Source organism: Vibrio crassostreae 9ZC13 (assembly GCF_000272045.2).
Taxonomy (GTDB): domain Bacteria; phylum Pseudomonadota; class Gammaproteobacteria; order Enterobacterales; family Vibrionaceae; genus Vibrio; species Vibrio crassostreae_C.
In genome coordinates, this window is record NZ_AJYZ02000042.1 from 477,223 (window position 1) to 534,893 (window position 57,671).

The 57,671-nt window shown below is 46.0% G+C and carries 45 protein-coding genes and 2 pseudogenes (2 of these 47 only partly in view); 11 read left to right on the forward strand and 36 right to left on the reverse strand.

Features of this window, described 5'->3' with window-relative positions; genetic code table 11:
* The 3 genes and pseudogenes from A136_RS20855 to A136_RS20865 all read left to right on the forward strand — a co-directional run.
* On the forward strand, nt 1-971 hold the end of the coding sequence (locus A136_RS20855; RefSeq protein WP_017064088.1) for a type I polyketide synthase. It extends 6,883 nt beyond the left edge of the window; 971 of the gene's 7,854 nt are visible here — the last part of the coding sequence; the start codon falls outside the window, past its left edge; its stop codon occupies nt 969-971.
* A complete protein-coding gene (locus A136_RS20860; protein ID WP_017064089.1) occupies nt 971-3,019 on the forward strand; it encodes a PfaB family protein in 2,049 nt (682 codons plus the stop codon). Before A136_RS20855 ends, A136_RS20860 begins: the two co-directional genes overlap by 1 nt.
* Nucleotides 3,016-6,240, forward strand: a pseudogene (locus A136_RS20865) (beta-ketoacyl synthase N-terminal-like domain-containing protein); the annotation flags it as partial. The gene A136_RS20860 and the pseudogene A136_RS20865, both read left to right, overlap by 4 nt.
* A gap of 3 nt (nt 6,241-6,243) precedes the next feature.
* On the opposite strand, the gene A136_RS20870 reads toward A136_RS20865, so the two are convergent.
* Nucleotides 6,244-7,437: an ISL3 family transposase gene (locus tag A136_RS20870; protein WP_017063708.1), complete on the reverse strand. Its 1,194-nt coding sequence runs from the start codon at nt 7,435-7,437 to the stop codon at nt 6,244-6,246.
* Between the two features lie 232 nt (nt 7,438-7,669).
* Here A136_RS20870 and A136_RS20875 point away from each other — a divergent pair.
* A pseudogene (locus A136_RS20875) lies at nt 7,670-10,240 on the forward strand (beta-hydroxydecanoyl-ACP dehydratase); the annotation flags it as partial.
* 30 nt (nt 10,241-10,270) lie between these two features.
* Nucleotides 10,271-11,908 carry an eicosapentaenoate synthase subunit PfaD gene (gene pfaD, locus A136_RS20880; protein ID WP_017064090.1) on the forward strand — a complete coding sequence of 546 codons (1,638 nt, stop codon included), beginning with the start codon at nt 10,271-10,273 and terminating at the stop codon, nt 11,906-11,908.
* Nucleotides 11,909-12,021: 113 nt separating this feature from the next.
* On the opposite strand, the gene hflX is transcribed toward pfaD, so the two are convergent.
* The 10 genes from hflX to prmB form a co-directional block, all read right to left on the reverse strand.
* Nucleotides 12,022-13,389: a GTPase HflX gene (gene hflX / locus A136_RS20885; protein ID WP_017064091.1), complete on the reverse strand. Its 1,368-nt coding sequence runs from the start codon at nt 13,387-13,389 to the stop codon at nt 12,022-12,024.
* A 270-nt stretch (nt 13,390-13,659) separates the two neighbouring features.
* Nucleotides 13,660-14,772, reverse strand: coding sequence for an ABC transporter ATP-binding protein (locus A136_RS20890; protein ID WP_017064092.1), 1,113 nt, complete (start codon nt 14,770-14,772; stop codon nt 13,660-13,662).
* A 6-nt stretch (nt 14,773-14,778) separates the two neighbouring features.
* Nucleotides 14,779-15,636, reverse strand: a complete 858-nt coding sequence (locus tag A136_RS20895) for a carbohydrate ABC transporter permease (RefSeq protein WP_009848502.1) — start codon at nt 15,634-15,636, stop codon at nt 14,779-14,781.
* Nucleotides 15,633-16,571, reverse strand: coding sequence for a carbohydrate ABC transporter permease (locus A136_RS20900; RefSeq protein ID WP_017060634.1), 939 nt, complete (start codon nt 16,569-16,571; stop codon nt 15,633-15,635). The genes A136_RS20895 and A136_RS20900 overlap by 4 nt, the downstream gene beginning before the upstream one ends.
* Nucleotides 16,572-16,752: 181 nt before the next feature.
* A complete protein-coding gene (locus tag A136_RS20905) occupies nt 16,753-18,000 on the reverse strand; it encodes an ABC transporter substrate-binding protein (protein WP_017064093.1) in 1,248 nt (415 codons plus the stop codon).
* 111 nt (nt 18,001-18,111) lie between these two features.
* A complete protein-coding gene (locus A136_RS20910; RefSeq protein WP_017064094.1) occupies nt 18,112-19,557 on the reverse strand; it encodes an ATP-binding protein in 1,446 nt (481 codons plus the stop codon).
* Between the two features lie 45 nt (nt 19,558-19,602).
* The gene (locus A136_RS20915; protein ID WP_017060637.1) at nt 19,603-20,331 is read right to left on the reverse strand and encodes a response regulator; all 729 of its coding nucleotides are present in this window, start codon (nt 20,329-20,331) and stop codon (nt 19,603-19,605) included.
* Between the two features lie 159 nt (nt 20,332-20,490).
* A complete protein-coding gene (locus tag A136_RS20920) occupies nt 20,491-21,948 on the reverse strand; it encodes a protein adenylyltransferase SelO (protein ID WP_017064095.1) in 1,458 nt (485 codons plus the stop codon).
* A 535-nt stretch (nt 21,949-22,483) separates the two neighbouring features.
* Entirely contained in the window at nt 22,484-23,125 is a 642-nt protein-coding gene (locus A136_RS20925) for a LysE family translocator (protein ID WP_017060639.1), read from the reverse strand.
* 253 nt (nt 23,126-23,378) lie between these two features.
* Nucleotides 23,379-24,311 carry a 50S ribosomal protein L3 N(5)-glutamine methyltransferase gene (prmB, locus tag A136_RS20930; RefSeq protein ID WP_017060640.1) on the reverse strand — a complete coding sequence of 311 codons (933 nt, stop codon included), beginning with the start codon at nt 24,309-24,311 and terminating at the stop codon, nt 23,379-23,381.
* A gap of 62 nt (nt 24,312-24,373) precedes the next feature.
* Between prmB and smrB the strand changes: the two genes are divergently transcribed.
* The gene (gene smrB, locus A136_RS20935; RefSeq protein WP_017064096.1) at nt 24,374-24,904 is read left to right on the forward strand and encodes an endonuclease SmrB; all 531 of its coding nucleotides are present in this window, start codon (nt 24,374-24,376) and stop codon (nt 24,902-24,904) included.
* A 111-nt stretch (nt 24,905-25,015) separates the two neighbouring features.
* Here smrB and sixA read toward each other — a convergent pair whose 3' ends face one another.
* Nucleotides 25,016-25,480: a phosphohistidine phosphatase SixA gene (sixA, locus tag A136_RS20940; protein WP_017064097.1), complete on the reverse strand. Its 465-nt coding sequence runs from the start codon at nt 25,478-25,480 to the stop codon at nt 25,016-25,018.
* 305 nt (nt 25,481-25,785) lie between these two features.
* Between sixA and A136_RS20945 the strand changes: the two genes are divergently transcribed.
* Nucleotides 25,786-28,563: an insulinase family protein gene (locus A136_RS20945; protein WP_017064099.1), complete on the forward strand. Its 2,778-nt coding sequence runs from the start codon at nt 25,786-25,788 to the stop codon at nt 28,561-28,563.
* A 303-nt stretch (nt 28,564-28,866) separates the two neighbouring features.
* Here the strand turns inward: A136_RS20945 and fadJ are convergent, their stop codons facing one another.
* On the reverse strand, nt 28,867-31,083 hold the full coding sequence (gene fadJ / locus A136_RS20950; RefSeq protein WP_017064100.1) for a fatty acid oxidation complex subunit alpha FadJ: 2,217 nt from the start codon (nt 31,081-31,083) through the stop codon (nt 28,867-28,869).
* Complete coding sequence (gene fadI / locus A136_RS20955; protein WP_017060645.1) at nt 31,083-32,390, reverse strand: acetyl-CoA C-acyltransferase FadI; 1,308 nt, start codon at nt 32,388-32,390, stop codon at nt 31,083-31,085. Before fadI ends, fadJ begins: the two co-directional genes overlap by 1 nt.
* A gap of 552 nt (nt 32,391-32,942) precedes the next feature.
* Between fadI and A136_RS20960 the strand changes: the two genes are divergently transcribed.
* The 4 genes from A136_RS20960 to A136_RS20975 all read left to right on the forward strand — a co-directional run bounded on the left by A136_RS20960 (nt 32,943) and on the right by A136_RS20975 (nt 37,408).
* A complete protein-coding gene (locus tag A136_RS20960) occupies nt 32,943-33,491 on the forward strand; it encodes a sigma-70 family RNA polymerase sigma factor (protein WP_017060646.1) in 549 nt (182 codons plus the stop codon).
* Nucleotides 33,484-34,212, forward strand: coding sequence for a DUF3379 domain-containing protein (locus A136_RS20965; protein WP_017060647.1), 729 nt, complete (start codon nt 33,484-33,486; stop codon nt 34,210-34,212). Before A136_RS20960 ends, A136_RS20965 begins: the two co-directional genes overlap by 8 nt.
* Before the next feature lie 297 nt (nt 34,213-34,509).
* The gene (locus tag A136_RS20970; RefSeq protein ID WP_017060648.1) at nt 34,510-35,805 is read left to right on the forward strand and encodes an outer membrane protein transport protein; all 1,296 of its coding nucleotides are present in this window, start codon (nt 34,510-34,512) and stop codon (nt 35,803-35,805) included.
* A 295-nt stretch (nt 35,806-36,100) separates the two neighbouring features.
* Nucleotides 36,101-37,408 carry an outer membrane protein transport protein gene (locus A136_RS20975; protein ID WP_017064101.1) on the forward strand — a complete coding sequence of 436 codons (1,308 nt, stop codon included), beginning with the start codon at nt 36,101-36,103 and terminating at the stop codon, nt 37,406-37,408.
* Between the two features lie 94 nt (nt 37,409-37,502).
* Here the strand turns inward: A136_RS20975 and A136_RS20980 are convergent, their stop codons facing one another.
* From A136_RS20980 to flhA, 22 genes are all read right to left on the reverse strand, one after another.
* Complete coding sequence (locus A136_RS20980; protein ID WP_017064102.1) at nt 37,503-38,288, reverse strand: MlaA family lipoprotein; 786 nt, start codon at nt 38,286-38,288, stop codon at nt 37,503-37,505.
* A gap of 124 nt (nt 38,289-38,412) precedes the next feature.
* A complete protein-coding gene (gene ccmI / locus A136_RS20985; RefSeq protein WP_017064103.1) occupies nt 38,413-39,633 on the reverse strand; it encodes a c-type cytochrome biogenesis protein CcmI in 1,221 nt (406 codons plus the stop codon).
* Nucleotides 39,633-40,124, reverse strand: coding sequence for a cytochrome c-type biogenesis protein (locus tag A136_RS20990; protein WP_017064104.1), 492 nt, complete (start codon nt 40,122-40,124; stop codon nt 39,633-39,635). The genes ccmI and A136_RS20990 overlap by 1 nt, the downstream gene beginning before the upstream one ends.
* Nucleotides 40,121-40,672 (reverse strand): DsbE family thiol:disulfide interchange protein, encoded by a 552-nt coding sequence (locus A136_RS20995; protein ID WP_017060653.1) that lies wholly within the window; start codon nt 40,670-40,672, stop codon nt 40,121-40,123. The genes A136_RS20990 and A136_RS20995 overlap by 4 nt, the downstream gene beginning before the upstream one ends.
* A gap of 5 nt (nt 40,673-40,677) precedes the next feature.
* Nucleotides 40,678-42,648, reverse strand: coding sequence for a heme lyase CcmF/NrfE family subunit (locus A136_RS21000; RefSeq protein WP_017064105.1), 1,971 nt, complete (start codon nt 42,646-42,648; stop codon nt 40,678-40,680).
* Nucleotides 42,645-43,127 (reverse strand): cytochrome c maturation protein CcmE, encoded by a 483-nt coding sequence (gene ccmE, locus A136_RS21005; protein WP_017064106.1) that lies wholly within the window; start codon nt 43,125-43,127, stop codon nt 42,645-42,647. The genes A136_RS21000 and ccmE overlap by 4 nt, the downstream gene beginning before the upstream one ends.
* On the reverse strand, nt 43,124-43,330 hold the full coding sequence (ccmD, locus tag A136_RS21010; protein ID WP_009848525.1) for a heme exporter protein CcmD: 207 nt from the start codon (nt 43,328-43,330) through the stop codon (nt 43,124-43,126). The genes ccmE and ccmD overlap by 4 nt, the downstream gene beginning before the upstream one ends.
* A gap of 14 nt (nt 43,331-43,344) precedes the next feature.
* Nucleotides 43,345-44,085, reverse strand: a complete 741-nt coding sequence (locus A136_RS21015; protein ID WP_017064107.1) for a heme ABC transporter permease — start codon at nt 44,083-44,085, stop codon at nt 43,345-43,347.
* A 148-nt stretch (nt 44,086-44,233) separates the two neighbouring features.
* On the reverse strand, nt 44,234-44,902 hold the full coding sequence (ccmB, locus tag A136_RS21020) for a heme exporter protein CcmB (protein WP_017060658.1): 669 nt from the start codon (nt 44,900-44,902) through the stop codon (nt 44,234-44,236).
* Nucleotide 44,903: 1 nt separating this feature from the next.
* Nucleotides 44,904-45,521 (reverse strand): cytochrome c biogenesis heme-transporting ATPase CcmA, encoded by a 618-nt coding sequence (gene ccmA, locus A136_RS21025; protein ID WP_017060659.1) that lies wholly within the window; start codon nt 45,519-45,521, stop codon nt 44,904-44,906.
* A gap of 278 nt (nt 45,522-45,799) precedes the next feature.
* On the reverse strand, nt 45,800-46,312 hold the full coding sequence (locus A136_RS21030) for a DUF2802 domain-containing protein (RefSeq protein ID WP_017064108.1): 513 nt from the start codon (nt 46,310-46,312) through the stop codon (nt 45,800-45,802).
* Nucleotides 46,312-46,806, reverse strand: a complete 495-nt coding sequence (locus A136_RS21035) for a chemotaxis protein CheW (RefSeq protein ID WP_017064109.1) — start codon at nt 46,804-46,806, stop codon at nt 46,312-46,314. The genes A136_RS21030 and A136_RS21035 overlap by 1 nt, the downstream gene beginning before the upstream one ends.
* 72 nt (nt 46,807-46,878) lie before the next feature.
* The gene (locus A136_RS21040) at nt 46,879-47,991 is read right to left on the reverse strand and encodes a chemotaxis protein CheW (RefSeq protein ID WP_017064110.1); all 1,113 of its coding nucleotides are present in this window, start codon (nt 47,989-47,991) and stop codon (nt 46,879-46,881) included.
* A complete protein-coding gene (locus tag A136_RS21045; protein ID WP_017064111.1) occupies nt 47,978-48,760 on the reverse strand; it encodes a ParA family protein in 783 nt (260 codons plus the stop codon). Before A136_RS21045 ends, A136_RS21040 begins: the two co-directional genes overlap by 14 nt.
* 10 nt (nt 48,761-48,770) lie before the next feature.
* Nucleotides 48,771-49,895, reverse strand: a complete 1,125-nt coding sequence (locus A136_RS21050) for a protein-glutamate methylesterase/protein-glutamine glutaminase (protein WP_017060664.1) — start codon at nt 49,893-49,895, stop codon at nt 48,771-48,773.
* A gap of 13 nt (nt 49,896-49,908) precedes the next feature.
* Entirely contained in the window at nt 49,909-52,101 is a 2,193-nt protein-coding gene (locus tag A136_RS21055) for a chemotaxis protein CheA (protein WP_017064112.1), read from the reverse strand.
* A gap of 9 nt (nt 52,102-52,110) precedes the next feature.
* Nucleotides 52,111-52,842, reverse strand: coding sequence for a protein phosphatase CheZ (locus tag A136_RS21060; RefSeq protein ID WP_017064113.1), 732 nt, complete (start codon nt 52,840-52,842; stop codon nt 52,111-52,113).
* Between the two features lie 105 nt (nt 52,843-52,947).
* Nucleotides 52,948-53,316, reverse strand: coding sequence for a chemotaxis response regulator CheY (cheY, locus tag A136_RS21065; protein WP_016767062.1), 369 nt, complete (start codon nt 53,314-53,316; stop codon nt 52,948-52,950).
* A gap of 42 nt (nt 53,317-53,358) precedes the next feature.
* The gene (locus A136_RS21070) at nt 53,359-54,093 is read right to left on the reverse strand and encodes an RNA polymerase sigma factor FliA (RefSeq protein WP_017060667.1); all 735 of its coding nucleotides are present in this window, start codon (nt 54,091-54,093) and stop codon (nt 53,359-53,361) included.
* Nucleotides 54,086-54,973, reverse strand: a complete 888-nt coding sequence (locus tag A136_RS21075) for a MinD/ParA family protein (RefSeq protein WP_017060668.1) — start codon at nt 54,971-54,973, stop codon at nt 54,086-54,088. The genes A136_RS21070 and A136_RS21075 overlap by 8 nt, the downstream gene beginning before the upstream one ends.
* Nucleotides 54,974-54,986: 13 nt before the next feature.
* Nucleotides 54,987-56,549: a flagellar biosynthesis protein FlhF gene (gene flhF, locus A136_RS21080; RefSeq protein WP_029235190.1), complete on the reverse strand. Its 1,563-nt coding sequence runs from the start codon at nt 56,547-56,549 to the stop codon at nt 54,987-54,989.
* Between the two features lie 27 nt (nt 56,550-56,576).
* Nucleotides 56,577-57,671 carry the 3' portion of a flagellar biosynthesis protein FlhA gene (flhA, locus tag A136_RS21085; RefSeq protein WP_017064115.1) on the reverse strand. Its footprint extends 1,005 nt past the window's final position, so the window shows 1,095 of its 2,100 coding nt (coding positions 1,006-2,100); the start codon falls outside the window, past its right edge; it ends in the stop codon at nt 56,577-56,579.

Genomic DNA, 57,671 nt, shown 5'->3' on the forward strand with positions numbered 1-57,671 from the left:
CTGTAAAAAAGCTTAATGCGGAGTCTGTGCATCTTGCAAAGAGTCCGCTGAATACAAGCATCACTGTGACACGTCATCTTGATCCAAAGGCATTGCCTTTCATTCAAGATCACTGCATTGCCGGTAACCCTGTGTTACCGACAGTGTGTGCCATCCAATGGATGCGTGAAGTCGCAGAGCAACTGTTAGGGGTGAACGTTAGCGTTCACAACTACAAACTGCTGAAAGGTGTGATTTTTGATACTGATGAAGTGCAAGAGCTAACGCTTGTCTTGTCTGCAGACACTAAGAAGCCGTCCTCTGATGCTAAATCAAAAGAGCAGCTAAAAGCAGTGATCAGTTGCCAAGGGCGACCACAGTATCAAGCTCAGTTGCAAGTTGCCTCTGTGCAAGTGTATGAAGATGTTCAACAAGCGTCGACAAAACGCTTTGAAGCTAACTCTTCAACACCAGTAACAACGGCACAAGCTCTATACAGTGACGGCACTCTGTTTCATGGACCAAGACTGCAAGGTATTACTTCAGTTGAACGCTTTGACGACTTAGGCTTACTGGCTCAGTGCCAATTGCCTCGGATTGAAAACAGCGACTGCGGATCATTTATTCCGAAGCAAGGTTTTGGCGATAGTCAGCCATTTGCTGAAGATTATCTGTTGCAAGCAATGCTGGTATGGGCTCGATTGAAATACGGCGCGGCAAGCCTACCGTCTTCAATTGGTGAGTTTGTTTGCTACGCACCGATGCGCAATGGTGACCAAGGTTGGCTAGAGCTGAGCGTGATAAAAAGCACGGCTCGGTCTCTGCAAGCTGATATCTCGCTTTACCACCAAGATGGTCGTTTAAGCGCAGTAATGAAAGGTGCCAAAGTCACCATCAGCAAGAGCTTAAACGACGCATTTTTGCCGAAGTCTAGCTCAGCAGTATCGAAGAAAGAGGCGACTAAAAAAGCAGAAAAGGAGCAATTGTCATAGTGACTGTTCCTACTAATAAAGCGATGCCATTGCGCATAGCTCTTTTAGCTCAGCCAGCAAACGCGGCTGAGCTTTCTGCCGACTTATTTCCCTCGTTCCCAGAGATGATAACTGTTGTGGTTGATGGCAATTTTAATCAAGCACTTGCTCACGCCATCGAGACAGTCAATCAAGGTAATGTCGTTAAGCTCTGTTTGGATCATCACTCACCATCATTGTTGATGTTAAGTGCGCTGAATGCTGCTCAGAATAAGATTCACCCACACGCGAATTTGGCGAGCTTTGTAGATACAGCTACCGGAAATAGCGTTCAGCTTGCTCTGGATATGTCACGCCGCCCCGCTTCAGACTTAAGCCATCAACAACAATACTCCGTCCTATCTGCTTCTCAGCAGTTTGATGAATTGTTGAATATGGTTAATGCGATATCTAGCCGTTCATTACCGAGCCATTCATTACCTAACCATTACTGGTTCACTGAGCCGAACAAAGCACGTATTGCTGCGTTAACTTTCAGTGACGATAGCCAAAAAGCCACCAGCCTGATATTGACTCAAGCGACCGGTTTGCACGAACCAAAACCATTGCTATCCAGCGAGCGTTTGATGTTTGTGGTTTCTGGCTGCGAGCAAACTGAATTGGTTTCTCAGTTGGCCTCACTAAGAGCTGAGCTTAAATGCGTTAGTGATTCGGCAGACAGAGAACTTGCTATCGCCAGCTTGATGTATTCAAACCTAAGTCATTTCCAAAGCGCTCAACACAATGCTGACTGTGGTGCGAATATCGTGATTCAGGCGGCTTCAATCGATGCTGCACTGCAAGAGATCACAGCGCTAGAAAATGCGTTGCCAAAAATAATGGCTGACAATAGCCAATACAAGACTCCAGCAGGCAGTTGTTTCTCACCAAAGCCTCAAAGCAAAGGTGGTGTTGCATTTGTTTACCCTGGCGTTGGCACGGTTTATCCCGGTATGTTGCGTGAATTTCACCACCATTTCCCACAGTTATTTGCTCGTTTAGAACGTGAAGGTAACTTGAAAGAGATGCTGCAGGCTGACAAAACCTATGCTGAAGACGCGCAAGAAATGTCGCTCAGTGAACTGGCAATTGCCGGTGTGGGCAGTAGTTATCTGTTAACACAACTGCTGTGTGATGAATTCAAAGTGCAGCCAGACTTCGCTTTGGGTTACTCCAAGGGTGAGGCTTCCATGTGGGCTAGCTTGAATGTTTGGAAAAACCCACATGCGCTGATTGAGATGACTCAAACCAGTCCTATCTTCACTACGGCTATTTCTGGCGAACTCACCGCAGTACGTCAAGATTGGCAGCTGAACGGCGACGAAAGCATCCAATGGAATAGCTTTGTGGTTCGCAGTGATGCGCAAGCGATTGAAGCTCTGTTACCAGAGTTCCCACGCGCTTATCTCGCTATCATCCAAGGTGATACTTGCGTGCTAGCAGGTTGTGAAAGCACATGTCGTGCACTACTCAAGAAACTGGGTAAACGTGGTATTGCCGCTAACCGTGTTACTGCGATGCACACCACACCAGCGCTGAGTCAGCATAGCCAAGTGCGTGAGTTTTACACTCAACCACTGTTCGACGAGTTGCCAAAGCATATCCGCTTTATCAGCGCAGCAGGTCTACCGACTGGCGCACCAATCAATATAGACAGCGACAGCATCGCCCTTTCGATTGCCGACACTTTCTGTTCGACGCTGGATTTCACCGCGTTGATCCAAAGTGCACGTCAACAAGGTGCGCGTCTGTTTGTCGAAGTGGGTGCCGATCGTCAAACCAGCACATTGATCGACAAGATCAATCGTAGCGACAACGTAGCAGACCAATACTGCACAATCGCTTCCAATGCCAAAGGCGGTGACGATGTTGTCACGCTCATCAAGTGTATTGGCCAGCTCATTACTCATCAAATTCCACTGTCTGTCGAGCCACTTATTCAAGGGCTAGAACAACAGATCACCGCCGCTAAGCAATTAAGTGGTGTGTCTCAAGGCAGCGCAGTGAATCATCAAGGAGAGCTAGTATGAGTTCTCAATCGAAACCATCTCAATATAAATATCAGGCTCAGAATAAGCAGCAAGTGAAGTGCAATAAGATCGCGATTGTCGGTATTGCTAACCAATACCCAGAAGCTGATACGCCAAAAGACTTTTGGCAAAACTTGCTGGATAAAAAAGATTCTCGAACCACATTAAGCGCTGAAAAATTAGGTGCTGAACCTGAAAGCTATCAGGGCGTGCAAGGTGAGTCAGACCGCTTTTACTGTGATAAAGGCGGCTACATCGAAAACTTCAATTTCGACAGCAATGGCTACCGCTTGACAGCAGAATCATTCAACGGTGTTGACCAAAGTTTCCTATGGGCTTTGGATACCAGTCGTAAGGCGTTAGTTGACGCCGGCATTGATTTAAATGCCGATGTTTTAGAGCGTACAGGCGTGATCATGGGTGCCCTTTCGTTCCCAACCACACGCTCGAACGACCTGTTTCTGCCGATGTATCACTCGGTCGTCGAAAAGGCACTACAAGCTAAATTGGCTAATGACCAGTTTTCACTGCTACCAACCAATGAAACCGCGCAAGACCTTAATCCGATCAATGGTGCTGCAGCACACAACGCCTCGAAGTTAGTGGCTGATGCGCTAGGTTTAGGCAACGTGCAACTTAGCCTAGATGCGGCATGTGCAAGCTCAGTGTATTCATTGAAGTTAGCGTGTGATTACTTGAACACGGGCAAAGCCGACATGATGTTGGCAGGCGCGGTATCCGGTGCTGACCCATTCTTTATCAACATGGGTTTCTCCATCTTCCACGCTTACCCTGACCACGGTGTTTCGGTTCCGTTTGATAGCAATAGTAAAGGTCTATTTGCTGGCGAAGGTGCCGGTGTTTTAGTCCTAAAACGCTTAGCTGATGCAGAGCGAGATGGCGACAACATCTACGCAGTCGTTAGCGGTATTGGCTTGTCGAACGATGGCCGTGGCCAGTTCGTATTAAGCCCAAATAGCAAAGGACAAGTACAAGCCTTTGAACGCGCTTACGAGGCATCAAACCTAACCCCAGACAGCATCGAAGTGATTGAGTGTCACGCAACCGGCACACCATTAGGTGACAAGGTTGAGTTAACCTCAATGGAGCGTTTCTTTGCTGACAAATTGAATGGTTCTAACCCGCCATTAATTGGCTCTGCGAAGTCCAACCTCGGTCACTTGCTGACTGCGGCGGGTATGCCGGGGATCATGAAGATGATCTTTGCGATGAAAGAAGGCGTGCTTCCGCCAAGTATTAACTTAGACAAGCCACTATCGTCGCCAGAAGGTTTATTTGGCTCACAGACTCTGCCAACACAGGTTCAACCTTGGCCAAGTAAAGCGGGCAACCCAGAGCGCTGTGCGGGCGTTTCTGTATTTGGTTTCGGTGGTTGTAACGCTCACTTACTGCTTGAAGCATATTCTGACACCAGTCATGTAAACCAGACTTTAGAGTCAGCGTCTCCAAGCCTACAGCCGTCTAATTTAAGCATTACTGGCCTCGCGTCTCACTTCGGTTCTCTGCAAAGTATCAACGCGCTGAGCACTGCGATTGAAACCAACAACGATGCTTTCATTGCTTTGCCTAAGAAGCGCTGGAAAGGTTTAGACCAACATCCAGAACTGCTGAATCAGTTTGGTTTACACGGCATTCCAAACGGGGCTTACATCGATCAATTCGACCTCGATTTCCTACGCTTCAAAGTACCGCCGAATGAAGATGACCGTTTGATCTCTCAGCAGTTGCTACTGATGAAAGTTGCAGACGAAGCGATCAAAGATGCCAAGCTTGTGGCAGGCCAAAAGGTTGCAGTACTGGTAGCGATGGAAACTGAGCTTGAGATGCACCAATTCCGTGGACGCGTAAACCTGCATAGCCAATTGGCTGACAGCTTTGCCAACATGGGTATTGAGCTAACACAAGACGAATACCAATCGCTAGAAACCATCGCGATGGACAGTGTGATGGACGCAGCCAAACTGAACCAATACACCAGTTTCATCGGCAATATCATGGCTTCGCGCATCTCTTCATTATGGGACTTTAATGGCCCTGCCTTTACGATTTCAGCCGCTGAACAGTCAGTTGCTCGTTGTGTCGATGTCGCGCAAAACCTGATGTCGCAAGAATCCATGGATGCAGTCGTGATTGCAGCCGTCGACCTAAGCGGCAGTGCGGAACATGTGATTCTGAAGAACAGCGTGAGCCCAGTGTCGCTTGATCCAAAATTCGGACAACCGCAAGACGGCAGTTGGAATGTGGGCGAAGGCGCAGGTGCAATTGTTCTTGTGGAAGAAGGTCGAGTAGCGAGCAACCAAGACACAGCTTACGGCAGCATTAACGCCTTGGCCTTTGGCTCAAGCGAGCGTAACAACGCCGTTGTTGATGAGTTACTGACTCAAGTCGGTATGAGCTCAAACGATGTTTCTCTGCTTGAGCTTAACCATGCACCTGAGTCTTTGTCACACGAGCTTGTATCTCTCAACTTAGAAGTTACCAAGACCACTCAAGCGAGCCAACGTGTTGGTCACTGCTCTGCAGCTTCTGGCATGGCAAGCCTGCTACACGGTCTCCTCAACCTGAACCTTGAGTCTCTGAATCCAAATATCAGCTCTAAGAGCGCGATTGTTGCCAACATCAGCGAAGGACAATGTTCACAGCTGCTACTAAGCCAGTCGAGTGTTGAATCTCAGTCACTTTCCGTTCGTTTAAGCAATGAACTGGCGAGCGATGCTAAACGTCAATTGGTTAAGCAAGTGACTCTTGGTGGTCGCGATATCTATCAACATATTGCCCAAACCCCAGTGACTAACTTGGCAACGATTCAGCAGAAAGCTTCTGGCAAACAAGCAGCAAAAGTGGCGTCGATTCCAACGACAGCAAACATCAAAGCAGCCCTTGCGCAAAAAGAGTTAGAGAAGAAGGCATTAGCGCAGAACGCGGTAGAGCCAGTCATCGAAACTCCTACATCAGTATCCCCTACTCTGGCGCCAACTCGCCACAGTCAGCTAACAGGTAACCACAGCAATATGACTCATGTCCTATCCGCTAAAAATGGCGTATCAAATATCGACGCTAATACGGATGCAGCATCACAGCCGTCTGTAACACCACACAACCAAGCTTTTGCTCAAAATCAGCAAGCAGCTCAACAGGTACACAAAGCATTCCTGCACACTCGAGCCCAAGGCATGCAGATGGCTGATGCGCTATTAAAAGGTTCATCGCGGCTTTCCGGGGAAAGCCGCTTTTATCTTCAAGAAGAAGTAGTCGGTATCTCGATACCCATACCCCATTCGCTTGATTAGCTTTATCTTGTTGTTTATCCCTTCTAGGGTGCAGGTGTTTAGCGGATAACTTGCCGATGCGATAATACCGTGAAGATAAGGACTCAGTTTTCGTGCGAACTCTTTCAATGGCTTAATTCCACTCTCTTGTACTTGTGCCCACCAAGCCTCCCAGAGCCCTTTAGCATGTGCTTCTGATTCACAATACCAAAGCTCTTTGAGTTGTGCCCCGAGTATATAAGTGGTCATTAAGTCCTTATTGATATTCAATATTTCTGTAAGATAGCTGTCTTGCCGTGGATTTAAGTTGCCTCTATTTTTCAACAACACCCAGCGTGAGCGCTTGACCCATTGCCTCGCTTTTTTATCTTGCTTGAGTTTGTTGGCTTGGTCGACTCTGACTCTATCCATTACCTCACGACCGAACTTAGCAACAACATGGAATAAGTCGTAAACGATTTTTGCGTTCGGGCAGTGCGCTTGAACTTCAAGGTCAAAAGCCGTATTCATGTCCATCGCGACCGCTTCGATATTATTGCCATGCTTGCCTAACAGCTCGAAGAACGGTCGTATGTCCTTGCGGCTACGGCCTAACCCTATCCAAATGACTTGATGAGTCTTAGCGTCAGCAATGACCGTGGCATACCTATGCCCTTTAAAGATAGCGAACTCGTCCATGACGAGTTGCCTTAGCTCTTCCCATTTCACTGACGGCACCACTTGTCGAAGTCGGCGTTTATCTATCTCTTTAATGGTGTGCCAATGTACGCTCGTTAACTGGGAGATATGCTTAATGGGAAGAAGAGGCAGCAGTTGTTCTATATAACTTTTTAGGCGCTTCGTTATACGAGCATAAGGCTCTAACCAAGATAGAGACTCTGTTTTGATGCCGCAGTCACGACACTTAATTCTTCGTGTTTGAACGGAAAGTTCAACAGGAACACCGAGCAACATGGCTTCTTTCACATGACGCCATTGATACTCGTGGATAGCTTCGGCTTCAAGACCACAAAGGCACTTAGCCTCAGAGTTAGGTTTAAGAGTCAGGGTAATAAGTGATGCTGTCTGGTGAGACTTTACTATTTGAAAGCCTTCCCAGAATGAAGATAGGAAAGTATGATTCGGCATGAAAACGGTAGTTTGTGTATGATTTTTGTTTGGCGACTAAACCATATCACTTACTACCGTTTTTGTTTTTAGTTCCCGCTAATCCGCGATGAACCTATTAAAAGCACAGTTAAACGCAATTACGTCTGGTTTAGATAGCTCAGCCGAAACATCAACTCAGCCTGTGCAAGCTCAACCAGCTCAGGTTCAGTCAGCGCCAGTAAACGCACTTGCGACACCAGCACCAGTAAAACCTATCCGTAAACCATGTATCTGGGATTACGATGATCTGGTTGAATACGCTGAAGGCGACATCGCCAATGTATTTGGCCCTGACTACGCGATCATCGATAGCTACTCGCGCCGCGTTCGCTTACCAACCACTGACTACCTATTGGTATCTCGTGTAACCAAGCTCAACGCGACAGTGAACGAGTACAAGCCAAGCACCATGACCACAGAGTACGACATCCCAGTTGATGCTCCGTATCTTGTTGATGGTCAGATCCCTTGGGCTGTTGCAGTTGAATCTGGTCAGTGTGACCTAATGCTGATCAGCTACTTAGGCATTGATTTTGAAAACAAAGGCGAGCGTGTTTATCGCCTGCTTGATTGTACGCTGACCTTCCTTGGCGACTTGCCTCGTGGTGGCGATACACTGCGTTACGATATCTCAATCAACAACTTTGCTCGCAATGGCGACACATTACTGTTCTTCTTCTCGTACGAGTGTTTCGTTGGCGACAAGATGATCCTGAAAATGGATAACGGCTGTGCGGGCTTCTTCACTGATGAAGAACTAGCAGACGGCAAAGGTGTGATTCACACTGAAGACGAAATCAAGGCTCGTAGGCTTGCAACTAAGCAACGCTTCGACCCTATGTTGCACTGCCCTAAAACGCAGTTTAACCACCAAGAATTGCGTCATCTACTGACTGCCAACATTGCAGAGTGTTTTGGTCCTACTCACCAATCCAATAGCCACCAGCCTTCTTTATGCTTCAGCTCAGAGAAGTTCATGATGATCGAAAAGGTTAGCCGTGTTGAACCGCAAGGCGGCACATGGGGACTTGGTCTGATTGAAGGTCACAAGCAGCTAGAGCCTGAGCACTGGTACTTCCCTTGTCACTTCAAAGATGACTCAGTAATGGCTGGTTCTTTGATGGCAGAAGGTTGTGGTCAACTGCTTCAGTTCTTCATGATGCACCTTGGCATGCACACGCTTGTTCAAAATGGGCGTTTCCAACCGCTTGAAAATGCCCCTCAACAAGTACGCTGTCGTGGTCAAGTTCTACCACAATCGGCAGAACTGACTTACCGCATGGAAGTGACTGAGATTGGTCTAAGCCCTCGTCCATACGCGAAAGCCAACATCGATATCTTGCTCAACGGCAAAGTGATTGTTGATTTCCAAAACTTAGGTGTGATGATCAAAGAAGACGACGAATGTACTCGTTACCTGCCTTCTTTAGAAACAGCTGTCGCGACCCCTGTTATCGAAAACTTGGACCATAAAAGCTTGGGCCATACACCAGCAGTGAATCAACAAGCTTCAGCAAATGCGCCGTTGATGGCGCAAATTGAAGACCTAGAAACAGCGCCAAATAAAGGCGTGATTCCTCTTCAACATGTTGAAGCTCCGGTAACGCCTGATTACCCGAACCGCACACCCGATACGATTCCATTCACGCCATACCACATGTTCGAATTCGCGACTGGCGACATCGAAAAATGTTTCGGCCCTGATTTCTCTATCTACCGTGGGATGATTCCACCACGTACTCCGTGTGGCGACTTGCAGTTAACCACTCGTGTCGTAGAAATCGACGGTAAGCGTGGCGACTTCAAGAAACCGTCATCGTGTATCGCAGAATACGAAGTGCCAGAAAATGCATGGTACTTTGATGAAAACAGCCACCATACCTTGATGCCTTATTCGGTGTTGATGGAGATTTCACTGCAGCCAAACGGCTTCATCTCTGGCTACATGGGCACCACACTAGGCTTCCCAGGTGAAGAACTGTTTTTCCGTAACCTAGACGGCAGCGGCAAAATGCTGCGTAACGTCGACTTGCGTGGCAAAACGATCACCAATGATTCTCGCCTGCTTTCAACCGTAATGATGGGCACTAACATCGTACAGAGCTTTAGCTTCGAACTGAGCACTGACGGCGTGCCATTCTACGAAGGTACAGCGGTATTTGGTTACTTCAAAGGCGCAGCACTGAAAGACCAACTGGGTTTGGACAACGGTAAGGTGACTCATCCTTGGCACGTTGATAACAACCGCACGCCGGATGTAAACATCAACCTGCTAGACAAAACGACGCGTTACTTCAATGCACCTGTCTCGTCTACTGGTGAAGTACAAGAGCACTACAAATTGGCCGGCGGTCGTTTGAACTTTATCGATACCGTGCAGATCACTAACGATGGTGGTAAAGACGGTCTTGGTTACCTATACGCTGAGCGTACGATTGACCCAAGTGATTGGTTCTTCCAATTCCACTTCCATCAAGATCCTGTAATGCCAGGTTCTCTAGGTGTCGAAGCGATCATCGAGCTGATGCAAACCTATGCGCTAAACAAAGATCTTGGCGCTGACTTCCGCAATCCAAAGTTCGGTCAAATCCAATCTGAAGTGAAGTGGAAATACCGTGGTCAGATTAACCCTCTGAACAAACAGATGTCACTGGATGTACACATCACTGCAATCAAAGACGAAGACGGCAAACGCATCATCGTTGGCGACGCAAACCTGAGCAAAGATGGTCTGCGTATTTACGAAGTGAAAGACATCGCGATTTGTATCGAAGAAGCATAAGCCTGACAGAGAACTAGGAAAGAATTTAGTATGACAACTCAAACTACAATCAATAACGAAAAGCTATCTCCGTGGCCTTGGCAGATCGAAGAGAGCACAACTCGCTTTGATAACGCAGCAATGTCGACAATATTGAAAGACTTAAGCCTTGCTTGTTACGTAGTGAGCCACCCAGAAAAAGGCTTAGGCGTCAGCCAACAAGCTGAAATTACATCGGGTGATTCAGCAAGTGCAGCGAACAGCCAACCTGTTAGCGCCTTTGCTCCTGCTCTTGGTACACAAAGCCTAGGCGACGAAGATTTTCGCCGTTGTCATGGCGTGAAATACGCTTACTATGCAGGTGCAATGGCAAACGGTATTTCATCTGAAGAGTTGGTGATTGCGCTTGGTCAAGCTGGCATTCTTTGTTCATTTGGCGCCGCGGGCTTAATCCCGTCTCGCGTTGAGCAAGCGATCAACCGTATCCAAGCAGCACTGCCAAACGGCCCTTATGCGTTTAACCTGATTCATAGCCCAAGCGAACCCGCACTAGAGCGCGGCAGTGTAGAGCTGTTTTTGAAGCACAAAGTGAAAACGGTTGAGGCTTCTGCCTTCTTAGGTCTAACACCGCAAATCGTTCACTACCGTGCAGCTGGCCTTAGCCGTGATGCACAAGGTGAGATTCAGATTAGTAACAAGGTTATTGCTAAGGTAAGCCGTACTGAAGTTGCAAGTAAGTTCATGCAACCTGCTCCGGTGAAAATGCTGCAAGCTTTGGTTGATGAAGGTCGAATCACAGCAGAACAAATGGAGCTAGCACAGCTGGTTCCTATGGCTGATGACATTACTGCAGAAGCCGATTCTGGTGGTCACACCGACAATCGTCCACTGGTTACCCTACTACCAACGATTCTTGCACTGAAAGAGCAAATCCAAGCACAGTACCAGTTCAAAACACCGCTGCGTGTTGGCTGTGGTGGTGGCGTAGGCACGCCTGACGCTGCTCTAGCGACGTTTAACATGGGTGCTGCTTACATTGTTACTGGTTCAATCAACCAAGCGTGTGTTGAGGCTGGCGCGAGCGAACACACACGTAAGCTGCTTTCGACAACTGAAATGGCTGACGTGACTATGGCTCCGGCAGCAGACATGTTCGAAATGGGCGTGAAACTGCAAGTGGTTAAGCGTGGTACCTTGTTCCCAATGCGTGCAAACAAACTGTACGAACTTTACACTCGCTACGATTCAATTGAAGCGATTCCAGTAGAAGAGCGCCTGAAACTTGAGAAGCAAGTATTCCGTTCAACACTGGATGATATTTGGGCGGGGACTGTGGCGCACTTTAACGAGCGCGATCCTAAACAGATAGAACGCGCTGAAGGCAACCCAAAGCGTAAAATGGCGTTGATCTTCCGTTGGTACTTGGGTCTTTCTAGCCGTTGGTCAAACACCGGCGAACAAGGTCGTGAGATGGATTACCAAGTATGGGCTGGCCCTGCACTTGGCGCATTCAACGCATGGGCGAAAGACAGCTACCTAGATGATTACCAGCAGCGTAATGCAGTCGACCTAGCAAAACACCTAATGCACGGCGCAGCCTACTTGGCTCGTGTTAACCTGCTGACTTCGCAAGGTATCAAGCTTGATCCAGAGCTAGCACGCTGGAAGCCAACTCAAAGAATGGCGTAAATGACCTAAATGGACTGGTTGACGAGTAACTAATTACTCAGCGACAGGAAACAAAAAAGCGACCTTATCGGGTCGCTTTTCTTTTGGTTGTTCTTGCCAGGCTCGCTACAAAATTAAGACTTCTGCATACGCTTTTTCAAGCGCGCTAAATCAATTGCACTTGAGCGTACAGTAAGCTTGATGCATTCGTAGTCGTATTCTTCCTTCACCACACTCATGTTTGAGCGAATCTCACCGATAATGCCTTGTCCAGAATAAGGAATCGTGATCTCTTCTTCGATCATGCCTTGTTCAGCCACACCCACAATGTACTTGTGTAGTTTGGTGATATCGAGCGGGTCACGAGTCGAGGTCAGCATTGCATCTGGGAATTCTTCAATCAGCTCTAACTGTTCTTCTTCGCTCAATCTATCGCACTTGTTCAGTACCAATAGTTTTTCGCTGCCTTCAACGCCCACTTGCGCTAATACTTCGTGTACCACATCAAGCTGTGCGCGGAATGAAACGTCAGAAGCATCAACCACATAAAGCAGTAGTGACGCGTCGTGTGCTTCTGCAAGCGTTGAGTGGAATGAAGCAACCAGATCATGTGGCAGCTTCTTGATAAAACCAACCGTATCTGACACTAAGATACGCGGCTGAGTGATCGGCTGAAGTGCACGAACCGTGGTATCTAGGGTTGCGAACAGCTTGTCTTCACCACTCACTTCGGTTGCGGTCATTGCACGCATCATCGAAGATTTACCCGCGTTGGTGTAACCAACCAGAGCAACAGTGAAAAGTTCCGAACGCTGTGTGCGTCGGTTCTTCATTTCATCTTGTACGCCAACCAGCTCACGCTTAAGCGCAGCAATTTGGTCACGTACTTTACGACGGTCAAGCTCTAGTGAGGTTTCACCAGCACCCTGACCCATTTGACGTTCTTTGTCACCGTCTGCTGTTTCACGAAGTCGAGGTACTAAGTAGTTTAGGCGAGCAATTTCTACTTGCAGACGTGCGGTACGAGTGCGAGCGTGGCGACTGAAAATTTCGATGATGATACCGGTGCGGTCAAACACTTCGACACCTAAGTGAGCCTCAACATTGCGCAGTTGAGAAGGGCTCAAATCACAGTCAAATACCACAACATCAGCAGTACCAAACTCCACATCTTCAGATGGAAGATCATCAAAATCTAATTCATCGATACTAGCGCGAAAATCAAAAGATTCATCGATAAAATCTTCATCTTCTGCTTCTTCAATCGAACCTTGGTAACCGGTGAGGTGTGCAATTTCTGCAAGCTTACCTGCGCCCAACACGTTTTGTCGTTGTGTTGAACTGTGGTGCTGTGATTGTGTACCGACCACTTTAAACCCTAGGGTTGTTACTAAGCGAGCAAGTTCGGCAAGAGACTCTTTTGCTTCGTCACCTTTGAAGTCCGGTGTCGTAATAGAAATAAGTAAAGCGTTACTAGCTGAGGGTTTTGCTGTTAGTTTCATGTATTCTTCTGTTTATGCACTAATGTGCAACCTAGTATTTGGTCTAAAGTAGCGCGATCCTACGCTGTTCTCGGTCAGCTTTATAGAGCTAACGGAGGCTATTTGGCGATATTATTGCAGTTAATCCATTTATCTCGTTTATCCCTCTGTTTTCGTGAGGAAATAAAACAGGCTAAAACAACAAAAAAGACAGCATCACGTTACTTATTAGTAATTAGTGATACTGCCTTTGCTTAAGCTTAGACTCTCATTGAGCTACTGTCTCAAAAACTAAAAATCAATTCTCGCTTCAGTCTGAGCATCAAAGAATACCGCCTTTGATAAGTCAAAATGCAGCGGCGCCATTTGCCCAACTGACACTTCAAATTCTGGCGACAAGCGACATGCCACTTCTTGGTCGTTCACTTTCACCATCGCAATCGTATCTGGCCCTGTTGGTTCTAGCACTTCTAACTGCAAGTCTAGCTTGGTCGTTGCCGACACATCTTCACTTTTCTGCTCGGTAATATGTTCAGGGCGCAGGCCAATCACCACTTCTTTGCCATCTTGCTCACGCATGCTTTGTGGTAATCGAATGTGGTGCTCTTGCTCAGCTGTACCCGTTACTTTGATGATCGGATTCTGCTCATCATCCAAATCCACCATGGTCTTAATGAAGTTCATAGATGGTGAACCCATAAAGCCCGCCACGAACATGTTATTTGGCTTGGTGTAGATCTCTTGCGGCGTACCGAGTTGCTGCAGTTCACCATCTTTCATCACCGCAATACGGTCAGCCAAGGTCATCGCCTCGATTTGGTCATGGGTCACGTAGACAATGGTGGTGTTCAGCTTTTGGTGCAGACGTTTGATCTGGTGTCGCATCTCGACACGTAGCTTGGCATCCAAGTTAGAAAGCGGCTCATCGAACAGATACAGCTTAGGACGACGCGCCAAAGCGCGCCCCATAGCGACACGTTGACGCTGACCACCAGATAGCTGCGATGGTTTACGATCAAGCAGTTGTTCGATTTGTAGCATTTCAGCGACGCGATTCACTTCTGCGTCGATTTCGTCTTGTGGCATCTTGCGGATCTTCAAGCCGAAGGCGATATTGCCGCGTACCGTCATGTTTGGGTAAAGTGCGTACGACTGGAATACCATCGCGATGTCGCGGTCTTTAGGTTCAACCTGGGCCACGTCAACACCATCAATCACGATTTCACCCGAGCTAATATTTTCTAGCCCAGCAATGGTGTTCATTAGGGTGGATTTTCCACACCCCGAAGGGCCGACAAGTATCAAGAACTCCCCCGAATCGATACTGATGTCGATGCCCTTTAACGTTTCGTTGTCCGCGTTGCGATAGGTTTTACGGATCTGTTTTAAATCTAATGTTGCCATGGGTAATTATCCTTTTACTGATCCTGCCGTTAGGCCACGAACAAAATATTTTCCTGCGAAGACATACACCAACAGCGTTGGCAGCGCGGCGATGATCGCGGCAGCCATATCAACGTTGTATTCTTTAACGCCCGTGCTGGTGTTGACTAAGTTATTTAATGCTACGGTGATTGGCTGAGTCTCTGAGCCGGAATACACCACCCCGAACAAGAAATCGTTCCAGATTGCGGTGAACTGCCAGATCACCGTCACCATGATGATAGGCGTAGAGATCGGTAATAAGATCTTGAAGAAAATGGTAAAGAAGCCTGCACCATCCAGTTTTGCTGCTTTGATCAATTCATCCGGAATCGAGATGTAGAAGTTACGGAAAAACAGAGTTGTAAACGCCATGCCGTAGATAACGTGCACAATCACCAAGCCGATGGTTGTGTTCGCTAGCCCCATCTTGCCGAGCATGGTTGCCATTGGTAGTAGCACCACTTGGAACGGAATGAAGCAACCAAACAACAGTAAGCTGAAGAACAGATTCGAGCCTCGGAATTGCCATTTCGTCACTACATAACCATTGAATGCACCGAGCAATGTTGAAATCGCAACCGCAGGAATCACCATTTGGAACGAGTTCCAGAAGTAGCCTTTGATGCCTTCACATTTCACGCCCGTACAGGCGGTGTCCCACGCTTTATACCAAGCATCAAACACCCACTCTTTCGGTAAGCTCATCAAGTTACCTGCCTTGATGTCTGGCAGAGTTTTGAATGAGGTCAGCGCCATGACAAACAATGGCATTAGATACACCAAGCAGAAGAAAAGCAGTGCTGAATAAATAAAGATTCGAGCAAAATTGATGTTATTCATCATGACTTTTTCTCCCTAAGTTCAGAGTAAAGATAAGGCACGAGAATCGCTAAGATACCAGCAAGCATCATCATGGCACTGGCAGCACCAAGGCCGATTTGTCCACGCGTAAATGAGTGTGCGTACATGAATAGCGCAGGAAGATCCGATGAATAACCTGGGCCACCCGCTGTCATCGCGGTCACAAGGTCGAAACTCTTAATCGCAATGTGTGAGGTGATGATCACCGCGCTGAAAACCACAGGGCGCAAGCAAGGTAGAATGATTTTCAGATAAATAGTGGGTAAGCTTGCCCCATCAATTTGAGCGGCTTTGATGATTGAAGAATCAATGCCACGAAGGCCGGCTAAGAACATCGCCATCACGAAGCCTGACGACTGCCAAAGTGCTGCGATAACCAAGGTATAGACCGACATTTCAGAGTCGACTAACCAATCGAATTTGAAGTCGGTAAAGCCCCAATCTTGCATCAGTTTTTCAATGCCAAGACCCGGATTGAGAATCCATTTCCAAGCGGTACCCGTCACGATGAATGACAACGCCATTGGGTATAAATAAATGGTACGAATCGCGCCTTCTTGACGGATGTTCTGGTCAAGCAATACCGCCAAACCCACACCCAACAAGATAGCAATCGCCATGAACAGAAAACCAAACACACCGAGGTTGGTGATTGAGGTGATCCAGCGATCGTTGTCCATCAGCTTTTCATATTGAGCTAAACCAACAAAGTTGAAGCTCGGTAAAAATCGAGAATTCGTAAACGACAGCGCCGCCGTCCAGAATATATAGCCGTAGATACACACCACGGTCACTAACGCGGTCGGCGCCAGTACAATCTTGGGTAACCAATGTTGCAACCTGTCAGCAAAGCTAGGCTTGGGCGCAGGCTGGCTCCTTGTGGGTTTTGGAGTCGACTCAGTCAAAACATGCTCCATAACTTATCCTTGTTGCACAATCGAGCCAATGGCTTACCTTTCGGCACCACATCAGCATCACGCATATCAGAATTGGGAGTGAAGAGTAGATAGGCTCCCTACGAGCCTACCCACCCTGGGGGGTTGGTAAAGCAACACAACCCGTCACTCACGTGCGTTGTGTGTCGCTTATCAAGTTATATTAGATAGCCGCTTTCACAGCTTTCGCTAACTTAGCCGCCGCTTGTTTTGGATCGGCATCTTTTTCGTTGAAGAAGTTGGTTACCACGTCGTAAATCGCGCCTTGAGCGTAGCTTGTTGTCGCTAGGCCGTGAGCCATACTCGGAACAAGATCGCCAGATTTCGCACTCGCTTTGAAGGTTGCCATTGAATCCAACGCACATTGGTCGAACTTAGACATGTCCATATCTAGACGTACAGGGATAGAACCCTTGTTAAGGTTGAAGACTTCTTGGAAATCTTTGGTAAGAATGGTTTTCGCTAGGTCTTGCTGCGCTTTTTGGTTCTCTTTGTCACTCAGCTCAAAGAACGCAAAGCTATCGATGTTGAAAGTGAATTGGCCATCAGTGCCCGGTGCTGGTGCACAGATGTAATCTTTACCCGGTACTTTGCCTGCCGCAGTAAATTCACCTTTCGCCCAGTCACCCATGATCTGCATTGCCGCTTCGCCATTGATAACCATCGAAGTTGCTACGTTCCAATCACGACCCGGAGAGTTGCTGTCGATGTAATCACGCATCTTTTTGAACTTGGTGAATACTTCCACCATTTTGTCACCAGACAACACGTCCATATCCAGGTCAACGAACGCTTTGTTGTAGTCTTCACTGCCTAGCACATCAAGTGCCACCGCTTCGAATACCGTCGCGTCTTGCCAAGGTTGACCACCGTGAGCCAGTGGAATGAAGCCAGCCGCTTTAATCTTGTCTGCGGCAACAAAGAACTCATCTAACGTAGTTGGAACCTTCACGCCTGATTTTTCTAAAACAACAGGGTTCGCCCAAAGCCAGTTAACACGGTGAACGTTGACAGGAACTGCGACATATTCGCCATCCCACTTCATCACTTTAGTGACCACTTCTGGCAGTAGCTCATCCCATTTTTCTTGTTTCGCAGTTGCATCGAGAGACGTTAGAAAACCTAAACCACCCCACTCTTGAATATCATGACCTTTAATCTGCGCCGCAGATGGAGGATTGCCCGACACTGCTCGAGTTTTCAAAACAGTCATCGCACTTTCACCGCCGCCACCAGCAACAGCGAAATCTTTCCAAGTATGGCCTTGTTCTTCAATCATCTCTTTCAGTACAGCTGCGGATTTCGCTTCGCCACCGGCAGTCCACCAGTGAAGCACTTCCACTTCACCAGCTTGAGAAAATGTTGAGGCAGCAAGAAGAGATAGAGTAAGTAGGGTTTTATTGATTTTCATTATTATCTTCCATGTTTTAGCGGACTCGACGTCCGGTTCAATACAGAGTCTACTTATTCTGATTTGTAAGATTGAAACAAAAGGTAAGCTCAATGTAACACAATTGTTACATTAAACTTCTAGGCCGCGTGGAATATAGACTTTAGCTTCTAAGCCGCCTTGAGGGGAGTTACGAATAATGAGATCTCCGCCGTGTCCGTGTAGGATGTTTCGACAGATTCCAAGCCCTAAACCGTGTCCTTGGTCGTCAGTGGCGAGCCTGAAGTAAGGTTCAAACACCAACTCTAACTTGTCTTCAGGAATACCTTTTCCGTGATCTTGAATAGTCACGATAACCCACACCGAATCACTGTTAATATCGACTTCAGCTGATGTCCCATATTTCACAGCGTTGTCGATAAGATTGGTCAGCACACGTTTAATGGCTAATGGTTTGGCGACTAACGGGTCAACCACAATGGGCTCAAACTCAACCAAGGTTTGATGTTGGTTGTGCAGTTCAATCACGGAGAGCATCATCTCATTGAGGTCGATAATGGCGTTGTTTTCGTGAAGGTCGGTATCTCTTACCGCTTGTAAAGCGCCCTTAACCATCATCTCAAGCTCATCCAAATCCTTATTGAACTTGTCTTTCTTTACTTCGCTTTCCAATAGCTCGGCTCGTAGTCTAAGCCGTGTTATTGGTGTCTTTAAATCATGTGAGATTGCAGAGAAAAGGTGCTCACGGTCGGCAACATAGCGACGAATCCGTTGCTGCATTCGATTAAACGCTCGGGTCGCCGTCACCAGCTCAGTAGCCCCCTCTTCGTTAAGTGGCGGCTGCTGAATATCCATACTCATCTCATTGGCCGCTCTTGCTAATTTTTTAAGAGGGCGTACTTGCCGACGAATCATCAAGTAAGTCAAAACCAAAAGAATGAGGGTCGAGGAAACTAAGAAGATCACCTGTTCTCTGCCGAGAATCGTATCGTCGAGTTTGACGTAAGGCGCAGGCAACAACGCGGCGATATACACCCATTCATGACTGGCTAATTCTATCTGAACAACCAGAATAGGAGGGTTAAGAGGTTCTAAGGTTAAAGTATGATGTGCCCACGATCGTGGGAGATCGCTCAAGTAGATGTCATTTTTAAGCAAACGAAGATGTTCAGGGCGAGAGAAATCAACCCGCACTGATTCGACTTTATTGAGCTTGCTACTCAAAACACTTTCTATCGCTTCAATCGAGGCGGTTTTTAAACGGGTATCAGGGATCGGTTCGACAATCAACGCCTCTTTATTGAAAGAAACGAAGAAGCGCGTACCGCCCATATTGCGGATTTGATCCAACACGATATGGCGATATTTAACGGGCAGAGACTGGAAGAAAGTCACCGTCGAGGCAAACATATTGGCCATGCTTGAAGAGGCAGAACGAATCCCCTCCAGTTCTTTGTGTTTGGATTCGCTATACCAAATAGACGTTGCGATACCTTGAGCTATCACCACAGCTAACAAGGTCAGTAACAATGTTCTGGCAACCAAAGAGTTTGGCTTTAACCGACTCAACCCGTTCATAGGAAATACTTCATTGCCGAGGTGCTCATTAACATCACTTGATTATCAGTGTTCATACTGAACAGGCACAGCGAGGATATAGCCATTACCGCGCATGGTTTTGATGTAGTGAGGATACTTGCCACTGTCGCCCAATCGGCTTCTCAGACGACTAAGCTGCACATCAATGCCTCGCTCAAAAGGCAACGCTTCACGGCCTCTGGTCGCGAATGAGATAGTGTCACGGTCGAGAACTTCGTTAGGGCGAGTTAAGAACAACATCAACAGAGAAAAATCACTGCCCGACAAATCCATCTCTTCCGAGTTTTCATTGTGGGAAATTCGATGCGCTAACGTATCAAGCGTCCAATCACCAAAAACAATCTGTTTTGGCAATGCATCACTTGTCTTGTCATCCACCACTTGAACGCGGCGCAACAACGCTTTGATACGCGCCATTAACTGACGAGGGCTAAACGGCTTGGCAATGTAATCATCAGCACCAATTTCTAAGCCGATAATTTGGTCGGTTTCATCCGATACGGCAGTCAGCATGATGATAGGCACATTCGATTGCTTACGGACGCGTTGACACAAGGTAAAACCATCGTCACCGGGTAGCATCACATCAAGCAGAATCAGATCTGGATAACCTTGGTTTTGCAGATGAGCTTCTAGTTCAACACCATCTCCCACAGAAGAAACATCGAAACCAGATTTTGTGAGGTACTCTTCCAGCAGCTCGCGGATTTCTTGATCATCATCCACCACGAGAATTCGAGTATTTGTTGGCATCGCCCAAACCTATTAAATTTACAACTTATTCACATAGTGTATAGGCTGGCCGATTGTTTGATTATTGACATGTTTGTAAAGTTAGAAGAACAAACAGATAAAGATCACAACTTAGTGACCTCTATCTGAATCTTTAGGGCTTAATCCGCTATTGGTTGGTTATGAAGAGCAGCTGATCTCCATGGCTTTACCCCACTCAGGAGGTAGAGCCGCAAGGTATTCATAATCCGGGTGTTCCGCATAAGGGTCTGCCAGTACCACCATCAAAGCGTCAATATCGCTGCTATCACCGCGCTCTGCTTTGTCTATCGCCAGTTGAGCTAGGTAGTTTCTGAGGATGAATTTCGGGTTTGCCTGCCTCATATTTTCGCAGCGCTCTGCCACTGAGCTCTCTTCCAGTTCACAGCGTTGTAAGTAGTTATCTACCCACAGCTTTGCTGCCTCTCGGTCGATAACCAAATCAATCACTTCTTGCGGCTGCAAGGTATCCAAATTCGACAACGTTCTAAAAAATCTTGGGTAGTCGACTTTGTTTTGCGACATCAGCTCGAACATAGATTCAAACAAACGACTGTCACCTTCTTGTTTCGAAAGTAGCCCCAACTTACGACGCATCATCTGACTAAAGTAACCGTTCATTTGCGGTTCGTACTGCTCCAATGCCGCCTCTAAATCAGCTCTCTCCACCAGCGGTGACAACGAGTGTGCCAATGCCGATAAATTCCACATACCGATTCTTGGTTGCTGATTGAACGCATAACGACCTTGGTAATCCGAGTGATTACAGATCAATCTTGGGTCATATTCATCAAGAAACGCGAACGGACCATAATCGAAAGTTTGCCCGATGATCGACATGTTATCGGTGTTCATCACGCCATGAGCAAAACCATTCGCTTGCCACAACGCAATCATCTCTGCGGTACGGTCAACAATCTGATTAAACATAGCAGCGTAGGGTTTCTCTTCATCGAGACACTCAGGGAAGTGCCATTCAATGACTTTATCGGCCAGCAACTTATGCTCAGCCAACTGATTGGTATAAAACAGATGTTCAAAGTGACCGAAACGGATGTGTGATTCGGCAGCACGCACCAACAATGCGCCCCACTCTTGCTTCTCTCGATATACCGGTGTGTCGCTGGTCATCATAGCCAACGCGCGAGTGGTTGGGATATTGAGCCCTGCCATCGCTTCGCTACATAAGTACTCACGAACGGTTGATCGAATAACAGCGCGTCCATCGCCCATACGTGAATAGGGCGTTTTACCGGCACCTTTAAGGTGTAAATCGAACGTTTCGCCACTTTTCGCGATAATTTGAGCTAATAACAGCCCTCTTCCATCACCTAAATCCGGGTTATAAGAACCAAACTGGTGGCCTGCGTATTTCATTGCTACAGGCGAAAACTGCTCAGGTTTAACATTGCCAGATAACGTTTCAAGCAATTCCTCGGAAGCATCATCAAATGACAAAAAACCGAGTTCATCCGCAAGCTTATGATTCCATGCGAGCCATTGGACATTGCTGAGCGGTGTAGGTTGAATTGGGGTATAGAACAGTCGAGGTAATGCAGTAAATCGATTGTTAAATGAAATAGAATCCCAGACAGACATGAGAGATACACTGTAGATAAAAGATAACTTAAGATTATCACAGTTTCGTAACAACTTCAGAAGTGCGATGGCGCTTGTTTATAGAGGTAAGGTGATAAACCATTCCACAAGAAGAAAGTGGTGACTAGGAGTAAATTACTGGGGGATGCTTGCTAGAAGAAGATGACTAAGAAAAAGTTAAGTGGCTAGCCTGATGAGAAAAGCCACATTTATAAGAGAAAGAGTTCTGACTTTGAAGACTTTTTAACAAGTGATTTCATAATAAAAACTAAAACTATAGAGCCATGAAGCTGACTACATTAGAGCAAGAATACCCACTAGAGAAAGGGTAGAGAAAATCCAAGTACGACTGATTACGCCAAAGTTACTGTGTTGAATCATTTCTTGATGCTGCATATGTCTCTCCTTGAGAACGTGATGGTGTAACTACAATATATCGGCTTTTCGCCAAAAGCAGCAAGCACATTAATATTAACCTTTTATGACAGCATCAAGAATATTCTGTAACCATTCACCTCTCTGATAAAACAGAAAGTTATGCTCGACTGGTCGTCGAAAGCAGTGCGCCAGCCCCAATAAAGACACCTCCAGTGACACGATTAAAGACCTTGGCTCGACCTTTCGCAAACAACCAATTTGACGACTTCGCCCCCAAGTAGGCATACACCAATAACCAAGACAATTCCATCACTGCGAAGGTAAAAGCAAACACGGTAAACTGTGGTAATAGCGCAATTGAGGGATCAATAAACTGTGGGAAAAGTGCAGTAAAAAACAAGATAGCTTTGGGGTTACTCGCGCCAACAATAAAGCCACTTAAGTAATGCTGCGCAGCGCTTTCTTTGACAGATTGAGCACCGCCTTGTTGATCCGATAACTTGTCATAATCTTGTTGGCTAGAGCGCAGAGACTTCCAACCGAGGAAGATCAGATAAGCTGCACCAGTCCATTTTATGACATTAAATACCACTTCAGACGAAGCAATAATTACCCCTAGCCCGGTAAACGATAAAGTTAAAATACCAGTAATCGCAGTTAAGCTCCCCAAGGCAGTAAATATCGATAATTTAAAGCCAGATTGCACACCTTTGGTCATGCACAATAAAGAACTTGGGCCTGGTGATGCCGTTAAAATTAGCACCGCTAATAAATAATAAATCCATGTATCAAAGCTCATCGTGAATCCTCCTTAACTCACTAAAACGACTAAATATTAAACACCAATATGTAATAAGCCCTCATATTAATCAACTAAATATTGCGCTTAACGTCTTCGATATAAATGCAAACATCTTTAATCTAGGCAATAAAAAACGCCATGCATTGCTGCATGGCGTTTAAATAAAAACGTTTCAAATCGAACGTCTTACTAGATGTCAGGTTCTAAGCTTACAGCCCTAAGATAGGGGCACTAACCTAATAATTGAAACCTAGTCTTTGTAGATAGAGAACTCATCAGCGCAAGCAACAAGCTGCTCACGAGTGATCATGAATACGCCATGACCACCGTTAGAGAATTCAATCCAAGTGAATGGAATCTCTGGGTACTGATCCATCATATGAACCATTGAGTTACCAACTTCACAGATAAGAATACCGTCGTCAGTTAGGTAGTCTGGTGCATTAGCTAAGATGCGACGAACCAATTTCAGACCGTCTGTACCCGCTGCTAGGCCAAGTTCTGGCTCGTGAGTAAACTCATCTGGCAGGCTGTTCATATCTTCTTCGTCCACGTAAGGTGGGTTAGATACGATCAGGTTGTATTTCTCTTTTGGCAAATCACGGAAAAGATCTGAACGGATTGGGAACACTTGCTGCTCCATGCCGTGATCTTGAACGTTCTGCTCTGCAACTTGCAATGCGTCAGTAGAGATATCAATCGCATCTACTTCAGCGTCTGGGAATGCGTGAGCACAAGCAATAGCGATACAACCACTACCCGTACACATATCCATGATGCGAGTTGGCTCTTCAGTTAACCAAGGTTGGAATTGAGCTTCGATCAGCTCACCAATTGGAGAACGAGGCACAAGAACGCGCTCATCAACGAAGAACTCAAGACCACAGAACCAAGCTTTGTTGGTTAGGTAAGCCGTTGGTGTACGATCATTAATACGCTTGATTACGCGCTCAACAATACGTAGACGTTCGCTGCTCGTTAGACGAGAGTTCATCACATGCGAAGGAACATCAATCGGCAGATAAAGAGTAGGTAAGATAAGTTGTACTGCCTCATCCCACGCGTTATCAGTGCCGTGACCATAAAATAGGCCCGCTGCGTTAAAGCGGCTAACAGTCCAACGAATCACATCTTGAAGCGTGTGTAGTTCTGATACCGCTTCTTCTACAAAAATCTTATCCAAAATTGTCTCCGAAAAGCGCTACAATACTGCTAATTACGTTTCTAATTAGAATTCATAACCTGATGAGCAAAAAAGACACCGACTTCGATGACGATTTCGCCCTGTTCAACGATGCAGTAAAGGGCGTTAAAAAGTTGCAACAGGATACCATAGTCCAGCAGCCAAAAAGAAATGCCAAGCAAAAAGAAATTACTCGAACGGCAAGACAAGCCAGTGATAGCGAGTTTTATTTCTCGGATGAGTTCATTCCGCATCTTAGCGAAGACGGTCCGACGCGTTATGCGCGTGATGATGTCTCTAAATATGAGGTCAAGCGCCTCCGTCGTGGTGTCTACGTGCCTGACGTGTATCTCGATATGCATGGTATGACTCAACAAGAAGCCAAACGTGAGCTTGGCGCGATGATTGCGCACTGCGTGAAAGAGAGCGTGGCGTGTGCCTGTGTTCAACACGGTATCGGTAAACACATCCTTAAACAGAAGGTGCCTTTGTGGTTAGCACAGCACCCAGACGTGATGGCTTTCCACCAAGCACCGTTAGAGTTTGGCGGCAATGGCGCGCTGTTAGTCTTGCTTTCGGTTCCTGAGAAGTAATTCTGGTTAACAAACTCTCTCTCACCAAAAAACAACAAAGGGCATCCCAATCATATTGAGATGCCCTTTCTAATTGTCTGCAACTTTGTCATCAAACAGAGCTCAACGAGCTTATGGATTGATGTTCCAAAGCAACTCACCTTTTTGTGTCTCAAGGTTGAAGTCGATACACGCTAGGCCCGAAGTGGGAAACATAGGCGGCGCCATGCCTGTTGCAAACTCTGCAGTTAGGTAGCCCACTAGAGGTAAATGAGAAACAAATAAAATGGTCTCTAGTTTTTCTACTTCAGCCATTGCTAAGGTCAAATCAAACACATCGTCGGACATTCCATAAGGCGTAATATCATCACAGGTTTCTACTTTCTTTCCAGAAAACGCCTGAGAGATCTCTAACCACGTTTCTTGTGCCCTTAAATATGGGCTCACCAGCACTTTATCGAATTGACTAATCCCCTGCTCATTTGCAGCTTGTGCCACGGCAAGAGAAGCCATTTTCCCGCGCTTGGTCAACGCTCTTTCTGCATCCGAGTTGGCAAAATGTTCTGCTTCACCGTGGCGCATAATGAATATTTTCATGTTCAATCCTGTCTTCGTAACATGTCGAAAGTCGATATATCCCATATATCAGCGAAACGCTACTTAGGTTTGGCTCTCAATCCAGAGAAACCGCAGTCAATATAAATAATTATATCAAGTCACTTGCCAAAGAGTTCGACTTTCTTAACAATCTTGTTAAAAGAAAATAAATTACTGATAAAAATCGATAAAAGTGATTTAGAAATCGCCAAAAAGCACTTCATATCCCAAAATATGATCACAAGGTTTGCACGCCGAATCATCGGGTACATAATTTAAAAACCACCTTCTCTGGAGATGCTCCTGTGCACTTAAGCCCAAATGATGAACATCAATACCGCTACATAACCTTAAATAACGGGTTACGTGTACTGTTAGTTCAGGATCAAAATGCTCAAAAAGCAGCAGCCGCATTAGCCGTCAATGTGGGGCATTTTGATGACCCTACAGACCGAGAGGGTTTAGCTCACTACTTAGAGCATATGCTATTTTTGGGAACTGAAAAGTATCCAAAGGTCGGAGAGTTCCAAAGTTTTATCAGCCAGCATGGCGGTAGCAACAACGCTTGGACAGGAACAGAGCACACCTGCTTCTTTTTTGATGTTGAATTGAATGCCTTTGAAACCGCACTCGATCGCTTCAGCCAATTTTTTACCGCTCCCCTTTTCAACGAAGAAGCGTTAGACAAAGAACGCCAAGCCGTTGACTCCGAATACAAGATGAAACTCAACGACGACTCACGACGCTTGTACCAAGTTACCAAAGAACTGGTGAATCACAATCACCCATTCTCGAAGTTTTCTGTCGGTAATATCGATACGTTGGGTGACAGAAACGGCGAGACGATTCGACAAGAGATCTTGGCTTTCCACCAGCAACAATACTCTGCTGACTTGATGACACTGACACTGTCTGGCAATCAGTCGTTAGATGAGATGCAAAGCTGGGTTGAGGATCGCTTTAGCTCAATCACCAATCACAACCTACAAGGCAAAAAGGTTGAAGTTCCGATTGTCGGCGAGTTAAGTACGGGTGTACAAGTCCGCGTTGAGCCGATTAAAGAAGTGCGCAAACTGATCTTAACCTTCCCGATGCCAAGCATGGACGAACACTACGGCGTTAAGCCTTTGTCGTTCTTTGCCCACCTTTTAGGTTACGAAGGTGAAGGCAGTTTGATGATGCAACTCAAAGAGAAAGGCTGGATAACATCTCTCTCTGCAGGTGGTGGCGCGAGTGGCAGTAACTACCGTGATTTCACAGTCAGTTGCTCATTGACCATAGAAGGTTTAACCAAAACCGATAACATCATCCAAGCGATATTTCAGTACATCAAGTTAGTCGAACAACAAGGCATAGAAGAGTGGCGCTACCTAGAAAAACGCGCCGTTTTAGAGTCTGCTTTCCGCTTTCAAGAGCCAGCAAGACCGCTTGATGTCGTCAGCCACCTCGTCATCAACATGCAGCACTACCAAGAGCAAGATGTGGTGTATGGCGATTACAAAATGTCGCATTTCGATGACGAATTACAGCGTTCTTTGCTGCCTTACTTAACCGTAGACAACATGCGAGCGACCATTGTTGCTCAGGGATTCGAGTATGACAGGGAAGCGAAGTGGTACTTTACTCCCTACTCGGTCACACCTTTTAGCGCTGAACAAGTTCAATGCTTTACGTGCATTAACCCCGGTTGGCAGTTTGAACTCCCAAGCAAAAACCCGTTTATTTGCTACGATCTAGACCCGACTGAACTCGAAGGTGACGCTAAGTTCCCACAACTGTTAGAAGAGCTCGATGGCTTTAAGCTATGGCATCTGCAAGACCATCAATTTCGAGTTCCTAAAGGTGTGGTGTATGTCGCTATCGATAGCCCGCACTCAGTCGCTAGCCCAAGAAATATCGTTAAAACACGCTTGTGTGTAGAAATGTTCTTAGACTCACTCGAAAAAGATACGTATCAGGCTGAAATCGCCGGAATGGGCTACAACATGTACACCCATCAGGGCGGTGTAACGCTCACTCTGTCCGGGTTTAGCGAGAAACAGCCACAACTGCTCAATATGATTCTTGAACGTTTCCAAGCACGCGACTTTAGTCCAACACGCTTCGAAACCATCAAGCATCAATTGCTCAGAAACTGGAACAACGCGTCGCAAGATCGCCCTATTTCGCAGTTGTTTAATGCAATGACTGGGATACTTCAACCAAATAACCCGCCCTATTCCGTGTTAATTGAAGCCCTAGAAACGATAGAGGTCGATGAGCTCTCCTCTTTTGTTCAAGCAATCTTGGCGGAACTTCATGTTGAGATGTTTGTGTATGGCGACTGGAAAAAAGCCGATGCACACAAGATGGCTGAAACGCTAAAAGATGCACTGCGTGTTCAAGATCAGGCTTACGAAGAATCACTGCGTCCGCTCATCATGCTCGGTGAAAACGGCAGCTTCCAACGTGAAGTGGTGTGTAACCAAGATGATTCAGCAATTGTGGTTTATTACCAATGCCCTGATATTTCACCTAAAAATATCGCGCTGTATTCATTGGCAAACCATTTGATGTCGGCCACTTTCTTCCATGAGATACGAACCAAGCAGCAGCTAGGTTACATGGTCGGTACTGGCAATATGCCGCTCAACCGACACCCTGGTATTGTGTTGTATGTGCAATCACCGAATGCCGCCCCTGCTGACTTGTTAGCTTCAATAGATGAGTTCCTCAATGCCTTTTACATGGTGCTGTTGGAGCTTAACGACTATCAATGGCACAGCAGTAAGCGCGGTCTCTGGAATCAGATTTCGACACCAGATACGACTTTGCGAGGGCGAGCTCAGCGCTTATGGGTTGCGATAGGCAATAAGGATGTTGAGTTCAACCAGAGAGAGCGCGTATTGGAAGACCTTAAGGGGTTAACTCGCTCAGACATGATGCGTTTTGTGGTTAGCCAGCTAAAACCACGCACGGCAAATCGCCTGATTATGCATGCTCACGGTAATGCTCATAATGAGGAAGAGAAGCTGTCAGCAGGTGTTGAAATTGGCTCTATTGATGAGTTTCAGTTACGCCCGAAAGATACTGAGCTAGGCTGATAAAGCTGGAATGAAAATCATAAGGTTGATGTGAAAGCATCAACCTTTTTTATTGGATGCAGCCCAAAAGCAGATCTCCTATTACGCTCCTTCGTCGCTTTAGGAGATGACGGTAGTTTTGATTGACGTGTGTTTGACCACCTTTCTAATCAACGCAATAACTTACTTTTTATCTCTCAATCATCATTCCCGAGAAGGAGGAACGACTGAGTCGGGAATCTCATTCCTTTCACACTCGTTCATAAAACAGAAAAGCCCGCATCAATTGCTTGATACGGGCTTCTTAATCAATGAGTTAGAGAGTTACTTGTAGAAAGACTCACCCAATCCAGCACGTGTCAGTAGGCCATCACATGGCGCGAAACGATCACCGTACTTCTTAGCGAAATCGTTCATCATCTCAACCAGTGACTTAATGCCGATTTGATCCATATAACGGAACGGACCACCTAGGAATGGCGGGAAACCGATACCGAAAATCGCACCGATATCACCATCACGAGGGCTGCGGATAATGCCGTCGTCTAGACAACGAACCGCTTCGTTTAGCATAGGTAACACACAGCGCATCGCGATATCGTTATCGCTCAACTTAGGATCTGGTTGCAGCTTAAGCAGCTTGTAAACTGACTTATCCACTTCCTTCTTCTTGCCTTTGTAAGTGTAGAAACCTTTACCACTCTTGCGGCCTTTACGATTGTCATTCAAAAGAATATCGAACACATCAGGACCTTGGAAACGATCGCCAAGCTCATTCACTAAAATCGGAATGATCTTCGCACCGATATCAACACCCACCTCATCTAATAAAGTGATAGGACCAACCGGGAAACCGAAGTCCAATAACGTGCTGTCGAGCTTTTCAATCGGCTCGTTCGCTAGCAGTAAATGCGCTGCTTCGTTCATGTACGGAGCAAGAATACGGTTCACATAAAAACCAGCCGTGTCTTTCACAACAATCGGCGTTTTACCTTGCTTCTTCGCTAATGTAACAACCGTAGAAATCGTCTCTTCTGACGTAGTTTCATGAGGGATAACTTCTACTAGCGGCATTTTTTCGGCTGGGCTGAAGTAGTGAAGACCGACCACGTTTTCTGGTCGCTGCGCCTTCTCCGCAATCTTATGGATCGGCAATGAAGACGTATTCGTCGCGAAAATAGTCTCTGGCTTGGCATTGGCTTCGATGTCCGCAACCATTGACTGCTTAAGGTCGAGGTCTTCAAATACCGCTTCAATCACCACATCGGTGTGATTAAAGCTCGTAAAGTCGATACCACCAGACAGTTGAAGCATCTTACTTTCAAGGCCCGCTCGGCTCAGAATGCGACGCTTACGCTGCTTATCGAACAACTTGAAGTTGTAGTTAAGCGCGTTCAGTACACCTTCATTTGATACGTCTTTAATGCGTACAGGCACTTTCGCCTTAGCAACACTGACATGGCTGATGCCTGCGCCCATAAGACCACCGCCTAGCACACCAACACGCTTAACCGCTTTGGGTTCTGCGTCTGCGCCGTGTTCTTTTTTCATTTCCGTGGTTGCAAAGAAAATCGAACGAAGGGCTTTAGACTCTGAAGTCATAACCAGTTCTGAGAAACGCTTCGCTTCATACTGAAGACCTTTATCAAAGCCGTTCTCAAGGCCATAACGAATCACGTCTAAAATCGCATCCGCTGCTGGGTAATTGCCGCGTGTTTTCTGATTCGTCTTCTTTGAAGCCTGTTCAAAAATCACTTTGCGACCAAGGCCCGTGCGTGAAATCAGCTTTTCTTTAGTCGACGCTTGGCTTTTCGACGCCAGACGCTTACCTTTTTTACTGCCCGTATTCTTTTCAACAAAGCTTTTAGCGACTTCAAGCAGGATAGTTTCAGGCACACAAGCATCGACAACACCGAGCGATTTCGCTTTCTTAGCGCGCAGTTGCTTACCCGTAAGGATTAGGTCAAGAGATGGCAGCAAACCAATAAGGCGAGGTAGACGCTGTGTACCGCCAGAGCCTGGTAACAGACCTAACTGTACTTCTGGCAGACCAACGCGAGTCTTATCTGAATCGGTACATACACGGTAATCACACGCCAGTGCAAGCTCTAAACCACCACCTAAACATGGGCCGTGAATCGCTGCGACTACTGGGTACGGTAGTTCAGAAAGCGTTTGGAACATCTCCTGCCCTTGGCGAGCCAGAGACTGTGCTTCGTCAGCCGTTTTACACGCATCAAGCATTCTTACATCAGCACCAGCGATAAAGTTATCTGGCTTAAGAGAATGAACGATTAGGCCCTTAACTCGGCTTTGCTTTTCTTTGAGTTGCTCGAAGATGGCTTTCATTTCTTCAGCAAAAGCCGCTTGCAGCGTGTTCATTTTCTCGTTTGGTACATCAATCGCTAACCAAGCAATATCTTGCTCATCGATATTGAGAGTAAATGCTGTCGCTTTCTTTTTGGTTGATTCAGTCGCAGAGGTTGAATCTGGTTGAGCGACTGTTTCTTTTTCTGTTGTTGCATCAAGAGTCGTAGACATTATTCTACCTCCAAGATCATTGCTGCACCTAAACCACCAGCCGCACAAGCTGTGTTCAATGCCAAGCCGCCACCGCGACGTTTCAGTTCACGTAATGTTTGAGTCATCATGCGCGCGCCAGTCGCTGCAAACGGATGTCCGTAAGCAATCGAGCTACCCAGCACGTTGAACTTCTCCATATCAATCTCACCGATCGCTTTGTCGCGGCCAAGATTCTTCTGTGCAAACTCATCGCTCGCGAACATTTTAACGTTAGCCAAAACTTGGGCAGCGAATGCTTCATGCATCTCGATCAGTGTAAGGTCTGACAACTCTAAACCGGTGTTCTTTAATACTTGTGAGGTCGCGTAAGTCGGGCCCATCAACATATCTGTTTCAACACCAATCGCTGAGAACGCATAACCACGAATATAACCAAGCACTTCTAAGCCTAGTTCTTTGGCTTTACCTTCGCGCATCAACATCACTGCTGCACCGCCATCAGTCAGTGGCGTAGCATTGGCTGCCGTTACACTGCCGTACTTTCTATCAAAAGCAGGACGTAGCTTGGCGTATCCTTCAACCGTTGAGTCGTGGCGAATGTTGTTGTCTTCCGCTAGATACTTTTTGTAAGGTGCCGGGAATGCCGTCATCACTTCGTCTTTAATCTTGCCTTCTTTCCATGCCTGAGAAGCCAAAGAGTGAGAACGGTGAGCAAGTGCATCTTGAGCTTCGCGAGTAATACCGTGTGTCTTAGCCATTTGCTCAGCCGTTTGTCCCATGGATAAACCGGTCGAGTATTCAGCAACTGCAGGTGGTACTGGCATCAAATCTTTTACTGAAAGTGTTTTAAGAATTTTCAGCTTTTGACCCATAGTTTTCGTTTTACTCAGCGCTAATAGATTTGCCGCTAACTTTTTCGAAACACCGATAGGCAATACAGAAGAAGAGTCCGCACCGCCCGCAATACCGATATCAATCGTGCCAGCCATAATGCTTTCGGTCACGTTAACTGCCGCTTGGAAGCTGGTCGCACATGCTCGTGTGACACTGTAGGCATCGGTATTAATGTTCATGCCTGTGCCCAACACGATTTCACGCGCAATGTTCGGCGCTTCTGGCATTTGCACTACTTGGCCGAACACAACTTGTTCGATAAGCGCAGGATCGACATCCGTTCTTGCAAGCATTTCGCTCACAACCATTTTGCCTAGGTCAACCGCAGGCACTTGGCTAAATTCTGTGCTCTGACGAGCAAATGGGGTTCGTAATCCAGCGACAACGGCAACACGTTCTCCAGAACGCGTTTTGACTTCCTGTTTGCCCATGGTTTCTCCTTAAAGTTAAGAGGTCTGACCTGAAGCATTGTAAAGAAGTTGTTAATTAAATCAAACGAGCGTTTAAATAAACGTGATACGAGTATCTCACTGTTTGAAAATATAACTGCGCATTCAGGCGAACCTTTTTGGGGGAAAGGTTGCCGTAAGAGACTAAACTATTGTAAGCAAAGACTGTTATCGCTGTGTAGGGAATGGTTTTCTTGAGGCAAAAAAAAACCACACAAAGCTGTGTGGTCGGAATGTATATAAAGCAATTAACTTAGCGCCAATTGAAATAATCAGTTTCCTGATTAGGAGAAAGTAAAGTCAGCCTTCAAAAGGAAGTGTCGTCTTGCTCAACATGCTAGCCACGAATGACTAACTAGACGACAAGGTGTACTATAACGAGTTCGAGGCCTTAGATTTTGAAGTAGATCAATTTTAATGTGATTTTACGATTTCCTGCCGATCGTTAGCTCTAAAAATATAAAAACGAAGCACAACGTATAGAGGACAGCTATACGCAGAGCAATTATGGAGGCTCGTGTGTCAATAATAAAAATGTTTGGAAAGAAAACAGCCAAGCGTCCGGTCAACTCTGATATGGACAAACAAAGAAAATACGAAGCACTTGTGCGCGCCTATCATCGTGACCTCTTTCGCTACGCCTATTGGTTATGCAAAGACAAAAGCATTGCCGAAGACTTAGTTCAAGAAACTTGCCTTCGTGCATGGAAGTCACTCGATAGCCTTCAAGATGAAAAAGCCGCCAAATCTTGGCTGATTACCATCTTGAGACGCGAGAACGCTCGACGTTTTGAACGCAAACAGTTTGATCTGGTTGATATCGACGATCACGGTAACGATGCTAGTGTCAGTGATGACCCGCACCATCAGCATCAGTGGTTGCAAGCCCAGATCATGAAACTTGAAATTGATTACCGTGAACCTCTCTTCTTGCAAGTGATTGGTGGTTTTAGTGGTGATGAGATTGCCGATATTCTCGATCTCAACAAAAACACGGTGATGACACGTTTATTCAGAGCTCGAAATCAGTTGAAAGAGCTGTTGGATACAGAAGAGGCAGAGAGGGGGCAACATAATGGATGATTTGGAATTTCGTCGTCGTGTATTGTCGGAACCTAAACAACGTACACAAGATATTGTTGATGCGACCGCGAATAGCGAAGCCAATAGTAACTTCTTAGACGATGTACTAGCGCTTGATAAACAGATCCACTCTGCGATGAATGTGGATGTGCCAGACGATCTTGCTGATCGTATTCTGTTCAATCAGACCTCAAGCGAAGAAAGCAAAGTAGTAAGGCCAACGTTTGCGAGACGAGCAATGGCAATGGCCGCCTCAGTAGCATTCGTTGCAGGTTTATTAGTTGGCCAAGTGAATTGGGGAAATGCATTCGTTTCACCTGCGCAAGCTAGTTTAGTTGATACAGCGATGAAGCATGTTGTTGATGAGAAGAGCTTTGTTAGTAGCATCGATGAACAGGTTACATCGCAGCAGATCAACGCAAAAATGAACCCATTTGCTTTTCAGTTTGATGACGCTTTCCCTTACCATGTTTATTACCTAAACCACTGTGGCTTTGGTAAATCCAACGCAGTACATATGGTCTTCCAAGGCGCAAAAGGCAAAGTAACACTGTTTTTAACCGGTATTCCAACAGACAAACCTATCGATTTTGATGAAAAAGGCATGTCCGGCTCGGTAACACCCGTAGATGGCAGCAGCTTAATCCTTGTGGGTGAAAATGGTGAGGATGTTTCCAAAATCGCCGAAAAGCTGACAAAAATGATCAAACCAATGAGCTGATTCGCTCTTAAAGCCCCGTCACAAAAGGCCCAGCAATTATATTACTGATATTGCTGGGCTTTATTTATAAATAAACCACAAAACCATTCACACCACCAATACCTCTAGAGTTAAAACTCTAAAAAACAGCATTTCACACCATTTTCGTGCCAGATAGGCGTCATTTCCATAATTTTCCACTCAAAATTCCCAATGGTCGGATTTGTATATCGTATACTTGCGAATAGGATCAGCCACCATTGAGCAATTGCTCAAATTAATCGCCCTGTAGAGGCGGATATATAAAGGAATAAATGAATGACTACCAACAACACGCGTCTGTTTAAAAAGTCTCTTTTAGCAGTAACAATTACACTGGCGTCTTCGCAAGCGATGGCAGCAGGTTTCCAACTTAACGCACAATCAGCTACCGGCCTTGGCCGTGCTTTTGCTGGTGATGCAGTAATCGCAGATAACGCGTCAGTAATGGCTCGTAACCCAGCGGCAATGGCACTGTTTGATAAAGTTGAACTATCTTTAGGTTTCACTTCGATCACTTCGAAAATTGAAGTCAAAGATGCCACTTACACTAGCGCATTAACTGGTTCAACACCTTCAAACTATGATGATGCGGGTGATACTTCTATCGCACCTAACATCCACTTAATTGTGCCTGTTAATGACCAATTTGCATGGGGCGTCAATGCCTACACTAACTTTGGTACTAAAACTGAGTTTGACGATTCGTTTGCAGGTTCTGAATATGGTGGCCTAACTGACGTTAAAAGTATGAACTTAGGGGTAGCTGGCTCATACCGTTTGAATGAACAGTGGAGCTTTGGTGCAGGTTTAGACTTCATCTATGGACAAGGTAAGCTTGAGCGTAAAATTACGCTGCCTAATAATGTAGCAAACCCTACAGGTGTTCAAGAATACACAGCTCTAGATGCAGACGCTGACGGTTGGGCTGTAGGCTTTAACTTGGGTACAGTTTTCGAGCTAGATAAAGATAATAGATTTGGCTTAGCATATCGTTACAGCCCAACTCTAGAAGCTGAAGGTGATATTACTGGTATTGGAGTGAACCCAGCAACAGGAGATGTTGTTAACGCAACATACAAAAACGATACATTAAACATGCCGTTACCTAGCATGATTGAGTTCTCTGGTTACCATATGCTACCAGACTCTAAGTTTGCTGTTCACTACAGCGTTCAATGGATTGGTTGGAGCGCATTTGACGTACTAGAGGCTGACAAAGCCGGTGAGTTAAATGAGTATAAATGGCAAGATGGGATGCATTACGCTCTTGGTACAACTTACTACATGAATAAAGATTGGACATTACGTGCCGGTTACATGTACGACACAAGTGCCCAAGATAGTATTACATCAGTTTCGGTACCAGATTCTGATCGTCAATGGTTCTCTGCTGGCTTCACATACCACATTGATACAGCTTCAAACGTAGATTTCGGCTTCACTTACCTACTGGGTGATGATGTAAAAGTCAATGAAACTACTGAAATATCAGGAACTACAATTTCATCAATAGAAGCAACAACTCATGCTGATGCTATCTTAGTTGGTCTTCAATACAGCCGTAGCTTCTAATATAAGCTAATAAGTAATCCCAAAGGGTCGCATTATGCGACCCTTTTTTATTGCCTAAACTACTGACCCACATCAATTTAAGCTTACATCTGTAGCCTGCAGAGGCAAAATATGCCTACAAGTGTACGCTCAAACTTCGCAACACAGCCGAAACATTTAGATTATTTCTCTAATAATTAAACACATTTACTCATTTAATCCCTAAAACACTGTTTTATTCGAATTTCATTTTTAAAGTAATAACTCTAAACGTAGAATCACGACACTAAATACTTATGGTTCAGCGAACATAATAATGAAAATGAATAAGACTCTTCTATCTGCTGCAGTGGCAGTTGGACTACTTTCGACTTCTACCGTCACTCAAGCGGCTGGTTTTCAACTAGCAGAATACTCAGCAACAGGCCTCGGCCGTGCGTATGCTGGTGAAGCAGCAATCGCAGACAACGCTGGTTCACAATGGCGTAACCCTGCCCTTCTTACTTACCTAGAAGGCACACAGGTTTCTGTTGGTGCTATCTATGTTGACCCGAACATTGATATCGATGGTACTTCTACATCTGCTTTTACTGGCGCTAAGTCCTCATCTAACTCTAGCGATTTTGCACACAGTGCCGTGATCCCAAACTTTTATGTTTCTCATAAGTACAACGACAAGTTTGCATTAGGTTTTGCTGCTGGTACTAACTACGGCATGGAAACAGATCTAGGTAAAGATTTTGGTGGCGCAAACCACGGTAACGAAGCAAGCGTTACCACAATGGAGCTAAACTTAAACGCGGCATACCAAGTACTTGAAAGCGTTTCTATTGGTGGTGGTATTCGTTACATCATGGCTGAAGGCAGCTTTGGTGCGGTATCAGCAACAACAATCCCAACCATGGTAAACCAAGGTGATGCACTTAAATACATGGAAGGTGATGATACAGCATGGGGTTGGCAAGTCGGTACAGCTTGGCAGATCAATGAAAGCAACCGCTTAGGCTTCACCTACAAGTCTGAGGTAGATCTAACATTGGAAGGTCACGCAAAAGGTCTTGCTTTTGATTCCGTAGCAAACGCAATTGGTGGACCAGTTAAATCTAAGTACAACGGTTCTATGGCGTTAGCTCTTCCTGCTACAGCAGAATTAGCTAGTTTTCATCAGCTAACAGACAAAGTAGCGGTGCATGCGAGCGTAAACTGGACAAATTGGAGCAGCTTTAAAGAGCTTGTTGCCGACATCCCTGAATTCGGTCCAGCTCGAACTCAAGAGATCAAGCAAGAGAACTGGGAAGACAACTACCGCTTTGCAGTTGGTACGACTTACCAAATGACGCCTAAGTTAGCTTTACGTTCTGGTATTGCATACGATACTTCAGCTGTAAGTGAAGAGCACCGTACTGCGACGATCCCAGAAACGGACCGCACTTGGTTAAGTATTGGTGCTGGCTACCAATGGTCTGAGCAATTAACTCTAGATGCAGGCTTCACTTACATTTTAGCGAAAGATGCGAAAATGCTAGAAGATGACGCAGCATCAGCACCGTTTGGCGGCACTTTTGAAGGTGAAGTAACGGGTAGCATTTGGCTAGTAGGTATCCAAGCTAACTACCGTTTCTAATCTGGTTACTTAATCTAAAGTAGCACATATAAAAAAGGCTCGATGTTATTTTAAACATCGAGCCTTTCTTTTATCGATTTTCTAAATCATGTTTCTAGTAATCTTCTAGATAACCATCGATCAAATCTTCTTCTTCAAGGTCGACCTCTTCAGGCTCGATCTCGGCTTTAAAGTCACGACGTTGAATATAAACATCTCGCGTTAACGCATATGGATCTGGCGAGTCATCCAACAGCGCTTCTTGTGACACTAACTGAGCACGAGTTTCCATGCCTTCGAATGCCCACTTTCCTAAGCTAGCCCAGAAGTTCAAGAAAGACAGAGGCACATACATACCATCAACGGTTTCAGTTACTTCACGCGTTGTTATTGGGCCATAACCCGGCACCATGAAGTAGGGACCATTCCCTACCCCGTAATGACCAATCGCATCAGAGAACGACTTATCATCGTATTTGGTGATCCCCGCTTCGCTGGCAATATCGATTAAGCCTAACAAACCAATCGTTGAGTTAATCCAAAAACGATTGAAATGGTCGAGTGCTTTTTCACCATTGCCCATAATAAGGTTATTCACCATGCTTGATGGTTCGTCTAAGTTGGCTAGAAAATTGGATATACCAGAACGTACTGGCACAGGGGTGTAGTCAACATAAGCGAGGGAAACAGGGCGAACTAAATAAGGATCTAGATATTCGTAGTTGATATCCCACATCGCTCGGTTGAAGCCTTCAAAAGGATCATTCGGGTGGGACTCTTCGACGTATTCAGAGGTTTCGAGGTTATCATCGTCAACACTTTCGTCCGGCGCACTTGAACACCCAACCGTTAAGCTTGCGATAAAAAGTAAACTCGAGAGTCTTAAAACACTGACAGACATATCACCTTTTCCATAAGGAATTCAAATAATAAAAAAGGCCAGCAATCGCTGGCCTCAATTGTTTGGCTAAGTCTATACCGTTTATCTGCAAATCGGAATAGCTAACACCTATGCAAAGTGGTGATTAATATTGCTTATTGATATCAATGGTAACTGGAGCACCCAGTTCAACCACTTCACTTTCACCGTACCAATCGCCTTCGCGAGTTGAAACGTTGCCGTCTGTATCAAGCCTAGCTCTAACCATCAGAGTTTCAAGGCTAGACAGCTCTTGTCCTTCCAGCATGCTGTTGCCGTCATCTAGAACAACAGTACGAGGGAAAGTCCCTAGTGGGTAACGAGCGGCTGCGATAGGCATTGGAGAACCATCTGCTCTGTGTACTGAAACAATTAACACTGAGTTAGGGTCAGCATTCACGTCTGCAGATAGATCGAGCGTTACAGCAACAGTCTTACCTTGGTCGACACCCATATTGTCGCCCATTTTCTTCTGAGCACTTTCAATACTGCGCGAAAGCATTTCATAGCGACTGTCTTGTGGACCAATCATCTGCTGCATGATGCTCCAGTACTTCACCGCACCTGGGTAGTCTTGACGCTCAAACGCATCAAACGCAAGCAGTGAGAACACACGAAGGTCAACGTAATCGTTTTGAATCAAACGGCTCAAAATCAAACGAGCTTGGTTTTGATCAGCTTCATCAGGAGAAAGCATCAGTGCTTGTGCGAAACCTAACTGAACATCTTCATTCTTAGGTTCAAGCTTGTAAGCTCGTTCCATAGAATCTTTTGCTGTTTCAGCGTCGCGGTTAGCCAGTGCAATACGACCGAGTAGCAACCAACCTGTTGAATCTTTTGGTTGGTAATGCAGACGAGTACGAAGCGCTAGAGTCAAATCTTCCAACTCATCATCCGTTAGTGCACCACCTTCCGATGACATTAGCTTTTTAGACAATTCAGGAAGGTTCGAGCTCACTTCTTGCCAGTGTTGAACTTTGTCCAACGCACCGAACTTAAAGTACATACCATAAGTCACAACGACGACAAGGATGATCGACGGTACAACCACACCAAGCGTAGAGATTTGAGTCTTCTTCATCTCTTCTTGTGCAGGAACATCATCAAGCAGAGACTGTTTCAAATCATCGATCAGTTCTTGTTGGTTATCAACAAGACCTTCCTCTGCTTCTACTTCTAACTCGACAAGACGGTCTTTATAGAACGCTTTATTCAACTCGTCGCGAAGCATCTCGTCATTGTTTGCCTTCTTGTTAATGAAAGGCAGAACAATTAAGAAAATTGCCGCTAGCGAAAGGATAATGGTAGAAATCCAAAATAGAGTCATTACTTCTTATCTCCGTCGTTCTCTTCATCGAGTAACGCTTTTAAGCGAGCTTCTTTGTCTGCATCCCAGTCTTTATTTGACTCTACTGCTGCTTTTGATTTTGACTTTCTGCTTCGTAAAATAATCAAACCAAATCCAAACACAACAACCGCAAACGGACCAATCCAAAGGATCGATGTAGCTAAGGTCAGTGGCGGGTTGTACGTTACAAAGTTACCGTAACGAGCAATCATGTAATCAATAATTTCTTGCTCAGACTTGCCGTCTTTTGTCATCTCGTACACTTTTTGGCGTAAGTCGACCGCTAGCTCAGCATTCGAATCACCAATCGTGTTGTTCTGACATTTAGGGCAACGTAGCGTATTACTCAACTCTTTGAACTGCTGTTCTTGATCTACGGTATCAAATTCATGGAACTCGATAGGCGCAGCAGAAACAGTCGCTGAAATTGCGAACGTAGCGAATAGAGTAATCAGTGCCTTTCTAATCATTTCGATTCCTCCAACAACTCTTGATACATCGGCTCAAGCGTCGATGCCCAGTTGGTTGGGTTCACGTCACCAACATGGCGGTAGCGAACTACGCCGTTAGCATCGATTAGGAAAGTTTCAGGCGCGCCATACACGCCAAGGTCAAGACCTAGCATGCCATTACCATCAAACAGGCTAATTAGGTACGGGTTACCCAACTCTTTTAGCCAACCAACCGCTTTGTTGCGATCATCTTTGTAGTTAAGACCAATGATCTTAACGCCTTGATCCGCAAGCTTGTTCAGGTAAGAGTGCTCTGCATAACAAGTAGGACACCAAGTCGCCCACACGTTAAGAAGCAGTGGCTCGCCTTTAAAGATCGCTTGATCATGAAACTTACCTGGTTGTTCTAAGTCTTCTAGACCAAACTCAGGAACAGGCTTACCAATCAATACGGATTCTAGCTTAGTTGGGTCATCGCCCGACTGGTTGCGCATTAATTGCGTTGCAAAGATTCCAGCTAGAACCATGAACGCAATCAATGGAATGAATAAAATCTTCTTGTTCATTCGAATTAAGCCTCCTGCTCTTCAGCCGACTTTTTGATTGGCTTACGGAAACGGTAACGACGGTCACTGATAGCAATAGCGCCACCAATCGACATAATCAAAGAACCTGCCCAGATCCAACGTACAAATGGTTTGTAGTAGATACGTACAGCCCAAGATTTGTTGTCGTCTAAACGTTCACCCATTGCAATGTAAAGGTCGCGCGTTACGCCACGGTCAATCGCTGCTTCTGTCATCATAGACTTAGCTGTGGTGTAGAAACGTTTTTCAGCGTGAAGCGTGTTGATGTATTTGCCTTCTTTAGTAATTTCAAAGTCAGCAATGTAACCATCGTAGTTAGGACCATCTTTGTCACGAACCCCTGTAAACAGGAAGCTGTATTCTTCAAGCTGGTAGCTTTCACCTGGCGCCAGACGTACATCACGTTCGATGCTGTAGTTTTGCACCATCGCGATACCAATCACTGTCACGGCTAAACCTATGTGACCACACATCATTGCCCAGTGGCTACGAGGTAGCTTAGTTAGACCTTTCAAGAATGTATGACGGTGAGTCGCACGCTCATGCAGCTCAAAGCCGTGCATGAAGATGATCCAGAACGCCATTACCCAACCAGCAAACGCAGTACCACTGAAGCGGTCAGACAGTAGAGCAACCATTAGCGCACTCAAGCCAAGTGAGAGTGCACCTGAAATCAGCATTGGTTTAACAAGCTTAGACAGGTTGTCACGTTTCCAGCGGATCAGAGGACCGATACCAAGCAGGAACGAGAACGGGATCATTAACCAGAAGAACAACATATCAAAGAATGGTGCACCGATAGATACCGAGCCCAAGCCTAACTGTTTGTGAACTAATGGCAGTAGCGTACCTACTAACACAACGACAAGCGCTGCAATCAGTAAGATGTTGTTACCAAGCAGTGCGTTTTCACGAGAAACCAGATCGAAGTTACCGCGAACACGAACCGATGCGCCTTTAATAGCAAACAACAGCAGTGAACCACCGATAACAAAGACTAGGAAACCTAGAATAAACATACCACGAGCAGGATCCGACGCGAATGCGTGAACCGATACCAAGATGCCCGAACGAACTAAGAATGTCCCTAGTAAGCTTAGCGAGAATGCAGAGATAGCCAGCAGTACTGTCCAAGCTTTAAATGTGCCACGCTTCTCAGTTACCGCTAGTGAGTGCATTAGAGCAGTACCAGCCAACCAAGGCATGAATGAAGCGTTTTCTACTGGATCCCAGAACCACCAGCCACCCCAGCCAAGTTCGTAGTAAGCCCACCATGAACCTAGTGCGATACCTACCGTTAGGAATAACCAAGCTGCGATTGTCCAAGGACGCGACCAACGAGCCCATGCCGTATCAAGACGACCACTCATTAGAGAAGCGATTGCGAAAGAGAACGCAACAGAGAAACCTACATAACCCATGTAAAGCATTGGCGGGTGAATAATCAAACCCGGATCTTGCAGTAGTGGGTTCAGGTCACGGCCATCAACAGGGAAGAAAGGCAATGTACGTAAGAACGGGTTAGACGTCACGATAATGAACAGCAAGAAGCCGACAGTAATCAGACCCATGATAGCCAAAACGCGAGCCACAGACTCTTGAGGCATACCACGACTGAATGTCGCTACTGCTACAGTCCAACCCGCTTGGATGAGAACCCAAAGCAGTAATGAACCTTCGTGCGCACCCCAAACCGCCGTAATTCGGTAGTACCAAGGTAGTTGGCTGTTTGAGTTACTTGCTACGTATTGAATCGTAAAATCATTTGTGTAAAACGCGTAACACAAGATAAAGAACGAAATCGCTAAGAATCCGAACATACCCCACGACAACGGTCGTGCGCTGTTCATCAATAATGTGTTATTTCGAGCGGCTCCATACAATGGGAGCACGCTTAGCAGCAATGCAAGTCCCAAGGACAGGATCATCGCAAAATGGCCGATCTCGGCTATCATTGAGCATTTCCTTCTTTTTGTTCAGTCGTGTATTGCAAAGGCTCATGGGTTTTCTTCATTGCTTCCGCAACTTCAGAAGGCATGTACTCTTCATCGTGCTTTGCCAACACCTCAAACGCTTCGATTGTCGTTGCATTTTTAAGAACACCCTGAGCAACAATACCTTGGCCTTCACGGAAAAGATCAGGAAGGATGCCATCGTATAGAATTGTTACTTTAGGGCCTACATCTTGCAAATCAAAGCTTACACGTAGTGATTCATTGTCACGGCTTACAGAGCCGACTACGACCATGCCACCAATACGTAGGCGTTGACCAACTTCAGGTTTCTTACCATCTTTGCCGTTGACCAGCTCAGTTGGTGTGTAGAACAGATCCATGTTCTGGTTAAGTGCGTAAACCATCAATCCAACAGTCGCACTGATACCAAAAAAGATCGCTAAGACAATGCCCAGCCTCTTTTTACGTCTTGGGTTCATAGAGTGTTCTCCATATTTTTTGCTGCATCGATACGAGCTTGACGATCAATCTTAGCTTGTACTTCATTTAGTAATTGCTTACCACGACGAACGCTTACGACCAGTAAAATGATCATCGCGAGAAATGTGATTCCAAATGCACTCCATACATAGGAGGCATAGCCTCCCATGGCAAAGAAATCACTCAAAGATTCAAAATACATAATTACCTACCCTACTACGCTTTTTCAGCCGCAAGCTTGCGAACCCATGGACGGTGACTTTCTTTACTGATAATTTCGTTACGGAAACGAACCATAGTCACAGCACCAAAGAAAAAGGCGAAGCCGAAGATGTTAAGAAGAAGCGGCCATAACATGTCACTTGAAATAGAAGGCTTGTCGAACTTAGTGATCGTCGCGCCTTGGTGAAGTGTGTTCCACCACTCTACTGAAAAGTGAATGATAGGTAGGTTGATGACACCAACGATAGCCAAAATGCCTGCCGCTTTTGCTGCTGTTTTTTGGTCGTCAAAAGCGTGGTGTAGTGCAATCACACCCAAGTATAGGAATAGAAGAATCAGCTCTGAGGTTAAACGCGCATCCCAAACCCACCAGGCGCCCCACATTGGTTTACCCCAAACAGCGCCGGTTAGTAACGCAATGAAGGTAAACACAGCACCAATCGGTGCCATCGCCAGTGCGGCCATGTCTGATAGCCTTACCTGCCATACCAAACCGATAAAGGCAGCAATCGCCATCGACATGTAAACGCCCATAGACCAGATTGCAGACGGTACATGGATGTAGATGATACGGAAGCTATCGCCTTGTTGGTAATCAGAAGGCGCAAATGCAAGCCCCCACACGGTACCGACGGATAGACACAATAGCGCTAGGATCGAAAACCATGGCAAAAGTTTACCAGCAAGCTGATAAGAGGTTTCTGCTTTGGCATAGGGATGGAGCCATTTCCACATGTTGTAATCTCACTCTTACTTCATATTGCTTACAGCTATTAAAGCTATAATTATAATAATTTTATTTGTCTTGCTTTCAGTTTTATTGACTCTATGAGTCCAATCGTCACATTTGGTTCACATTGGCTATACGATAACGGAACCCCAATCAGTTCACACTCACTCTAAGTGCGGCACTGATCGCAAAAGGCGTCATAGTCATCGCACCCATTAACATTGCCCCAAGCACCGCCAATTGGCCGTTGTACGCAACGCCCAAAGCCGCAGCGTCAATCGCTGACGTCGCGAAAATCAAAATGGGGATGTAAAGCGGCAAGATTAACAGGCTTAACAGGACTCCGCCCTTCTGTAACCCAACGGTTAACGCAACACCAATCGCACCAATAAAACTCAATGCGGGTGTTCCTACCAGCAAGGTCAACACAACTGAGAGCCATGTATCAAAATCTAAAGACAACAAAACAGCCAATAATGGGCTGATTAAAATCAATGGTAACCCGGTCAACAACCAGTGTGCTATGACCTTGGACAATACTACCAACTGCAACGGGATTGGCATCAGCATCATCTGTTCAAGGGCGCCATCTTGAAAATCATCACGGAAAAGACGCTCTAAAGAGAGCAATGCAGAGAGCAAAGCGGCCACCCAAACAATACCCGCAGCAATACGCGCAAGTAGGTTTGGCTCTGGGCCAATACTCAAAGGGAAAAGCGTGATAACAATGATGAAGAACCACAAAGGGTTAAAGATATCCGCTTGACGTCGAAACGCGATAAGCAGTTCGCGTCGGATAATCGTGGTCATTGAAGAGATCATATTACTCACCCAACTTTATTTTTCTTAGTTTCGGGCTATCAGCAAACATATCTTGGTGTGTGGTTAACAACACAATGCCACCGTTGTCTGCATGCTGAGAAAAAAGAGATTCGAGAACTTTCACGCCCTGCTTATCGATGGCAGTCAGCGGCTCATCGAGAATCCACAACATTTGCTTGCTCAACCACAGGCGAGCCAACGCTACTCGGCGCTGTTGGCCTGCTGAAAGTTGCCCCGCAGGTACGTCTTCTCTGCCCGCAAGCCCCACTTGAGCCAGCGCGTGATAAAGCTCTTCTTTGCTGGTACCGCCACTGTGAATAGACTGATAAAAGCTCAGATTCTCATAAGCACTAAGTTCGCGCTTTACACCTGTTTGGTGACCAAGAAAAAGTAAATTTTGATGATAAACATCTCGACTCGATTCAATAGACTCACCATCCCAAGAGATAGTGCCGTCATCGCGATCGCCTAAGCCAGTAATAATCCTAAGGAGTGTCGTTTTCCCGGTACCGTTACGACCTTCAACTTGAACCAGCTCACCTGGTTTCAATTGAAAAGACAACGATTCAAACAGAATCCTGTCGTCACGAATAGCAGTTAAATTTGAGACTTCTAGCATAGGTAAATTTAGTCGAGTAATGAGAGCGCTATAGTAGCACACCAACATGGTGACAAAACAGGACTAGGCGTTTTCGATAGAACAAAGTCGGTAAGAAACTGTTACCACCTCATCACAATTTACACATTTTCATCAACAAACAAGATATTGTCGTAGATACAAGCACTTATAAACATCGTTCTATATAGACCGGGCAGGCATAAAAAAAGAAGCCGAAGCTTCTTTTAAGAGGAATACGTAATAAACATCAATTGCTCAATACGAATTAAGCGCTCAATTTAACGACGTCGAGGCGGGTCTCTGCGATCGCGAGAGGCATCGGGTTGCTGATCGTACGATGAAGGGTTACTTCTCAACGAAGGGACTTTTTCCTTACCCGCGAGCTTATTCTGTAGAGACATCATCAGCTCAGCTTCCGCTTTAGGTAATTCACACTCTTCGATCAGTTCGTTTATCCCGGCACCAAGCTGAACCATTTTCGTTGCACGCGTGTACAAGCGTCCATCGGTGTCAGCATGTTCCAACTCAACAATGCGTTCATTCAAGTGCTTTATCAGATCTTGCTGTTCCGTCACTTTCTGGCCAAGGCCAACCACAACAGAGCGAACCTCAAGTAATTGCTTACTCGATTTTTGAAGCTCTTTGTCCAAGTTACGAACTTGCAGGCGTGACTGATCGAGCTGCTTTTGAATCGCACGTTTTACTTTGCTAATCAAAATCAGGATAAATAACGTAAAAACCCCAACGCCTGATATCAGAGCGACAGGGCTTAAAGGAAGCGCTTCAAACATTACAGGTGAGCCATCTCATCCCATTCGTCTTCGCTTAGTAGTTTGTTTAGATCTACTAAGATAAGTAGCTTGCCATCTCGGTTACTTACACCTTGGATGAACTTAGCACTTTCATCAGTACCAACACTTGGCGTTGTGTCGATTTCAGAAGAACGCAGGTAAACCACTTCAGCAACGCTATCTACTAGAATGCCAATTACTTGACGCTCAGATTCAATAACGATGATACGAGTGTTGTCTGTGATTTCACCTTGCATCAAACCAAAGCGAGAACGAGTGTCGATAACAGTAACAACGTTACCACGTAGGTTAATAATACCTAGAACGTAATCTGGAGCACCCGGTACTGGAGCAATTTCGCTGTAACGTAGTACTTCACGTACTTGCATTACGTTGATGCCGTAAGTTTCTTCTTCTAGCTGGAAAGTCACCCATTGAAGTACTTCATCATTCGTTTGCTCTTTTCTTACTTCAACTTCACTCATATGAGACATAGATAATCCTCTTGCCGTCGTTACCGACCACTATTATTAACTTGATGCTTATTGTTAGCCCAATGCTTATTACTAGCTTAATGCTTTTACATCTAGCCCTGCGTTTAGCATGGCGATTAATGCTTCAACATGAATCAAAGCACACATTTTTTCTTTTACCATACCAGCGAGCCATGGGCGTTTCCCTGCCATTTCTCGCCAACGTACTTTGTCTGTATTAAGTAGCTCGGTGCCTTTGAGCTCTGTGCCCGCCAGGCCCCACAAGCTCTCTCCAAGCATCACTATATATTGATAGTTTTCTTTGTATTCGTCACCTGATAGTTTCTCAGACATCACCCATTTTGCGGTGTCGACCACATCTAGCTGACTATCACGGTTGGTTTGTAAACCCAAATACCAAGCTGGCTTACCAATGATATGACTTAACTCTTCAAGGCGATGGATGCCGCCAAGCTCATCAAGTGGCACCGCAAAGGTCACGCCGTTTACATCAAAATACAAGACTTGAAAGTCTTCTTTGCGAACCGTACTTTCCCAAGAGGTAAACTGGTCAGCACCTCCTGCTTGAGTTTCGGGTTCAATAACTGTCTCGGGATCAGGAACGTCAAGTTCAGGCTCAACAGCCTTAACTTCTACTTGTTCCGTCTCCAACGATTCAGCTTGTAACTCTTCAACTTGCTGCGATTCAACAGGTGGCTCTACAACAATTGATAAATCGGGTTCTGGAAGATTCCAATCCTGAATCTCTGGCTCTTCGAACACTTGAACAGACTCAACCGCGGCATCAAACATTTGCATGTCTGCTTGCTGGGCGATTTTCTGGGTGTTCTGATCCATCAACTCATCAAGGTTCAGTTCATCAACAACATTGGTCGCCTCTAAACGGCTGAGTAGTTTCTGAACATCTTCAAGGTTAGGAACCTCAAACTCAGCCGCGCGTATTTCTGCGTAGCTAGAGTGGTGACTCGAAAATTGGCGCTCTGGCTCTGGCTCTGGCTCTGGCTCTGGCTCTGGCTCTGGCTCTGGCTCTGGCTCTTCAGATTGTGATTCGTCGCTCGACTCGTCAACAAAAAAATCGTCAGATTCAAAGCTTTCATCACCTAACAGCGCAGTAAAATAATCATCCAGTGCTTGTTCACTGGAGAGACTTGGCTGCGCCAATGTTGATTCTTTATTCGCGCTCATTTATCGCCAACCTTTCGAGATAAATAAGCAACTGTTTATAAGCAAATACACCACGGCTACCCGATGCAAAATGAGAGGCTGGCAAGCGCTTTAGGCTCGCATCTCGAAACTTGGTATCAATCGGCACAGCAGACGTCCAAACTTGGTTTGGGTAATCATCTTTGAGCTGCGTTAATGTTTGCAGTGAGGCTTTGGTTCGCTTGTCGTACATCGTCGGGACAATCGTCACCTTAAACGGTGTTTTGCGCGACTTCTGCATAATGGTCAAAGTGCGAATCATGCGCTCTAAGCCCTTCATCGCCAAAAATTCCGTCTGTACCGGAATCAATATACGATCGCTTGCAGCCAATGCATTGACCATCATCACACCAAGAATTGGCGGGCAATCGATCAACACATAGTCGTAGTCATCTTTTAAAGCGGCCAAAGCACGCTTCAAGATCAACCCCATGCCGCTTCGATTTCCCATTACACGGTCTAATGTCGCCAAAGACATATGCGCAGGGATAATATCGATACCTTCGACTTCCGTTTGTAAAAGCAAAGGTCTTACCGTCTGCGCGTTAAATTCACGCAGCTGGAACAGATCAAACAGGCTCGATTCCACCGTATCTGAATCGTAACCCAGATAGGTGGTCAGTGATGCATGTGGGTCAGTATCAACCAACAGAACACGGTGCCCCTTCAACGCAAGTAAACCTGCTAGAGTCACGGTCGTGGTCGTTTTACCAACACCACCTTTTTGGTTTGCAACACTCCAAACAATCATTTCGATTTACCTAAGCTAACCCAACTTCGACCAAGATCCTTTCCGCGATACGGTCTAGAGGGAGGTCTTCAGTAGAAATGCCAGCTTTTGCTACAGCTTGAGGCATACCATATACAACACAGCTATCTTCGTCTTGTGCCCAAATTGTCGAGCCCGCAGTTTTCAACATACGCGAACCTTCTCGACCATCTGCGCCCATACCAGTCAGGATCATAGACAACACTTTGTCGCCGTAGATCTTCGCTGCAGAGCCGAATGTGACATCCACACAAGGCTTGTAGTTCATGCGGTCGCCGCCATCGATAATTCTTAGACGTGCAGACCCTGCGCGGCCATCCACCATCATCTGTTTACCACCCGGAGCAAGATACGCCACGCCAGGTTTTAACACATCACCGTCTTGCGCTTCGCGAACTTCAATCTTACACAAGGTGTTCAATCGGCTCGCAAAAGCAGCAGTGAATGTTGCTGGCATATGCTGAACTAACACAATTGGGTGTGGATAGTTAGCAGGGATGCGAGTCAAAATCTTCTGTAGAGCAACAGGGCCGCCAGTCGACGTACCAATTGCTGTTAATTGATACTTCTTACCTGACGCTCTGAATTTTGCCGTTGATGCAACCGCAGGCTTCGCTGTCGAAGTCGAAGCTGCTGTTGAAATCGGTTGGCGCAATGGCGTAGATGTTGCAGTCGTCGCAGTCGCTCTCGGCGCAATAGGAGCACGGCGCATAAACGCACGCTTCGCTGCAATCTGAATCACACGCTGTTGAAGCAATGCAACTGCATCGTCGCGGTTACGTGCAATGTCTTCAAACTTCTTAGGAAGGAAGTCGAGAGCACCTGCATCTAACGCATCTAACGTTGCTCTCGCTCCATCATGCGTTAACGATGAAAACATCAAAATAGGCGTTGGAGACGCGGCCATGATTTCACGAACGGCAGTGATACCGTCCATGACAGGCATTTCAATATCCATCGTGATTACGTCAGGTCTTAGCTGTTTCGCTTTTTCAACGGCTTCTTTACCGTTTACTGCTACATCAATGACTTCTAGGCGAGCCTCTGAGTTGATGATCTCGCTAACGCGACGACGAAAGAAACTCGAATCATCAACGACTAATACTTTAATCGCCATATTTATCCTTAAATTAAATTCTTGACGCAGCTGCGTACTGCTTCAACAAGTCCGGCACATCTAGAATCAATGCAATGTGTCCGTCACTTGTAATTGTCGCACCTGCCATTCCTGGCGTGCCTTGCAGAAGCTTATCAAGCGGCTTGATCACGACTTCTTCTTGACCGATAAGCGTATCGACAACAAAACCAACACGTTGGCTACCAAGTTGTACGATAACAACATGGCCGTGCCCTTTACGCAGCTCAACAATACCCGCTTTAGGAGCAAGCCAGTTTTGCAAGTAGAACAACGGAATAGACTTATCGCGAACGATAATCGTCAACTGGCCATCAACCACGTTTGTGCGGCTTAAATCTAGGTGGAAGATCTCGTTTACAGAAGCCAATGGCAATGCAAATGGATGACCGGCAACACCGACCATCAAGGTTGGTAGAATCGCTAGGGTTAGTGGAACCTTGATGGTGATCTTGGTGCCCTGTCCCATTTCTGAATCAATATCAATAGAGCCGTTCAGTGTGTTGATCGCTGTTTTCACAACGTCCATACCCACACCACGACCAGAGATATCCGAGATCTGCTCTTTGCTTGAGAAGCCAGGAGCAAAAATCAGGTTAAAACACTCTTTATTTGATAAGCGAGACGCTGCATCTTCATCCATCAGGCCACGTTTAACCGCGATAGCACGAAGCTTATCAGGGTCCATACCGCCACCGTCATCAACGATAGCCAGTTCAATGTGGTCACCTTCTTGAGAGGCAGACAGAATCACTTTACCCGTTTGTGATTTACCCGCAGCAACACGGTCGTTTGGCATTTCAATACCATGATCGACAGAGTTTCTCACCAAGTGAATCAGGGGATCAGCAAGTGCTTCTACTAAGTTTTTATCAAGGTCCGTTTCTTCGCCACGCATTTCAAGAACGATGTCTTTCTTCAAGCTACGAGCAAGGTCACGGACAACTCGTGGGAAGCGACCAAATACTTTCTTGATCGGCTGCATACGAGTCTTCATTACCGCACCTTGAAGGTCTGCAGTAACAACATCTAAGTTAGAGACAGCTTTCGACATTTCTTCGTCGTTACTGTTGAGGCCTAGGCTGACTAGTCGGTTACGCACCAATACCAGTTCACCCACCATGTTCATGATGGTGTCCAGTGTTGATGTATCAACACGAACTGTCGCTTCAGCTTGTTGCTTCTTAGCCGGCACTTTAACTTCAGCTTTTGCTGGAGCGCTCGGTTTTGGCTCAGCTTTAACGGCAACTGGCGCAGCAGGTTTAGGCGCAGCTTGAGGTGCTACTGCCTTAACTTCTGCTGGCTTAGTCGCGGCATCCAATTCTTCAATCGAAGGTCCATTACCTGAGCCATGTAGTTGGTCAAGTAACTTCTCGAACTCTTCGTCAGTCATCAGATCATCGCCTTCAGACATCGCCGAAACAGGTGCTGCTGGCGGCGTTGGCGGTGGAGGAGGCGTTGAACTTGCCGCTGTCGGGCTCTTACCCGCACCGTGCAATTCATCTAATAACTTTTCAAATTCGTCATCAGTAATATCACCACTGTCAGCAACAGACTGAGGTGCAGCGGGTGCTGGCGGCGGTGTTGGTGCAGAAGGCGCTGTTGGTGAACCACCTTTACCGTGAAGCTCATCAAGCAAGCGTTCAAACTCATCTTCAGAGATATCATCGACTGAAGATGCATTGATGTTTGAGCTTTCAGCAGTAGGTTCCGGAGCAATAACAGGCTCAGGCGCTGCAACAACAGGTTCAGGGATAATAGGTGCAGGCGCTTCTACTGGTGCCACTTCATCCGCAGACTCTGGTTTACAGAGACGGTGAAGTTCATCCAATAAAGATTGGTCGGCTGGCACTAAAGGTTCCTGATCTTGCACGGCGCGAAACTGTACATTGACTGTATCTAGCGCCTGCAGCATGGTATCCATCAAACCTGATGTTACGCTGCGTTGGCCGTTTCGCAGAATGTCGAACACATTCTCAGCACCATGACAAGTATCCACCAGCTCAGTTAATGCTAGGAAACCAGCACCACCTTTTACTGTATGGAAACCACGGAAAATAGCATTTAATAGGTCTTTGTCGTCAGGGTTATTCTCAAGCTCTACCAGTTGTTCTGATAGGAGTTCAAGGATCTCTCCTGCTTCGACTAAAAAGTCCTGAAGAATATCTTCGTCTAAATCGTAGCTCATACGTTACCTTTAAAATCCAAGACTGGATAACAAATCGTCGACTTCATCTTGAGATGCGACAGCGTCTTCGCGCTCTTCTGGGTTCATAATTGGACCTTCAGGCGCAATCGATGCTTTCTTTTCTGACTCTGGAGTTGGCTCTTTTTGATTCGCACCGAATACCGTGAGAATCTCGACCAAACGTCCTTCCACCTCATTCACCAAGGTAATAACTTTGCTGATTATCTGCCCAGTTAAATCTTGGAAATCCTGAGCCATCAAGATTTCAGTCAATTGTCCGCGTAGTTCAGTACTGTCGCCTTCTACTTGGACAAGCAATCCATCAATGCGGTGACATAAAGCTTTAAATTGTGCCAGCTCAATGCGGCCATGCATCAGTTCATTCCATTGAGGCCTTACTTGAAGTAAACACTCGTGTAGGTTGTCTGCGATTGGCATACAGCGATCGACAGCGTCCATCGTCTTATTTGCCGCAACTTCCGTTTTATCAATGACATACTGAAGGCGATCCCTTGCATCAGGGATTTCGTCATTTGCGATAACGCTGATGCGTTCATCGAAATTGAATTGAGTCAAAGAGTCGTGGAGGTCGCGTGTCAGACTTCCTATTTCTTGAAGCATTGGATTGTCTTGAAGACTAAAGTTATCTTCATAAATGCTTCTCACAAGAGAATCAGCATTTTGCTGCTCATCGTTCTCAAGCAGCTCTACTAATTTTTTTGCTTGTTCTAATGAAATCATCCTGAATTCGGCCTTACTCCGCATACTTTGTGCGCTTAGGCTATCGAGATAAACAGATAACTTATCAGTCAGTGTTTACCTAGAAGTGCCTAAATTTATTGATGCTTATAAGCGATCAAAAATCTTATCAAGTTTCTCTTTCAGCGTTGCAGCAGTGAAAGGCTTCACAATGTAACCATTAACACCCGCTTGCGCAGCTTCGATGATCTGCTCACGCTTCGCTTCAGCTGTGATCATAAGCACTGGAAGGTGCTTAAGTTCTGCGTCTGCGCGAATGTGTTTAAGCAGGTCAATCCCTTGCATGCCTGGCATGTTCCAGTCAGTTACCACGAAATCAAATTCGCCTTTTTTCAGCATAGGTAACGCGGTCAAGCCATCATCTGCTTCTTGAGTGTTGTTGAAACCTAAATCGCGAAGTAGGTTTTTAACAATTCGGCGCATCGTTGAAAAATCATCAACAATGAGAATTTTCATGTTTTTGTTCAAATTAGCCTCCACTGAATAGGATCAGTGTTGTTAGTCGTTCTGTGTCCAAGCACTTAACTTAGTGCGTAAACGCTGCATAGATTGGCTCAGTATTTGGCTGACACGAGATTCGCTGACACCTAACACTTCCCCAATCTCTTTTAAATTGAGTTCTTCGTCGTAATAAAGCGAAAGCACAAGGCCTTCCCTTTCCGGAAGTTGTTTTATCGAATCGATCAAAGCTTGGCGGAATGACTCATCAGCAACCCCTTGAAAAGGCGTATTATCTTGAGAGTCTTCATTCGGAGATATTACATCATCTGAGACGCCTAAATCTTCAATTCCAACCAGTCTTGAGCAATTAATGTCAGTTAAAGCACTGTGATACTGCTCTAAACTGAGCCCCATGTGTTTTGCCACTTCGGCATCACTCGGGTCGCGGTTGAGGATACCCTCTAATTCCGCAATTGCACTGCTGATTTCTCGATTGTTCTTATGAACCGATCTCGGCACCCAGTCCCCACGGCGAATGTCATCCAACATTGCCCCGCGAATCCGAATACCAGCATACGTCTCAAAGCTTGCGCCTTTGGTACCATCATAGTTTTGTTGCGCTTCAATCAAGCCGATCATGCCAGCTTGAATTAAGTCATCAACCAATACATTAGGCGGTAATCGCCCCAACAAGTGATGAGCGATACGTTTAACCAACACAGAGTACTTCTCAAAAAAAGCCTGTTGGCTATTGTGATTAGCGTGTTGGTCGTAAGTAAGCGCTTTATTCACCAAATGGTTCCTCTATAAATTCAGTACGATTCAGCAGCCTTTCAACAAAGAACTCCAAGTGTCCGCTCGGTGTTTTTGGTATTGGCCAGGTCAAGGCTTTGTTAGCCAAAGAGCTGATTGCCAATGCAGCTGGAGAGCGAGGAAACGCATCGACTACGATTTTCTGTCTCTTGACTGATTGACGTACTTTATCATCTAAAGGAATACATGCTACGAGTTCGAGGCTCACATTCAAGAAGCGCTCTGTGACCAAAGTCAACTTTGCAAATAATTCTCGGCCTTCGCGGTAGCTTCTGACCATATTTGCAACAACTTTGAATCGCTGAACTTGGTGTTCTCTGCTTAAAAGCTTAATCAAAGCATATGCATCCGTGATCGAGGTAGGTTCATCACATACCACGACAACCACGTCTTGCGCCGCTCTTGAGAAGCTGATCACCATGTCCGAAATACCGGCTGCGGTATCAACCAACAAGATATCCATCTCGTCTTCAAGCGAACCGAATGCGCGAATCAAACCAGCATGCTGTGCGTGTGAAAGTTCAGTCATGCTTTGAGTGCCCGATGTCGCTGGAATAATTTTAATTCCGTGCGGCCCTTCGACAATCGCATCCTTAAGTTCACATTCGCCAGCCAACACATGCCCAAGGTTTCGTTTAGAACGAATACCTAGCATGATATCGACGTTCGCTAGTCCTAAATCGGCATCTAGCACCATGACTTTTTTGCCTTGGCGCGCCATGCAAATAGCCATACCTAACGTCACATTAGATTTACCAACGCCTCCCTTACCACCGGTTACAGCGATAACTTTTGTGAGTGAAGGCTTGGTTAAGCGACGGAGGCCGCTAGCTTGGTCATGTATCATATTTTCATTCATATTTATCCGCCGCCTAGAGCCCTTCAGAATCGCTATTCCAGTAATGAGGTTCATTCTCTGTAGATTTTTCTAATAGCTCATTAGCCTTAGCAATCATGTACTTTGGCTGAGCTATAACGATATCTTCAGGAACTCGTTGACCATTTGCTATGTAAGCAACTGGTAATGCATTTTGTATTACGACACTGATGAATTCACCTAGACTTAGGGATTCATCCAGCTTAGTCATGATGCATCCCGACAACGGGATTCTTCTAAAGTGTTCAATTGTTTCTTGCAGCACTTTGCGTTGCGCGGTTGCAGGCAACACAAGGTAGCTATTGATAACGGAACCACTCTCTTGCATCAATGTGTCTAACTGCTCAGATAGGCGAACATCTCGTTGTCCCATGCCTGCAGTATCGACCAGAATCAGGCGACGATTACGTAACTGATATATTACATCGGCCAGTTCGCTAGAATCTTTAGCAACTCTTACAGGACAACCCATAATTCGGCCGTAGATCGATAACTGCTCATGTGCACCTATACGATATGTGTCAGTTGTCACTAGTGCGACGTTATCAGCGCCATATTCCATGGCAGCACGTGCAGCTAGCTTTGCAACAGTCGTTGTTTTACCCACGCCGGTTGGGCCAAGTAGAGCCACAATACCGCCGCGTTTTAAAATATCTTTTTGTGTAACGGAGATTTGGTCAGCAACCAGAGCTAACAGAGCCTTCCATGCACGTGCAGGTTTAGTATCTTCAGGAATGTAGCAAGCCATTTGATCGGCAAGCTCTGCAGATACACCCATACGTTCAAGGCGCTTAATAAGCATGGCTCTCAGTGGTTCACGGCGCTCAACTTCTTGCCACATCAACCCAGAAACTTGATGCTCTAACAGACGACGAATTGAGGTCATCTCTTCGCGCATCGTTTCCATTTCAGTATCAGAACCTTTGGACTGAGTGTTCTCTCGACCACGATCATAACGGGTAGGATCCAAGCGAGGTGTCGGGCGCTCTACTCTGCGGTCTTCAGCAATCAACTTAGACAAACCCGTTTCACGAGCAAATGCAGAATCAAGATTTCCGTGAGACTGTTGGTTACCGTGAGATTGCTGATGGCCATGAGACTGCAAATTGCTTTGAGTCTGATGACTATGAGGCTTATGGCCCGTGCTTGATTGGCGATTGAGCAATGCTGACAATGAATCTTCATTTTCTGCACGATGCTGTGGCTCATCATCGGCGCCATGACTGTATTGCTTAAGCATATTCGCAAAGCGCTTAGTCATTGAGCGTCCACCTTCAACATTCGACTGTAGGCTAACCTTGTCATCGTCTAGTTGACGTCGCCCAGCAGGAGCTGCGGGCGCGGCCATTTGCGTATATTGGCTTTGTGCAGGCTGCTGAGGTTTATTTAATCTCTGGCTCGCTGTCGACGGGCTGGATTCGCCATCAATAGCGGCAACAATTTCCACGCCACCTGCGACCTTTTTGTTAGACATGATCACCGCTTCTGAACCAAGTTCTTCTTTAACTTGGAGCAGAGCCGTTCGCATATCTTTTGCAAAAAATCGTTTAATTTTCAATTCGATTGTCCGTTCTAATTAGGCGGCTTAATTACCAACAGCTTGTACTATACGTATCTGCTTTTCGTCCGGTATTTCTTGGTAAGACAAGACTCGCAAGCTTGGGATCGTGTTCTTCACGAACTTAGCCAGAGTCGAACGCAACACGCCAGAGGTCAATAGTACCGCGGGCTCACCTTTCAGCTCTTGCTCTTGTGTAGCGTGGCTGAGAGAGGTCTGTAAACGTTCGGCTAAACCAGGTTCAATACCAGCAGATTCTCCGCCGGATGCCTGCATGGTTTGATGCAAGATTTGTTCCAGCTCAGGAATCAAGGTTATCACTGGTAACTCGGGCTCTATACCATTGATTTCCTGAACAATTAATCGTTTCAATGAGATGCGAACCGCCGCAGTAAGTATGTCAGGTTCTTGACTCTTACCTGAATACTCCGACAAAGTTTGGACTATGGTTCGAATGTCACGAATTGGAATCGCTTCATTCAGCAGGTTCTGTAGCACTTTCACAACCACACCCAACTGCAATTGATCCGGTACAAAACCTTCCACCAGCTTAGGTGTTGAGCGGCTGAGCATCTCAAGTAAGTTCTGAACTTCTTCGTGGCCAATGAGCTGCGATGCGTTGTTGGTTAGCAGCTGGCTAAGGTGTGTCGCCAGTACTGTAGAAGAATCTACAACGGTATAACCTAGAGCTTGTGCGTGTTCACGCTGCTCTTCACGAATCCAAACCGCTTCAAGGCCAAAGGCAGGGTCAATCGTCGGCTCGCCATCGATCATGCCATAGACTTGGCCCGGGTTAATCGCGAGCTCCATGTCTGGCTTAATCTCAGCTTCACCCACAGCAACACCCATCAGGGTAATACGGTAGCTGTTTGGTGTCAGTTCTAGGTTATCGCGAATGTGTACCGCTGGGATCAAGAAACCAAAGTCTTGAGACAGCTTTTTACGCACACCTTTAACGCGTTCAAGCAATTCACCACCTTGGTCTCTATCAACCAAAGGAATTAAACGGTAACCCACTTCTAAACCAATAATATCGACAGGTTGAACATCATCCCAAGAGAGCTCCTTCTGAGAGCCTACTTCTCCATTCGCTTCAACTGTCGCCGGAAGGTTAGGCTCTTC

Coding starts and splice junctions, on each gene's coding strand:
- A136_RS20905 (WP_017064093.1), bottom strand. CDS start 18,000: ATGAAAATCAATAAAACCCTACTTACTCTATCTCTTCTTGCTGCCTCA.
- A136_RS20995 (WP_017060653.1), bottom strand. CDS start 40,672: ATGAACAAGAAGATTTTATTCATTCCATTGATTGCGTTCATGGTTCTA.
- fadJ (WP_017064100.1), bottom strand. CDS start 31,083: ATGTCTACGACTCTTGATGCAACAACAGAAAAAGAAACAGTCGCTCAA.
- A136_RS21045 (WP_017064111.1), bottom strand. CDS start 48,760: ATGATTGTTTGGAGTGTTGCAAACCAAAAAGGTGGTGTTGGTAAAACG.
- A136_RS20870 (WP_017063708.1), bottom strand. CDS start 7,437: ATGCCGAATCATACTTTCCTATCTTCATTCTGGGAAGGCTTTCAAATA.
- A136_RS21050 (WP_017060664.1), bottom strand. CDS start 49,895: ATGGCGATTAAAGTATTAGTCGTTGATGATTCGAGTTTCTTTCGTCGT.
- A136_RS21015 (WP_017064107.1), bottom strand. CDS start 44,085: ATGTGGAAATGGCTCCATCCCTATGCCAAAGCAGAAACCTCTTATCAG.
- A136_RS20970 (WP_017060648.1), top strand. CDS start 34,510: ATGACTACCAACAACACGCGTCTGTTTAAAAAGTCTCTTTTAGCAGTA.
- A136_RS21040 (WP_017064110.1), bottom strand. CDS start 47,991: ATGAGCGCGAATAAAGAATCAACATTGGCGCAGCCAAGTCTCTCCAGT.
- fadI (WP_017060645.1), bottom strand. CDS start 32,390: ATGGGCAAACAGGAAGTCAAAACGCGTTCTGGAGAACGTGTTGCCGTT.
- A136_RS20980 (WP_017064102.1), bottom strand. CDS start 38,288: ATGTCTGTCAGTGTTTTAAGACTCTCGAGTTTACTTTTTATCGCAAGC.
- A136_RS21055 (WP_017064112.1), bottom strand. CDS start 52,101: ATGAGCTACGATTTAGACGAAGATATTCTTCAGGACTTTTTAGTCGAA.
- A136_RS20890 (WP_017064092.1), bottom strand. CDS start 14,772: ATGGCAACATTAGATTTAAAACAGATCCGTAAAACCTATCGCAACGCG.
- A136_RS20900 (WP_017060634.1), bottom strand. CDS start 16,571: ATGGAGCATGTTTTGACTGAGTCGACTCCAAAACCCACAAGGAGCCAG.
- A136_RS21000 (WP_017064105.1), bottom strand. CDS start 42,648: ATGATAGCCGAGATCGGCCATTTTGCGATGATCCTGTCCTTGGGACTT.
- A136_RS20920 (WP_017064095.1), bottom strand. CDS start 21,948: ATGTCTGTCTGGGATTCTATTTCATTTAACAATCGATTTACTGCATTA.
- pfaD (WP_017064090.1), top strand. CDS start 10,271: ATGACAACTCAAACTACAATCAATAACGAAAAGCTATCTCCGTGGCCT.
- sixA (WP_017064097.1), bottom strand. CDS start 25,480: ATGAAAATATTCATTATGCGCCACGGTGAAGCAGAACATTTTGCCAAC.
- A136_RS20965 (WP_017060647.1), top strand. CDS start 33,484: ATGGATGATTTGGAATTTCGTCGTCGTGTATTGTCGGAACCTAAACAA.
- A136_RS20895 (WP_009848502.1), bottom strand. CDS start 15,636: ATGATGAATAACATCAATTTTGCTCGAATCTTTATTTATTCAGCACTG.
- ccmE (WP_017064106.1), bottom strand. CDS start 43,127: ATGAACCCAAGACGTAAAAAGAGGCTGGGCATTGTCTTAGCGATCTTT.
- smrB (WP_017064096.1), top strand. CDS start 24,374: ATGAGCAAAAAAGACACCGACTTCGATGACGATTTCGCCCTGTTCAAC.
- cheY (WP_016767062.1), bottom strand. CDS start 53,316: ATGAAAATTCTCATTGTTGATGATTTTTCAACGATGCGCCGAATTGTT.
- A136_RS21075 (WP_017060668.1), bottom strand. CDS start 54,973: ATGAATGAAAATATGATACATGACCAAGCTAGCGGCCTCCGTCGCTTA.
- A136_RS20910 (WP_017064094.1), bottom strand. CDS start 19,557: ATGAACGGGTTGAGTCGGTTAAAGCCAAACTCTTTGGTTGCCAGAACA.
- ccmB (WP_017060658.1), bottom strand. CDS start 44,902: ATGATCTCTTCAATGACCACGATTATCCGACGCGAACTGCTTATCGCG.
- A136_RS20925 (WP_017060639.1), bottom strand. CDS start 23,125: ATGAGCTTTGATACATGGATTTATTATTTATTAGCGGTGCTAATTTTA.
- A136_RS20960 (WP_017060646.1), top strand. CDS start 32,943: ATGTTTGGAAAGAAAACAGCCAAGCGTCCGGTCAACTCTGATATGGAC.
- A136_RS20915 (WP_017060637.1), bottom strand. CDS start 20,331: ATGCCAACAAATACTCGAATTCTCGTGGTGGATGATGATCAAGAAATC.
- A136_RS20975 (WP_017064101.1), top strand. CDS start 36,101: ATGAAAATGAATAAGACTCTTCTATCTGCTGCAGTGGCAGTTGGACTA.
- hflX (WP_017064091.1), bottom strand. CDS start 13,389: ATGAAACTAACAGCAAAACCCTCAGCTAGTAACGCTTTACTTATTTCT.
- A136_RS21060 (WP_017064113.1), bottom strand. CDS start 52,842: ATGATTTCATTAGAACAAGCAAAAAAATTAGTAGAGCTGCTTGAGAAC.
- A136_RS20990 (WP_017064104.1), bottom strand. CDS start 40,124: ATGATTAGAAAGGCACTGATTACTCTATTCGCTACGTTCGCAATTTCA.
- ccmA (WP_017060659.1), bottom strand. CDS start 45,521: ATGCTAGAAGTCTCAAATTTAACTGCTATTCGTGACGACAGGATTCTG.
- ccmD (WP_009848525.1), bottom strand. CDS start 43,330: ATGTATTTTGAATCTTTGAGTGATTTCTTTGCCATGGGAGGCTATGCC.
- A136_RS21030 (WP_017064108.1), bottom strand. CDS start 46,312: ATGTTTGAAGCGCTTCCTTTAAGCCCTGTCGCTCTGATATCAGGCGTT.
- ccmI (WP_017064103.1), bottom strand. CDS start 39,633: ATGACTCTATTTTGGATTTCTACCATTATCCTTTCGCTAGCGGCAATT.
- A136_RS21035 (WP_017064109.1), bottom strand. CDS start 46,806: ATGTCTCATATGAGTGAAGTTGAAGTAAGAAAAGAGCAAACGAATGAT.